This window comes from Nonomuraea sp. NPDC026600, from assembly GCF_040638335.1.
In the GTDB taxonomy this organism is placed as follows: Bacteria; Actinomycetota; Actinomycetes; order Streptosporangiales; family Streptosporangiaceae; genus Nonomuraea.
The window spans coordinates 109,667-155,482 of record NZ_JBEZYD010000031.1; the positions used below are offsets into that span (position 1 = coordinate 109,667).

The 45,816-nt window shown below is 68.9% G+C and carries 50 protein-coding genes, 1 tRNA gene and 3 pseudogenes (1 of these 54 running past the window's edge); 36 read left to right on the plus strand and 18 right to left on the minus strand.

The features are described 5' to 3' along the window. Both AB0F17_RS47325 and AB0F17_RS47330 read left to right on the plus strand, forming a co-directional pair. Positions 1–82 carry the final stretch of a hypothetical protein gene (locus AB0F17_RS47325; RefSeq protein ID WP_358037419.1) on the plus strand. Its footprint begins 860 nt before the window's first position, so the window shows 82 of its 942 coding nt (coding positions 861–942); its start codon lies off the left edge, out of view; the stop codon is at positions 80–82. Between the two features lie 5 nt (positions 83–87). Continuing rightward, positions 88–879, plus strand: a complete 792-nt coding sequence (locus tag AB0F17_RS47330) for a MauE/DoxX family redox-associated membrane protein (RefSeq protein WP_358037422.1) — start codon at positions 88–90, stop codon at positions 877–879. Between the two features lie 98 nt (positions 880–977). On the opposite strand, the gene AB0F17_RS47335 is transcribed toward AB0F17_RS47330, so the two are convergent. Further along, positions 978–2,159: an ATP-binding protein gene (locus tag AB0F17_RS47335; RefSeq protein WP_358037425.1), complete on the minus strand. Its 1,182-nt coding sequence runs from the start codon at positions 2,157–2,159 to the stop codon at positions 978–980. A 218-nt stretch (positions 2,160–2,377) separates the two neighbouring features. Here AB0F17_RS47335 and AB0F17_RS47340 point away from each other — a divergent pair, with 218 nt between their 5' ends. From AB0F17_RS47340 to AB0F17_RS47350, 3 genes are read left to right on the plus strand one after another with little or no spacing between them, the layout of a single operon-like run. After that, positions 2,378–2,863: a SigE family RNA polymerase sigma factor gene (locus tag AB0F17_RS47340; RefSeq protein WP_358037428.1), complete on the plus strand. Its 486-nt coding sequence runs from the start codon at positions 2,378–2,380 to the stop codon at positions 2,861–2,863. Continuing rightward, positions 2,860–4,101, plus strand: coding sequence for a hypothetical protein (locus AB0F17_RS47345; protein ID WP_358037431.1), 1,242 nt, complete (start codon positions 2,860–2,862; stop codon positions 4,099–4,101). Before AB0F17_RS47340 ends, AB0F17_RS47345 begins: the two co-directional genes overlap by 4 nt. A gap of 11 nt (positions 4,102–4,112) precedes the next feature. After that, on the plus strand, positions 4,113–4,586 hold the full coding sequence (locus tag AB0F17_RS47350; protein ID WP_358037434.1) for a MaoC family dehydratase: 474 nt from the start codon (positions 4,113–4,115) through the stop codon (positions 4,584–4,586). Here the strand turns inward: AB0F17_RS47350 and AB0F17_RS47355 are convergent. From AB0F17_RS47355 to AB0F17_RS47385, 7 genes are all read right to left on the minus strand, one after another. Continuing rightward, positions 4,570–4,803: a hypothetical protein gene (locus AB0F17_RS47355; protein ID WP_358037437.1), complete on the minus strand. Its 234-nt coding sequence runs from the start codon at positions 4,801–4,803 to the stop codon at positions 4,570–4,572. The two genes, AB0F17_RS47350 and AB0F17_RS47355, sit on opposite strands and share 17 nt — an antisense overlap. Next, on the minus strand, positions 4,800–6,341 hold the full coding sequence (locus AB0F17_RS47360) for a radical SAM protein (protein ID WP_358037439.1): 1,542 nt from the start codon (positions 6,339–6,341) through the stop codon (positions 4,800–4,802). Before AB0F17_RS47360 ends, AB0F17_RS47355 begins: the two co-directional genes overlap by 4 nt. Continuing rightward, positions 6,338–7,069, minus strand: coding sequence for a prolipoprotein diacylglyceryl transferase family protein (locus tag AB0F17_RS47365; RefSeq protein ID WP_358037442.1), 732 nt, complete (start codon positions 7,067–7,069; stop codon positions 6,338–6,340). The genes AB0F17_RS47360 and AB0F17_RS47365 overlap by 4 nt, the downstream gene beginning before the upstream one ends. 1 nt (position 7,070) lies before the next feature. Continuing rightward, positions 7,071–7,502 carry a hypothetical protein gene (locus AB0F17_RS47370; RefSeq protein ID WP_358037445.1) on the minus strand — a complete coding sequence of 144 codons (432 nt, stop codon included), beginning with the start codon at positions 7,500–7,502 and terminating at the stop codon, positions 7,071–7,073. Continuing rightward, positions 7,499–7,720 carry a hypothetical protein gene (locus AB0F17_RS47375; protein ID WP_358037448.1) on the minus strand — a complete coding sequence of 74 codons (222 nt, stop codon included), beginning with the start codon at positions 7,718–7,720 and terminating at the stop codon, positions 7,499–7,501. The genes AB0F17_RS47370 and AB0F17_RS47375 overlap by 4 nt, the downstream gene beginning before the upstream one ends. Positions 7,721–7,832: 112 nt before the next feature. Then, the gene (locus tag AB0F17_RS47380; RefSeq protein ID WP_358037451.1) at positions 7,833–8,459 is read right to left on the minus strand and encodes a response regulator transcription factor; all 627 of its coding nucleotides are present in this window, start codon (positions 8,457–8,459) and stop codon (positions 7,833–7,835) included. Between the two features lies 1 nt (position 8,460). Further along, positions 8,461–9,639 (minus strand): histidine kinase, encoded by a 1,179-nt coding sequence (locus AB0F17_RS47385; protein WP_358037454.1) that lies wholly within the window; start codon positions 9,637–9,639, stop codon positions 8,461–8,463. Positions 9,640–9,773: 134 nt separating this feature from the next. On the opposite strand from AB0F17_RS47385, the gene AB0F17_RS47390 reads away from it, so the two are divergent. After that, complete coding sequence (locus tag AB0F17_RS47390) at positions 9,774–10,319, plus strand: hypothetical protein (RefSeq protein ID WP_358037457.1); 546 nt, start codon at positions 9,774–9,776, stop codon at positions 10,317–10,319. A gap of 56 nt (positions 10,320–10,375) precedes the next feature. Next, positions 10,376–10,448, plus strand: a tRNA-Arg gene (locus AB0F17_RS47395). Positions 10,449–10,542: 94 nt separating this feature from the next. Here AB0F17_RS47395 and AB0F17_RS47400 read toward each other — a convergent pair. The 4 genes and pseudogenes from AB0F17_RS47400 to AB0F17_RS47415 all read right to left on the minus strand — a co-directional run. After that, the gene (locus AB0F17_RS47400; RefSeq protein ID WP_358037460.1) at positions 10,543–10,887 is read right to left on the minus strand and encodes a ribbon-helix-helix domain-containing protein; all 345 of its coding nucleotides are present in this window, start codon (positions 10,885–10,887) and stop codon (positions 10,543–10,545) included. Positions 10,888–10,949: 62 nt separating this feature from the next. Beyond that, the gene (locus AB0F17_RS47405) at positions 10,950–12,218 is read right to left on the minus strand and encodes a tyrosine-type recombinase/integrase (protein WP_358037463.1); all 1,269 of its coding nucleotides are present in this window, start codon (positions 12,216–12,218) and stop codon (positions 10,950–10,952) included. Continuing rightward, positions 12,215–12,586 carry a hypothetical protein gene (locus tag AB0F17_RS47410; RefSeq protein ID WP_358037570.1) on the minus strand — a complete coding sequence of 124 codons (372 nt, stop codon included), beginning with the start codon at positions 12,584–12,586 and terminating at the stop codon, positions 12,215–12,217. The genes AB0F17_RS47405 and AB0F17_RS47410 overlap by 4 nt, the downstream gene beginning before the upstream one ends. A 3-nt stretch (positions 12,587–12,589) precedes the next feature. Next, positions 12,590–13,003: pseudogene (locus AB0F17_RS47415) on the minus strand (helix-turn-helix transcriptional regulator); the annotation flags it as partial. Positions 13,004–13,267: 264 nt separating this feature from the next. Between AB0F17_RS47415 and AB0F17_RS47420 the strand changes: the two are divergent. The 5 genes from AB0F17_RS47420 (at position 13,268) to AB0F17_RS47440 (ending at position 17,145) form a co-directional block, all read left to right on the plus strand. Further along, on the plus strand, positions 13,268–13,558 hold the full coding sequence (locus AB0F17_RS47420; protein WP_358037466.1) for a helix-turn-helix domain-containing protein: 291 nt from the start codon (positions 13,268–13,270) through the stop codon (positions 13,556–13,558). A gap of 456 nt (positions 13,559–14,014) precedes the next feature. Beyond that, positions 14,015–14,899, plus strand: a complete 885-nt coding sequence (locus AB0F17_RS47425; RefSeq protein ID WP_358037469.1) for a bifunctional DNA primase/polymerase — start codon at positions 14,015–14,017, stop codon at positions 14,897–14,899. After that, on the plus strand, positions 14,896–16,302 hold the full coding sequence (locus AB0F17_RS47430; RefSeq protein ID WP_358037472.1) for a phage/plasmid primase, P4 family: 1,407 nt from the start codon (positions 14,896–14,898) through the stop codon (positions 16,300–16,302). The genes AB0F17_RS47425 and AB0F17_RS47430 overlap by 4 nt, the downstream gene beginning before the upstream one ends. A 49-nt stretch (positions 16,303–16,351) precedes the next feature. Beyond that, positions 16,352–16,612 carry a hypothetical protein gene (locus AB0F17_RS47435; RefSeq protein WP_358037475.1) on the plus strand — a complete coding sequence of 87 codons (261 nt, stop codon included), beginning with the start codon at positions 16,352–16,354 and terminating at the stop codon, positions 16,610–16,612. Then, on the plus strand, positions 16,612–17,145 hold the full coding sequence (locus tag AB0F17_RS47440; protein WP_358037478.1) for a hypothetical protein: 534 nt from the start codon (positions 16,612–16,614) through the stop codon (positions 17,143–17,145). The genes AB0F17_RS47435 and AB0F17_RS47440 overlap by 1 nt, the downstream gene beginning before the upstream one ends. A 73-nt stretch (positions 17,146–17,218) precedes the next feature. Here AB0F17_RS47440 and AB0F17_RS47445 read toward each other — a convergent pair whose 3' ends face one another. After that, a complete protein-coding gene (locus AB0F17_RS47445) occupies positions 17,219–18,046 on the minus strand; it encodes a sulfite exporter TauE/SafE family protein (RefSeq protein WP_358037481.1) in 828 nt (275 codons plus the stop codon). A gap of 156 nt (positions 18,047–18,202) precedes the next feature. Here AB0F17_RS47445 and AB0F17_RS47450 point away from each other — a divergent pair, with 156 nt between their 5' ends. The 5 genes and pseudogenes from AB0F17_RS47450 (at position 18,203) to AB0F17_RS47470 (ending at position 21,433) form a co-directional block, all read left to right on the plus strand. Further along, positions 18,203–18,979: a hypothetical protein gene (locus AB0F17_RS47450; protein WP_358037484.1), complete on the plus strand. Its 777-nt coding sequence runs from the start codon at positions 18,203–18,205 to the stop codon at positions 18,977–18,979. A 291-nt stretch (positions 18,980–19,270) separates the two neighbouring features. Then, positions 19,271–19,480: pseudogene (locus AB0F17_RS47455) on the plus strand (HNH endonuclease); the annotation flags it as partial. An 87-nt stretch (positions 19,481–19,567) separates the two neighbouring features. Further along, positions 19,568–20,077: a hypothetical protein gene (locus AB0F17_RS47460; protein ID WP_358037573.1), complete on the plus strand. Its 510-nt coding sequence runs from the start codon at positions 19,568–19,570 to the stop codon at positions 20,075–20,077. 4 nt (positions 20,078–20,081) lie between these two features. Then, positions 20,082–20,324, plus strand: a pseudogene (locus tag AB0F17_RS47465) (YnfA family protein); the annotation flags it as partial. Between the two features lie 53 nt (positions 20,325–20,377). Then, positions 20,378–21,433, plus strand: a complete 1,056-nt coding sequence (locus AB0F17_RS47470; protein WP_358037487.1) for a site-specific integrase — start codon at positions 20,378–20,380, stop codon at positions 21,431–21,433. Positions 21,434–21,547: 114 nt separating this feature from the next. Here the strand turns inward: AB0F17_RS47470 and AB0F17_RS47475 are convergent, their stop codons facing one another. Continuing rightward, the gene (locus AB0F17_RS47475) at positions 21,548–22,036 is read right to left on the minus strand and encodes a hypothetical protein (protein ID WP_358037490.1); all 489 of its coding nucleotides are present in this window, start codon (positions 22,034–22,036) and stop codon (positions 21,548–21,550) included. Positions 22,037–22,513: 477 nt separating this feature from the next. Between AB0F17_RS47475 and AB0F17_RS47480 the strand changes: the two genes are divergently transcribed. The 15 genes from AB0F17_RS47480 to AB0F17_RS47550 all read left to right on the plus strand — a co-directional run bounded on the left by AB0F17_RS47480 (position 22,514) and on the right by AB0F17_RS47550 (position 37,731). Next, positions 22,514–22,768 carry a hypothetical protein gene (locus AB0F17_RS47480; RefSeq protein ID WP_358037492.1) on the plus strand — a complete coding sequence of 85 codons (255 nt, stop codon included), beginning with the start codon at positions 22,514–22,516 and terminating at the stop codon, positions 22,766–22,768. Beyond that, entirely contained in the window at positions 22,765–23,289 is a 525-nt protein-coding gene (locus AB0F17_RS47485) for a DUF6879 family protein (RefSeq protein ID WP_358037494.1), read from the plus strand. The genes AB0F17_RS47480 and AB0F17_RS47485 overlap by 4 nt, the downstream gene beginning before the upstream one ends. A 23-nt stretch (positions 23,290–23,312) precedes the next feature. Beyond that, positions 23,313–24,191 carry a helix-turn-helix transcriptional regulator gene (locus AB0F17_RS47490; RefSeq protein WP_358037496.1) on the plus strand — a complete coding sequence of 293 codons (879 nt, stop codon included), beginning with the start codon at positions 23,313–23,315 and terminating at the stop codon, positions 24,189–24,191. A 315-nt stretch (positions 24,192–24,506) separates the two neighbouring features. Beyond that, on the plus strand, positions 24,507–25,484 hold the full coding sequence (locus AB0F17_RS47495; RefSeq protein WP_358037499.1) for a hypothetical protein: 978 nt from the start codon (positions 24,507–24,509) through the stop codon (positions 25,482–25,484). Further along, positions 25,477–26,097, plus strand: coding sequence for an exonuclease domain-containing protein (locus tag AB0F17_RS47500; protein ID WP_358037501.1), 621 nt, complete (start codon positions 25,477–25,479; stop codon positions 26,095–26,097). Before AB0F17_RS47495 ends, AB0F17_RS47500 begins: the two co-directional genes overlap by 8 nt. After that, positions 26,072–26,740 (plus strand): dTMP kinase, encoded by a 669-nt coding sequence (tmk, locus tag AB0F17_RS47505; RefSeq protein WP_358037504.1) that lies wholly within the window; start codon positions 26,072–26,074, stop codon positions 26,738–26,740. The genes AB0F17_RS47500 and tmk overlap by 26 nt, the downstream gene beginning before the upstream one ends. A 199-nt stretch (positions 26,741–26,939) precedes the next feature. Then, positions 26,940–27,800: an SAM-dependent methyltransferase gene (locus AB0F17_RS47510; protein WP_358037507.1), complete on the plus strand. Its 861-nt coding sequence runs from the start codon at positions 26,940–26,942 to the stop codon at positions 27,798–27,800. Then, on the plus strand, positions 27,797–28,129 hold the full coding sequence (locus AB0F17_RS47515; RefSeq protein ID WP_358037510.1) for a hypothetical protein: 333 nt from the start codon (positions 27,797–27,799) through the stop codon (positions 28,127–28,129). The genes AB0F17_RS47510 and AB0F17_RS47515 overlap by 4 nt, the downstream gene beginning before the upstream one ends. 1,068 nt (positions 28,130–29,197) lie before the next feature. After that, positions 29,198–30,430, plus strand: a complete 1,233-nt coding sequence (gene fxlM / locus AB0F17_RS47520) for a methyltransferase, FxLD system (RefSeq protein ID WP_358037513.1) — start codon at positions 29,198–29,200, stop codon at positions 30,428–30,430. Positions 30,431–30,487: 57 nt separating this feature from the next. Next, positions 30,488–30,685: an FxLD family lanthipeptide gene (locus AB0F17_RS47525; RefSeq protein WP_358037516.1), complete on the plus strand. Its 198-nt coding sequence runs from the start codon at positions 30,488–30,490 to the stop codon at positions 30,683–30,685. Positions 30,686–30,764: 79 nt separating this feature from the next. Continuing rightward, on the plus strand, positions 30,765–33,815 hold the full coding sequence (locus AB0F17_RS47530) for a lantibiotic dehydratase (RefSeq protein WP_358037519.1): 3,051 nt from the start codon (positions 30,765–30,767) through the stop codon (positions 33,813–33,815). Then, the gene (locus AB0F17_RS47535) at positions 33,812–34,990 is read left to right on the plus strand and encodes a lanthionine synthetase C family protein (protein ID WP_358037522.1); all 1,179 of its coding nucleotides are present in this window, start codon (positions 33,812–33,814) and stop codon (positions 34,988–34,990) included. The genes AB0F17_RS47530 and AB0F17_RS47535 overlap by 4 nt, the downstream gene beginning before the upstream one ends. Then, on the plus strand, positions 34,972–35,940 hold the full coding sequence (locus tag AB0F17_RS47540; protein ID WP_358037525.1) for a thiopeptide-type bacteriocin biosynthesis protein: 969 nt from the start codon (positions 34,972–34,974) through the stop codon (positions 35,938–35,940). The genes AB0F17_RS47535 and AB0F17_RS47540 overlap by 19 nt, the downstream gene beginning before the upstream one ends. 2 nt (positions 35,941–35,942) lie before the next feature. Beyond that, on the plus strand, positions 35,943–37,043 hold the full coding sequence (locus AB0F17_RS47545; protein ID WP_358037528.1) for a hypothetical protein: 1,101 nt from the start codon (positions 35,943–35,945) through the stop codon (positions 37,041–37,043). 142 nt (positions 37,044–37,185) lie between these two features. Next, complete coding sequence (locus tag AB0F17_RS47550) at positions 37,186–37,731, plus strand: topology modulation protein (RefSeq protein WP_358037531.1); 546 nt, start codon at positions 37,186–37,188, stop codon at positions 37,729–37,731. A gap of 142 nt (positions 37,732–37,873) precedes the next feature. Here AB0F17_RS47550 and AB0F17_RS47555 read toward each other — a convergent pair whose 3' ends face one another. Next, positions 37,874–38,344 carry a MarR family transcriptional regulator gene (locus AB0F17_RS47555; RefSeq protein ID WP_358037534.1) on the minus strand — a complete coding sequence of 157 codons (471 nt, stop codon included), beginning with the start codon at positions 38,342–38,344 and terminating at the stop codon, positions 37,874–37,876. Positions 38,345–38,511: 167 nt separating this feature from the next. Here AB0F17_RS47555 and AB0F17_RS47560 point away from each other — a divergent pair, with 167 nt between their 5' ends. The 3 genes from AB0F17_RS47560 to AB0F17_RS47570 are packed head-to-tail and all read left to right on the plus strand — an operon-like array spanning position 38,512 to position 42,293. Next, entirely contained in the window at positions 38,512–40,125 is a 1,614-nt protein-coding gene (locus AB0F17_RS47560; protein ID WP_358037537.1) for a CocE/NonD family hydrolase, read from the plus strand. Then, positions 40,122–41,126, plus strand: a complete 1,005-nt coding sequence (locus tag AB0F17_RS47565) for an NAD-dependent epimerase/dehydratase family protein (RefSeq protein ID WP_358037540.1) — start codon at positions 40,122–40,124, stop codon at positions 41,124–41,126. Before AB0F17_RS47560 ends, AB0F17_RS47565 begins: the two co-directional genes overlap by 4 nt. Before the next feature lie 21 nt (positions 41,127–41,147). Next, positions 41,148–42,293, plus strand: coding sequence for an FAD-dependent monooxygenase (locus AB0F17_RS47570; RefSeq protein WP_358037543.1), 1,146 nt, complete (start codon positions 41,148–41,150; stop codon positions 42,291–42,293). A 54-nt stretch (positions 42,294–42,347) separates the two neighbouring features. Here the strand turns inward: AB0F17_RS47570 and AB0F17_RS47575 are convergent, their stop codons facing one another. Both AB0F17_RS47575 and AB0F17_RS47580 read right to left on the minus strand, forming a co-directional pair. After that, positions 42,348–43,574, minus strand: a complete 1,227-nt coding sequence (locus tag AB0F17_RS47575; protein WP_358037546.1) for an FAD-dependent monooxygenase — start codon at positions 43,572–43,574, stop codon at positions 42,348–42,350. Continuing rightward, a complete protein-coding gene (locus AB0F17_RS47580) occupies positions 43,571–44,110 on the minus strand; it encodes a transcriptional regulator (protein WP_358037549.1) in 540 nt (179 codons plus the stop codon). Before AB0F17_RS47580 ends, AB0F17_RS47575 begins: the two co-directional genes overlap by 4 nt. Positions 44,111–44,256: 146 nt before the next feature. Here AB0F17_RS47580 and AB0F17_RS47585 point away from each other — a divergent pair, with 146 nt between their 5' ends. After that, positions 44,257–44,961, plus strand: a complete 705-nt coding sequence (locus AB0F17_RS47585) for a DUF998 domain-containing protein (RefSeq protein WP_358037552.1) — start codon at positions 44,257–44,259, stop codon at positions 44,959–44,961. A 331-nt stretch (positions 44,962–45,292) separates the two neighbouring features. Here AB0F17_RS47585 and AB0F17_RS47590 read toward each other — a convergent pair whose 3' ends face one another. Next, positions 45,293–45,436, minus strand: a complete 144-nt coding sequence (locus AB0F17_RS47590; RefSeq protein ID WP_358037555.1) for a hypothetical protein — start codon at positions 45,434–45,436, stop codon at positions 45,293–45,295. Positions 45,437–45,816: the final 380 nt, after the last annotated feature.

The following is a 45,816-nucleotide window of genomic DNA, read 5'->3' on the forward strand; positions in this document are numbered from 1 at the left end:
CGAGCTGTCGCCTTTCTCGTACGTGGAGCTGGGCGGCGACCTGGCTAAAGGGTGCTTCAACGCGCAGATCGGATTGGGGTGACGATAGTGCTGGCATCGCAGCTGCCTGCTCTGATCGTGCTGCTCGTCTTAGGGGCGGTGGCGAAGGTGTTCACCGTGCGCTCGGGCGGGGAGATGGGCTCGCTGGCCCGGCTGGGGCCCGCGGCGCTGGTGCCCGCTCGCGTCGAGGTTCCGACGCTGATCGTCTGTGCCATCGGTGAGCTGGTGATCGCGACGGGCCTGTTGGTGAGTACAGCCCCGATCTTCAGGTGGATGGCGGTCGCGTTCTTCGCCATGTGTACGTACGTGCTGCTGGAGGTACGCAGGCGGCGGCCCGACGTGGGATGCGGATGCTTCGGCGAGGTGAGCGGGGCACCCGTCGGGCTGCGCTCGGTCGCCAGGACCATGGTGCTCACCGGGATGGCCGTGCTGTCGCTATGGGCCGAGGAGCCCGGCTGGCTCGTCTTCGCGCAGCCGTCGTGGTTCGTGGCCGTCGGGATGGTCGTGCTCCTCGTACTGTCGCCCGAGCTTGAGGAGATGGCGGATCGGCTGCGTTATCGGGCGCCGTGTGAGCAGCGCCCGGGCCCGGCCGTGGAGGTCACGCTGGCCAGGCTCCGGTCGAGCGGCCCCTGGCGCCAGCATCAGGAGCAACTCACCGGGGCGGAGCCGTACGACAGTTGGCGCGAGCTGTGCTGGCGCTTCTTCGCCTTCGAGCGGCGGGATGGGGCCGACGTCGTGTTCGCGGTCTATCTCAGCGGGCGGCGCCCGGCCGTACGGGTGGCCGTGGTCAACGCGGAGGACAGCGGCGCTATGCCGATCTATACGCCCGTATCGGCCTGACGCTAGACAGCGCTATAGAACCCTCGAAAGAGGATATGACTCTATTGGGCTATCTAGCTTCCCCACTAGACAGCCCAATAGAGGACTAGGGGTGTCGCCTAGATCGGTTGGGCACGCAGGAACCTCCCGAAATGCGGCACGGTGAACGCGATCAGGCCGCGCTCAGCGCTGTAGATGAGCCCCTTCTTGATGAGGCTGTCGCGGGCCGGTGACAGGCTGGACGGCTTGCGCCCCAGCGCGTCGGCCACGTCGGCGGTGGCGACCGGCTCGTCGCCGATCTGCGCCATGGCGTGCATGTAGTCGCGCTCCGCCGGGGTGGCTCGCTCGTAGCGGCTGCCGAAGAAGCCCACCGCGAGCTCCTCCTCGGCCTCGGGCGCGGACACCTTGACGTCGTCGAGGGTGATCGGGCTGCGCGGCGCCAGATCCCAGGCAACTTTCCCGTACGCCTGGACGAAGTAGGGATAACCGTCGGCCGCCTCATAAAGGGCGTCGAGGGCGTCCTGCGTGAACTCGACCTCTTCCTCCCGCGCCGGCAGCATCAGCGCGAGGTCGGCCGCCTCGCGGTCGAGCTTGTCGATGCGGGCGTAGCGGAAGAGCCGCTCGGAGTAGCTCTTGCTGGCCGACAGCACGCTCGGCAGGTGGGGCAGGCCCGCGCCGACCACGATCAGCGGCCCGCCGGACTGCGACAGCTCGTGGCAGGCGGCGCAGAGCGCCGAGACGTCGGCGGGCTGCACGTCCTGCATCTCGTCGATGAACAGCGCGATGCCGACGCCCAGGTCGGTGGCCACGCTCGCGGCATCGACGAACAGCTCGGTGAGGTCGATCTCGAGGTCGCCGGAGTCGGCGCGGCCACGGCTGGCCGGCACCTCGATGCCGGGCGACCAGTGCGAGGTGCCCTTGGCGGCGGCCGGGTCACGCATCGCGAACGCCTTGAGCACGCCCAGGAACTGCTCGATGCGCTCCGGCGCGCGATGCCGGGGAGCCAGCTCGCGGATCGCCATGTGCAGCGCGGCCGAGACGGGACGGCGGATCGACTGGTCGGGCCGGGCCTCGATCTTGCCCGTGCCCCACAGCCGCTGCATCGCCATGGACTTGAACGTGTTGAGGAGCACGGTCTTGCCGACGCCGCGCAGGCCGGTGACGACCATGCTGCGCTCGGGACGGCCGCGGGCCACCCGCTCCAGCACGACCTCGAACTGCTGCAGCTCGCGGTCGCGCCCGGCGAGCTCCGGCGGACGCTGTCCGGCTCCGGGGGCGTAAGGATTGCGCACGGGGTCCACGCTCTCGGACTTTATTGCGGGATATAGCGGCCGTCTTAGATTTGGGAAGAAAGCGCTACGGCGTGTCCGAGCAGGGGCCGTCGCGAGTATCGTCATCGGACACACCCCCTCCCACCAGGCCGAACCCTTGTTCGAGTCGGTACCGAGAACTGTAGCGCGCACTCGAACACGTGCGCGATGGTTTCGAGTAAAGATCTTTGCAACAGAGCGGGCGGCTCGTGCGTCCCGGTGATGTGGAGTTCGAGGAATTCGTCCGGGCCAGGGGTTCGGCTCTGATCAGATACGGCTACGTGCTCACCGGCAACGCCGAGGACGCCGCGGATCTGGTCCAGGAGTCGCTGCTCAAGCTGAGCGACACCTGGAGCCGGGTCCGCAACAAGGACAGTCCCGAGGCGTACGTCCGCACGACCATGGCCCGTCAGCACGTCAGCTGGTGGCGCAGGCGGCGCAGGGAGCACCTGACCGACGACGTCCCCGAAGGCATCTACCACGACACGCATTCCTTCGGCGAGCTCTGGAAGGAGCTCGCGACGCTGCCCAGGAAGCAGCGGACCGTGCTGGTCCTGCGGTATTACGAGGACCTGCCGGATGAGGAGATCGCCGCGATCCTCGGCATCTCACGGGGAACTGTGCGCAGCCAGGCATTCCGGGCGCTCGCCACGCTCCGGGTCCGGCCCGCTGTGCTGGAAAGGGGACGGACATGAGGACAGAGGACGAACTGAGCGGCGCGCTGCGCGACGCGGCGGACCAGGCTCCCGAGCTCGACCTGATCGCCGGGGTCGGCGCGCGCAGGCGGCGGCGGACCAGGCGGCGCGCGCAACTGCTCGCGGCGGCCGCGGTGGTCGGGGTGGTGAGCACGAGTACGGTCGTCGCCCGGGGGGCCTTCTCCAGCGGGGGCGGAGAAGAGGCGGCCGCCACGTCGACCACGACCAGGCCCCAGCCTGAGAAGACCATAACTGTGACTCCGAGGCCGCAGACCCAGGCCAAGGGGACGCCGGTCGCGAAACTCTGGCCGCAGACCCTGTTTCAGATGCCCGCGAAGAACGCCGACGGCTGGCGTTACCGGCCGATCACCGGCATCAGCGCCACCGAGGTACTGCTCAACGCGGAGTCCTCGTTCGAGAAGGCCGGCAAGATCGAGGTGTACGACACCAAGACCGGTAAGTCCCGGGTGGTGACGGAGGTCCCGGCGACCCCAGGACTGAAGCGGAACTTCATGCAATCCGCCTCGGCCGATGGCACGAACGTCGTCTGGTACTCCACCGCGTCGAAGTCCGGGACCGCGATCGCCGAACTCTGGTGGGCCCCGCTTTCCGGTGGCAAGGCCAAGCTGGCCTTCACGTTGACCGGCGGCGACGCGGCGGTCGAGGCAGTCGGGGCGGACGGCGAGAACATCGTCTGGTCGACGCGGAAGGGCGGCGTGTACCGGGTGCCGTTCACCGGCGGCACTCCCGATCGCGTGCCGAAGGCCGGCGGGCTGCACCTGATCAGCTGGCCGTGGGCGGGCGATGTCGGTGACATGTTCAGGGAGCCTGACCGCAACCAGTCCAAGGTCGTCAACTTGGCCGACGGGACTGTGACCAAGGTCGTGATCAAAGACGGTACCAAGAACCTGCGATGCGGACCGACCTGGTGCCAGGGCCGCCTGAACGGCACCGCGTTCGCTCAGCGCCTCGACGGCACCGGGACGGTCCGGCTGGCGGGGCACGGATTCCTCGGGCAACTCAGGCCGTATCCCATCCTCGACCGCTTCTTGTCATTGGGCGACTCCATATTCGACCTCAACGCCGGCAAGATGGCGCACATTGAGCGGCCCAATAACTGGAGCGGTGTCGGTACCTCGTCGGAGCCCAGCACGATCCTCTACTGGGGCACTACCAAGGGGGACAAACCCGCCAAGTATTGGGTCCTCAACTTGGCAGCCGTCCCGCCCGCGCAATAGCGTTCGGAGCCATGCGGACCTTCGCGAACGTACAGGAACTCAAGGCGGCCGTCGGCGAGAAGTTCGGCCCGACCGAGTGGCGCACGATCACTCAGGAACAGGTCAATCTCTTCGCCGACGCCACAGACGACCACCAGTGGATCCACGTCGACGTGGAGAGGGCCAAGGAAGGGCCGTTCGGGGGCACGATCGCGCATGGCTACCTGAGCCTGTCGCTGCTGCCGTCGTTCATGTTCGAGCTGGTGCGCGTCGAGGGCATCCAGATGGGCGTCAACTACGGCCTGAACAAGGTGCGTTTTCCCAGGCCGGTGCCGGTCGGCGCGCGGGTCAGGGCGCTGGGTGAGCTGAGCGACGTCAAGGGCACGCCCGCCGGCTACCTGTCCAACCTGAAGATGACGATCGAGATCGAGGGCGAGAAGCGCCCCGCCTGCATCGCCGAGACACTCAGCCTGTACATCCCCGAGGGGTTCACCACAGGGAATTGATGATCGCCGCCGCCGCGACGAGCGCCAGTAGCCCGAGATAGGCCAGTACGAGCCGGGTGTCCTTGAGCACGCACTTGCTCTGGGTCAGCCCGGCCCGGCGCGCCTTCCAGTACCCGGCGAACCCGAGGACCGCGAACCCCAGCACCGCCCACGGCCCCAGCAGCCAGGCCAGCAGCGCGACGGTCGCGTACACGCACAACCGGAGCGGATCCTTCACGTGATCACCTTGAGCTGAGGTCTGGAGGCCACCGCCGACAGCCGTTGCTCCGACAGCTGCGGCCAGGCCTGCACCGCGCAGAACGGCGCACACTGGTCCTGCTCGGCGCGCGTCCCGACGTGCACGCAGCACTGCGTGAGCCGCTCCTCGATCATGGTCGAGATGTCCATGAACGGCTTGACCGTCACCCGCACCACCCGCTCGCCGAGCAGTTTGCGAAGCTTCTTCCGCCTGCCGGGCAGCGCCGAAGAGGCCAGCGTGAGCAGCGTGGACACGCCGAGGTCGCAGTTCTCGCAGATGTCCCGCCACAGGTCGCCGATCTGCGGGTGCGACAGTGACGACTGCTCCGACAGCAGTCCGAGCAGCGATTCCTGTACGGCCAGCCGCAGCTCGCGGGGGATCTCGGTGTCGGCGATGCGGTTGGAGACCAGACCCAGGTTCGCCTTGAGCCGGTCGTGGCCGATCAGCGCGACCAGCGAACGCCACTGCTGCGAGTCGTCGCGGATCAGGTAGCCGACCGAGCAGCAGTGCGGGTGCGAGCAGGGCAGCGCGGTGAGGTCGCGCCAGGTCACCAGGCCGTCGGTCTGCGGGCCGAGCCGCTTGAGCACACCGGTGTGGGTGAGGCGGTCCATCGGGTCGATCGGTCCAGATCTGCCCGAGCCGAACTGCGGCTGCAACGACACACCGCCGACGAACGGCGTGTCGAGCGCCAGCCGTACGACGTCGCCGATCTCCCCGTCGTTGACGCCGAGCGCGGCGGTCATCACCAGCGTGGTGAAGATCTCCCGCTCCGACAGCCGTTGTACGGCCTGCGCCTTGAGGTGCCGCAGGTCGCCGCCCCGGTGATGTTTGGACGCCTCGGCCGAGCTGCCGTCGTACTGGAGGTAGACCTCCACCCGCTCGCGGTGCTCGGTGAGGAGGTCGAGCAGGGCGTCGTCCCTGGCGATGAGGACGCCGTTGGTGTTGATCAGGATGCGGGTGACGGGCCGCTGGTGGAGCTCGGCGAGCAACTGGGCGAGCTCGGGGTGGAGGGTGGGCTCGCCGCCGCTCAGCATGAGGACGTCGAGTCTGCCGTTCTCGCGGGCTAGGCGCTGGTCGACGTTCGCCAGGATGTCGGTGATGGGGACGATGCCGGTCAGGTCGGGGGAGCTGTCGGCGAAGCAGGTGGGGCAGCGCAGGTTGCAGGCTTCGGCGATGTCTTCGAGCAGGATGCAGGTGTGCTGGGTCTGCATCTCGGGGAGGCCTTGGAGATAGGCGGCGGGGACCGGCTGGAAGTTGCCGGTCATATCCGGCATGTGTTGCTTTGTGGGGGCGGTCCATTCCTCCAGATATGTCAGGATTTCTGGGTCTTCGTCATAGAGAGTCCTGACTAGGCCGTGTTCGCGGCAGCCGCGCTCCAGCCACACGCGCTCGTCGCGGACGGCCAGGTAGCCGCTCAGCCGTTCGACCCGCTCCAGGTCCTGGCCGTGGCAGTGGGGGCAGAAGGCATTGACGTACCTGAGGATGCGGTCACCCCGCAGACCCATTCCGGCGCTCATGTCATGACCTTCCGCTTGAAGAGGGGATCGTAGTGGCCGCGCCGCCAGCCGTACCGCAGCCTCAGGGCGAGCAGCAGCAGGCCAGGGATCAGGAACCACTGCGGCCTGGTGAGATCGAGCCAGACGGTCTCGTTCGCGCGGGTGAACTCGACGAGGAAGCGGAAGACGGCGTACGCGGCCAGGTACAGCGTGAACAGCTCACCCGGCTCGGTGAGCCGCCTGCGCGCCCAGAGCAGTGCGGCGAACACGGCGAGCTGAAAGATGATCTCGTAGATGAACGACGGGTGCATGGCCTGCCCGGTCAGGCAGCCGGGGCACTCGGGCGTCGTCGGGGGAGCGTGTACGCCCCAGGGCAGCTCGGTCGGGCGGCCCGGCGCCTCGGTCAGATGGCAGCCGATCCGGCCCACCGCCATGCCCAGCGCCACCGCCGGGGCGAACAGGTCGCCGGTGCGCTGCTTGTAGCCGATGATCCTCTTGGCGATCAGTACGCCTAGGTAGGCGCCGGTCAAGCCGCCGAGAATGCTCCGCGAGCCGTACAGCCAGAGGTCGGACAGGTTCAGCGTCTCCAGCCAGCCCGCCAGCCGCATCCCGATCGCGCCGCCGACCAGGGCGCCGGTCACGGTCACCAGCGACTGCTCGTTCAGCGCGCCGCGGCGGCGGGCCTCGTGTACGAAGACCACGGACGCGACCAGTACCCCCAGGCCGACGAAGATCTCGTGGAGGGGCATGTCAGGTGTACAGGTCCGGGCTGATGCCGGTGCAGATCCCGGCGGACAGGATCGACCACAGCGCCCAGCCGATCAGGAACCCCAGGCCCAGGCCGGTGGCCCATGGTTTGCGCAGGAACTGGAGACCAGCTCCGGCGGCCAGGCCGAGGAGGGCGAGGAAGATCGTGCAGGAGATGATGATGGGGTGGTTCGGACCGTTCTGGTCCAGGGTGCTGATGAAGATCAGGATGCCTAGGATGGCGTTGACGATGCTGTAGGCGACCAGGCCGGCGAACGCCAGCCCGATGATCAGCCCAATGGACTTGCCGGTGGGCTTGCCGGTGGACTTTCCTGTGGGCGGCGGCCCTCCGTCGCTCCCGTCCTCTAGCGTCGGGGCGTTTCCTCCCAGTGGTGGCGCCCCCTCGTTGTGGCCATCCGATGTCGGCACAGTCATGGGTACATGCCCGGATTCAGCCCCGTGCAGTAGCCGGCCGTGACGATCGAGGCGAGCGCCCACCCGATCATCAACCCCAGCCCCAACCCCAACATCCACGGCTTACGCAGCACCACAAGCACGATCCCCGCACCGAGCCCGACCACAGCCAGGAACCCTGCGCCCACCCCGATCGCCACCGCCGACCCCGCGCTCAAGGCGATGATTCCGACGATCACATTGAGAACCCAGTACCCAAAGGCCCCGGCGAACGCCAAGCCAACGATCAAGCCCGTCGGCCGCGGCGGCTGGGGAGGCTGGGGAGGCGGTGGCCTGGTCACGACCTTCAGACTAGCGGGGGCCTTCCGAGTAATAAATCGCCGCTTGCACCCGGCTTTTGAGACCCAGCTTGTTCAACACCCGGCTCACATGCGTCTTCGTGGTCGCCTCAGCCATGTCGAGCTCCCTGGCGATCTCGGCATTGGACAGCCCGCGACCGACGCAGGCCAGCACCTCCTGCTCACGCGGCGTCAACCCCTCTACCTGCTGCTCCTTACGCACCGGCTGCTCGGCGAAGGCCGCGATCAACCGCCGCGTGACCGTAGGCGAGATCAGCCCATCACCCCCGGCCACCAGCCGTACCGCCGCGATCAGCGAATCCGCGTCGGTGTTCTTCACCAGAAACCCCACCGCCCCCGCCCGCAACGCCCCGAACACATACTCATCCACATCGAACGTCGTCAAAATCAACACATCGGCCACCCCAGCGAGCTCCCTGGTCGCCGAGATGCCGTCGAGCTTCGGCATCCGCACATCCATCAACACCACGTCAGGCCGGGTCTCGCGAGCCAATTCCACCGCCTGCTCACCATCGGCCGCCTCCCCGACGACTTCGATGTCCGGAGCCCCACCGAGAATCAGCACCAGCCCAGCCCTGACGGCTGCATGATCGTCCGCGACCAGCACCTTGATCGTCATCTCACCACCACGTCGTTCCCTCCTTACCGTCCATGCGTTCATGGACCTTTTCCCCAGAGCCCTTCGGTGTGGGCAGCGTGGCCCTGACCCGCCACGAACCCCCGTCCGCCCCACTCTCGAACGACCCCCCGACCAGCGCGGCCCGTTCCCTCATCCCGACGATCCCCGCCCCCGCGCCGGGCAGCCGAGCCGTACGTTCATCCACAGGGTTATCCACAGCCACCGTGACCTGTCCCGGCTCATAGACGATCTCGACCGCAACCGGCCGCCCGCCATGCTTGAGCGCATTGGTCAGCGCCTCCTGCAAGATCCGATATCCAGCCAGATCGACCGCCGGAGACAGCTCCCGCGCCTCCCCCTCAACACGTAGATCAGCCGTCATCCCCGCCCGCCGCGACCGCTCGACCAGACTCTCGGCGTCGGCCAGCCGCGGCCGGGTGGCCTCGGGCTCATCCCCTTCCTGCCGCAACAGCCCGATCATGTCCCGCATCTCGGCCAGTCCTTTCAGGCTGTTCTCCCGAACGGACTCCATGATCTTCCGTACGGTCGCCGCATCCAGATCCCTGCGCGACAGCGCGCCCGTCGACTGGATGGCGATCGCGCTGAAGTGGTTGGCGATCATGTCATGCAGCTCCCGGGCCATCCGCGTACGCTCCGTCGCGATGGCCGCCTGCCGGTCGAACTCGGCCAGGCGCGCCACCTGCTCGGCCCTGGCACGTTCGACCACGGCCTGGTCACGGTGCTGGCGTAACAGCATCGCCGTGGTCACCGGCGTGACCAGCACGAGCCCCGCCTGAATCCCGATCACCGCCAGCAGCCGCCAGTCACGTGCCACCACCCCCGTCACGGCCCCGGCCAACACCGCCAGCACAGTCGCGATCCCGAGCAGCCACCGCGAGAACCGCGCCGGCCCGTACAACGCCGCCGCATACACGTTGTCCGTAAATATCAGGACAGTCGGCAACGACGGCCCCACGAACAGATCGACGCCGATCCCCACGGCCCCCAAGCCCAGCCCCACCAGCGGCGCACGCTGCCGTACCAGAACCCCCGAACACACGAACGCCAGCGGCACCACGAGCCACCCCATGGGCACCCCGACACGTGTGTAGGCTCCACCCACGATCAGGAGCAGGCCCACGACGAAGGCCAGCCCGGCCCACGACGCCTCGCGTTTCATGCTCCCCATCCCACCACCGTCCGGCCCCGGTTCCCTCCTCCGCGGGTCCGCCTGTGGATAAACACTTCGATGTATCCACAGGCTCGTCTTCACTGACGATGCGCCGCGCAGAAGAGTCGAAAAGGATGGGATGCGTGATTGTCGCCATCCTGATCGGCTGCGAAGTCGGCTTCTGGCTCCTGCTCGGACTCGGCCTCGCCAGCCGCTATCTCTGGAACCGCCGCCGGCTCAGCACCGCCCTCCTCATCTGCGTACCGCTCCTGGACGTGATCCTCCTGGCGGCAGCCGTCATAGACATGCGCGGCGGCGCCACGGCCGACCTGAGGCACGGCCTGGCGGCCGCGTACCTGGCGTACTCCATCGTCTTCGGCCACCGCACGATCCGCTGGGCCGACGCCAAGTTCCGCCACCGCTTCGCCGACGGCCCACCTCCCTGGAAACCACCCGAGGGCGGCATGGCCCGCACCCGCTACGAGTGGGGCTTCTGGCTCCGCATGGTCCTCGCGTACGCCATAGCCTGCGCTCTTCTGCTCGGCCTGGTCTGGCTCGTCAACGAACCGTCCCGCACGGCCGCACTGATCGATTTCATGTCCGGCATGCTGAAGGTGCCGCTGATCGCCCTGCTCTGGCCCCTGAGCTACACCCTTTGGCCGAAGAAGGTGGGGTCTACTGGGACGTGATGGCGGTATCTGGTTCGAGGCACGGCTCTGGACCCGCTATGCTGGTCACGCAGCGAGCGGCCGTAGCTCAATGGATAGAGCATCTGACTACGGATCAGAAGGTTGGGGTTTCGAGTACCTCCGGCCGCACACAGCATCACCAGGGAGTTCCTTGATCTCAAGGGGCTCCCTGCGTCGTTTCCAGGGGTCGACTGTAGCAACGGCTGTAGCGACGCCGTTTCGTTCACTGAGGTTCGCCTCCGTCCGTAGTTGCCTCTTCGCTTCGTTGATGTCGGGCGATGTACTCGTCCACAGCCTTCGAGATGAGCCACGATCGGCTCCGATCCTCTCGCTCGCCGATGGCGTCGAGCCCCGCCTTCTGTTCGTCCGTCAGCCGGACGGTGGTCGGCTTGTTCGACACGACTACATTGTAATACGGATGACTACATTCGACTACACCTGTTCCAGATAGGCCGCGAGTGCTGGGATTGACCGCAGCCGTGTAGGGCTTCTCTTCGTGTTCCTGCACTTCAGCGGGTGTGTGTAGGGCTGTGTAGGGTCTACCTGTTCCACCTACGCGCCTATACATACAGAGCCAATACCTGGATCCCTACACGCCCCTACACTTCCGCAGGTCAGCAGCGTGCGGGTTCATTGAGCGAGGCGGCCGAACCGGGACAGCGCCCCGTCCATCGAGTCCGCGGCCCGGCGCTGCACGTCCTCGGTGAGGTGCGTATAGATCTCCGAGGTCGTGGCGAGTCGGCTGTGCCGGAGAGTCCCCTGGATGGTCTTCATGTCCACGCCTTCCCCATGCAACCAGGTCGCCGCGGTGTGCCGGAGGTCGTGAATCCTCACCCGCTTGCCGTCCGGCCGCGTGATGCCCGCCTCGTCGCACAGTGCGTTCCATGCCCGGTTGGCGTTCCGCGGCTCAATCGGCGTCCCCACCGAAGTGGTGAACACCAGCCCCGGGTCCGCCCACACCTTCGCCGCCAGCCGCTCGGCGGCCTGATCCACCTTGTGCTGCCGCAGCAGCACGACCACGGCCCGGGGGATCGCCAGCTTCGCGTCCGACCCCTCGGTCTTCGCGCGGACCACGGCCAGCCGACCGCGCCGGCGTCCGGTCTCCTGGTCGAGCTCGCCCCGCAGGCGCTGCAGCGAAGGACCAACCTTGATCACGGCGTTGTCCAGGTCGATGTCCTCCCAGCGCAGTGAGAGTGCCTCACCGCGCCGCAGGCCGAGGCCAAGGATCGTGAGCCACAACACGCCCCACCGATGGTTGTGCGCCGCTGAAAAGAGCCTGTCGGCCTCCTCGCCGGTCAGCGCCGTCCCGCGCTTGCTCTTGCCCGAGGGTGGCTCGACCAGCATGGCCACGTTGCGCGCGACCAGTTCGTCCTTGAACGCATCGTTGAGCGCGGCCCGGAGGATGGCGTGGCAGTAGTTGACCGTGCGGTCGGACAGGAACACCACCGGCGGCGGATCCTCGCCCTCCACTGCCTTCTTCTGCCGGGCCGCCGGTTTGCGCTGCAACTCCAGCAGCCATGCCCGTAACCGTGCGGGGGTCAGCTTCGTCAGCGGCTCGCCTCCAACGTGCGGGATGACGTGGAGCCTGATGTTGTCCGAGTAGGAGATCATCGTGGACTCGGCCACCTTCCCTGCGGCCACCCGCTGGGCCAGCGTGAGCGAGACCCACTGGTTGAGATAGCGCTCCAGGGTGACGCCGCGGCCGGACGTGATCGGCTTGCCCTCCTCGACCTGGCGGAGCAGCTTGCGCCACTCCTCCCGCGCCTTGGTCTTGTCCTTCGACGAGACGGTCTTCCGCTCGCCGCCCGGCAGTGTCACGGCGCCGATCCACATACCGTCCCCGCGCTGGTAGAAGCTGCCTTCTCCGTTGCCGCGCGAGCGCTTTTTCGTGGCCGTCATCGGGTCGCTCCCGTTCCTCGCGTTCGGCGTGCGGGTGGCCTCAGTTCCTTGACGGCCTGCTGCATGAGGCCGGCGAAGTGCCGCGGCAAGTCGGAACTGGCGAGCGTGAACGACCCGGCCACTGGGTCCTCGGTGATGAGCCCTCCGAAGTTCGACCCGAACACCTTGATCAGCTCGGTGACCCGGGTCTGTTCCTCCGCAAGCCGCTCGTCCCAGTAGTCGAGGAGGGCCTTCTTGACGCCGTCAGGGAGTGAGGCTTCCTGGATCTGGCGGACGATCGGCGGGGTGGGCGGTGCCGGCGGCTCGGTGTTGCGGAGTAGGTCGGGCGGGACATGCCCGGACATAGTGAGCATGGGCTCAATGCTCATGCGGAACAGTTGACCGAGCTTCACCAGGTGTGTGATGTGCGGGCGGGTTCCCTTCCGCCACCGGGAAACTGTCGACTGCTGTAGGCCAAGCGCCTCGGCGAGCTGCGCGTCAGACCCGTACCCGTTGGCACGCGCTGTGGTTGCAAGCCAGTCGTAGAACTTGTTCTCCTCCGGCATGAATGCTGACTCCTCCATGGGATGCGGATAACGCATATTGACTCTAATGATATTGAGCGCGACCCGCAAGAACTTGCAGCAATGTTCGGCAGCGGACGGTCCCCTTCGGCGATGCCCAGCAGGCAGTAAGCAGCGAGAGATGACGCAAGCGGCAACGGCGCGTAGAGTACGAAGTTTTCCCGCGTATCGCCGAGTGAATCCCCTGGTAATCGGCTTTCTGGCGTCTCCATCGCGCGTCATAAGCAGCTCGGCCGCCTACCGCAAACGGCCGCTTGCGTCATGTGCAGTCGAATGCGATCGCAAACTTGCGTGAGCCGCCATGGACCGTTACGGTGATCTTCGTACGGCCGAGGACTGGGGGGTGGAAACCCAAACCGGTGTCACGGTCCGGACAGCAGTAAGCCCCCGGCGGGGTGCTGTGGACGGAGTTCCCGCTCCGAACACCGCACGGTTTCCCACCGAGGGCTGCCCAAGCCAGTCGCGTCGATTCGAAGGACCTGAGTCATGTCCAATGCTAGAGGGCTGAGCACGGTCGGAGAACCTCTGACCAGCCGCCACACCCGCCTGTCGCCCGTTGGCGAGCCGACGTCCACGGCGTCGCCGTGCGCGTGCTTCCCTCTCCTCCTCAAGGAGGAGCAGGTCCTTGAGCTGCTCCAGATCGGCCGCAGTGTCTACTTCCAGCTCATCAAGTCGGGCGAACTGGAGTCCGTGCTCATCGGCCGCAGCAGGCGCGTTCCGAGGGACTCCCTCCTGACCTATGTCCAGGAACTGCGTGCGACTGCCTCGGCGGCCTGACGCTCGGACCGTGAGGGCACTTCCTACAGCCGCTGGATGACCGATTGGTCGCTCCGCCCTTGAGTGGCTCGTCCGTTCGGGGCGAGGAACCGACCGCTCGGCCGCGTGGCGACACACCTTCCGCCAGTCGCTGACGTCGTCACTGTCCTACCTGGAACAGCGCTGTCTTATGCGGCAGCTCAGAGGCTCCTGCCTCGGGCCTACGGCTCCATGTACACCCACGGCGACGGTTACTCCGCCACTCCGCCGAACGCCCGTACAAGAAGGCGCCCGGGTGGTTGCGCACCCAGGCGCCCGACCCCATCACTCGATGCATCCGAGATGGACAGGATCATGCACGACCAGAAGAGTCTTCCGGCCGCTGGACAGCACGGTAACACGCTGAGCAGCGGCAACCCCTTGCCCGGACTTCACGGCCCGGATGCCGCGATGGTTCAAGGCGCGCCAGACCTCCGCGTGAGCCCTGGCCATTCCCGCCTGCAGGCGATGCTCCGCTACGCCGCGCACGGCTGGCCAGTGTTCGTCCTATCCAGTTCCAAGACACCCCTGCGGAACTGCGACCGGTGCCGTGACGAGCACGTCGCTCCGGAGCAGATGGAAGCCTGCCCCTGCCTGACCTGCCACGGCTTCTACGCGGCCACGACGGACCCTGATCGCATCCGCGCCATGGACCGTCGCGTCCCGCGCAGCCTGATCGCGATCCGCACCGGTAGCGCCTCGGGCACCGTCGTCATCGACGTAGACGTACCGCACGGCCTCAAGACCATGGCGAAACTCGACGAGGGCGGCATCCTGCCCAGCACAGTCACCGCGACCACCGGATCCGGCGGCCTGCATCTGGTCTACCGACATCCTGGCGTCCGCATCCCCTCCGGTGTGGGCAAGGCCGGACAGCAGATCGACGTCAAGGCCGATGGCGGGTACATCGTGGTGGCTCCCTCTCTCCACCCGCGCACGGGCCAGCCCTACCGATGGGTGAACGACCAGTTCGCGCTGCCGCTGGCCGACCTTCACCCAGCCCTCCTCGAACGGCTGCAGGAGAAGCCGCCGCAGCCCCGCAAGGTCGCCCGAGGCGCAAGGAGCGGGGATGCACGGGGTCGCCTCGGTGGCCTCGTACGGACGGTCCTAAAGGCTGCCCCGGGAGAGCGGAACACGGTCCTGTTCTGGGCCGCGTTCCGGGCGGGGCAGATGGTCGCGCAGGGCGCCATCGACGAGGCCACTGCCTACAACGTGCTCTGGGCGTCCGGCATGGAGATCGGGCTCACGGAATCAGAGATCGGCATCGCCTTGGGGCGCGGCACGATCGGGAACGGCATGCGTCGCGGAATGAGGGCATCGTGACGAAGAGTGCCCAGCAGATCCTCGACGAAGCTGGCGTCCCCGGAGGGCACAAGGCATCGTCGATCATCGGCGAGATGCACCGGGGTCAGCTCCGCATGGCCGAGCGGTTCGCCAAGCTCCACGCTGGGCGGCTCATGCACGCCCACAGCCTCGGCTGGCACGTGTGGGACTCGACCCGATGGGTCCCGGACAAGGACGGCGCCGCAATGCGCGCAGCCGCAGCGACGGTGAAGGCTGCCCTCTCGGACATCCCGAGCCTTGAGAACAAGGAGGATCGGGATGACCTGTACGCCGACATCCGCAAGTGTGAGTCCGCGTCGGCCCTCGATGGCATTCTGCGGATCGCAGGCTCCTTGAAGCCCATCACCGTGTCACCCGACGTCCTGGATGCCGCTCCCCACCTGTTCAACACCCCCAGCGGCACGCTCGATCTGCGGACGGGGGAACAGCGTCAGCACGATCCCGCTGACATGCTGACCAAGGTGGCCGGGTGTGACCTGGACATGGATGCCCGAAGCGACTTGTTCGACCGGTTCATCAACGAGATCTTGCCCGACGACGACGGTCACGCCGGGCTCCAGGTGTGGGTGCAGCGGGTCTTCGGTTACTCGATGCTGGGGCTCGTCCGCGAGCACGTACTCCCGATCTTCACGGGGACCGGCCAGAACGGGAAGTCGACGCTGCTGGAGGCGATGGGCAAAGCGTTCGGTGACTACGCCATCAACGCCGAGCCCGACCTTCTCGTGTCCCGGGGTGAGTCGGCGCACCCGACCGGCCTGGCCGACTTGAAGGGGGCGCGGCTGGCCGTGTGCAGCGAGACCGACGAGGGCAGGAGCCTCGCCTCGGCCACCATGAAGCGCCTGACTGGTGGCGAACGGCTCCGCGCCCGCAAGATGCGCAAGGACTTCTTCGAGTTCGACCCGAGCCACGTCCTGATCCTCTGCACCAACCACAAGCCGAAGGTCTCCGGCGACGACCCCGCAGTGTGGCGCCGGATCCGCGTGGTGCCCTTCGACGTGGTCGTCGCCAAGCCTGACCGCAGGCTGCCGGAGCGGCTCGCCGAGGAACTGCCCGCGTTGCTCGCCTGGGCGTACCGGGGATACCGGAGCTACGAGGAGGGCGGCCTTGCGCTGCCCAGCGTCATCGCCGAGCGCACCAACAAGTACCAGATCGAGTCTGACCCGCTCGGGCGGTTCCTACAGGACCAGACCATCCAAGCCAGCCACTATCACGTGGGCGCCCGACACCTGTTTGCCGCCTGGTCGAAGTGGTGTATTGCGGCTGGCGAGGAGGCAGGGCCGGAGGTGACGTTCGCTGACTCCATGGCCAAGCGCGGCCACGAGAAGAAGCGTGCCGCGTCCGGCCAGGCATATCGCGGAATCGCACTCGCCGCCGAGAAGTAGCCCGGAGACGAGTTCCCTCGCCACATCGTCAAGAACGGAGGATTGAGGCTTGAGCAGCACCATCGCCGCCATCATCACGAACGCTCAACGGGCCCTGGTCATCCTGCTCGCCGAGTGGGAGGTACCTGGAGCTGAACGCAAGGCGGCGGACGCGGTCACGCTGCTCGTGCGGCACGGGCTGCGGCCGACCTCGGCTCGTACTGCCCTGCCGGTCTCTTACCGACGCGGAACCGCCGACCCGAGTATCGCGCACCGGGGGGCAGCCGGAGCCCGTCGGCTACTCGCCGCCCGACGCCAGGAGTGTGAGTGATGGGCCGTCCCTCCAAACTCACCCCCGAGCTGCGCGACGAGCTCTGTAAGCACTTGGAGGCGGGCCACTTCCTCGGCACCGCCGCTGACCTCTGCGGAGTCGGCCGTTCCACCGTCCACAGGTGGATGACCCTAGGAGAGGAGGAGGGGGCGGCTCCCGAATACCGGGAGTTTCGGGAGGCCCTTACACGCGCACGCGCGCGAGCCTCTGTAGACCTCGTGGCGGCTGCCTTTGCCGATGCCATGGGTGGCACCCTGATCCGCGAAGCCACCCGGCCGGACGGAACCCGAGAACGCGTGTGGACGCCCCCCAACGGTCGTGTCGCCCTCGAACTGCTCGCCCGGATGTACCCAGAAGAATGGCGCCCGGTGAAGGCCGTTGAGGTCTCAGGTCACCAGGGTGGCGCGATCGAGATCGGCCCCAACGCTGCTGTCGTCGAGGGCATCGTCAAGCGCATCGCCGAGGTCAAGCAGCGCCGCCAGGCCCAGAACCAAGCTCAGGGACGGCCAGCAGGTGAGCTGGCCGCCAGCTAACACCGAGTTGAAGATCTCCGGCGAATCGGCGATGCCAAGCTGAAGGCGATGAGGGGTGTCCGCTGGCTGACGCTCACATCCCGGGGGTGGGATGGCGGGCCAGCTTGATCGCCGAGATCAGCAGCACGGCTGCGAGGACGGGAATGAGGACAAGGCCGGGGATCACACCGAGCAGCAGGCCACCGAGGAGAGCACCCACGACTGAGCCCGCGACCATGGCGGCGACGAAGCGGAGGTTGACGCCCAGGATGGCGAAGCTGTCGTCACGGCTGTAGCGGGCGAAGGCGACCAGCATGGTGGGCAGGGACACCAGCAGCGACAGTCTGCCCGCGGTCTTGATATCGGCCGCGTAGAGCAGCACGATCGTCGGGATCAGCAGTTCCCCGCCGGCCACCCCCATGATGGCCGCCACCACGCCGATCCCGAACCCCGCGACAATCCCGGCCACCGCCCGTACGGGGCCAGGCAGCACCAGCGAGCCCATGGTGGTCGCGTGGGTGAGCACCAGGGCCGCGGCCATGAGCACCATCAGGGCCGCCAGCACCTTGTAGAGGGTGGCCGAGCGCATCCGCACCGCCCAGGACGCTCCCGCCCACGCGCCCAGCAGGCTTCCGGCCAGCAGGTTGACCGCCACCATCCAGTGTGCCGCCAGATCGGCGAGGGGGACGGCGGCCAGCCGCGCGGGCAGCGCGACCAGGACCACGACCAGGCTCATCGCCTTGTTGAGGATCACCGCGGCCAGCGCGGCGAAGCCGAACAGCCCGATGAGCAGCGGCAGCCGGAACTCCGCGCCGCCGAGGCCGATCATCCCGCCGAGCACGCCCACTGCAGCCCCGGCGGTGAAGACCAGCGATGCCGAGCGCACCGTGCGGCCGGGTACGACGTCGTCGTTTGCGCTCACGTCAACCTGCGCTCCCTGCCGGATCCCTGCGCTCCTGCGCGTCGGCGTCCAGGATCTCGCACTGGCTTAGAGCACATCCATCGCAGAAGAGCACAACCATGCGGACGGCACCAAAATCACCTGCAAGCTCAGGCATCCGGATGGCACCCTGACGGGATGCAGATCCGCAGCCAGGTGCTCCAGCTGTTAGCGACGCCGGGCACCGACCCCCGGTTCTTCGATTCCTACCTGCCCAAGGCGATCCGGACCGCCACCGGCTGCCGGCCTCACCAGGTGTGGGAGGCGCTATACGGGCTGCTCGCCGACGGGCTCGTCTACATCGATCACGCCAATCCGGGATCGTCGTCGGACAACTGGCGGTGGAAGTTGTCCGAGCGCGGTCTGAAGGTCGTCAGCGGCGGGCCGTGGGAGCCGTACGACCCGGAAGGCTACCTGCGCCGGATGCACCGTCAGGTGCCGGACCTGCACCCGATCGCTTCCCAGTACCTGGAGGAGTCGCTGCGAGCGTTCAACGCCGGCTGCTACCTGGCCAGCTCGGTGATGCTCGGGGTGGCCGCCGAGCAGGTCTTCCTGGTCGTGGCCGAGGCGATGGTCGCCGCGCTGGGCACCTCGGCCGAGAAGCTGCGCAAGGAGCTCGACAACCCCAAGAGCTCCCAGAACGCCCGCTTCCAGGCGCTGCGCGCCCGCCTAGAGCCGCTGCGCCCCACGCTGCCCGATGACCTGGGTGACACCCTGACCATGGACGCGGTGGCCGACCTGCTCAGGGTCACCCGCAACGAGGCCGGCCACCCGCGCGGCCGCGCCGTCGATGAGGACACCGCCTACACCCACCTGCAGATGGCCGCCCGCTATCTGGGCAAGATGACCGCGCTGGCCGCGCACTTCGCTCAGCAATCCGCTCAGCAGACCGGCAGTCCGGCGGCGAGCAGCTGACATCGGCGCCGGGCAGCTACCAGCCGAGCGCGAAGCAGGGCTACCCCGCGCCCCGGCCGGGGGTGATGCCCAGGAGCCCGCACAGCGGCCCCAGCAGGTGTGCCGCCGCCAGCAACATGTTCGCCTGGAGTCGGCGCCATGAAGTCGGCATCAGAGAACTCGGCGTCCGGGTAGCGCGCACCGCAAAACGCCCGTGCGCCCGCCGCTGTGGCCCGGCTACGATCCCAGATCGTGAACCGCCAAGAACCGGGCGCGATGTCTGTGGAACTGTCCGACGGACGCGTCCTGCACATGTCGACCACGCGCCCGAAGCCATCGGCTTCGGCGAGGATCACCCTGCTCGAAACGATCGCTCGCCGTCTCTTCGACGACTGCCCCATCTGCGGTGACCCGGCAACCAACGAAGAACACGTCCCGCCGGCGGCCATGGGCGGGGAGAAGATGACCCGCACGTGCGCCGCGTGCAACCACAGGCTGGGCAGTCACGTGGAGGCAGATCTCACCGACTGGTACGACAACCTGATCACGCTTCCGCGGTTCACCGGGCCCGGCATCCAAGGCGCCAGGAGAACCGCTCGTATCCCGCTCATGTGGACGCCCGAAGACGGGTTCGCGCTCCTGCTGAGCGGAAACATCGATCCGGCGATCGAGGAGATGCTCCGAAGCGGGGAGATCGAGCTGGCCGGGCTGCTTCCCGACGAGAACCGATATCGGCTCGCCCTGCTCAAGCACTCCTACCTGGCTGTATGCCTACAGTTCGGGATCCTCGAAGGGGCCGATAGCGATCACGTTCGCCGCGACCTCATCGCCGCACGAGACGCGGCCGGCCGCATGAACGTGCCCCATAGCCCGCTCGCCATGGGACTGACTGTCATCCGCCATAACGGAGCGACGGCTTTGGCATCGGCGCCGCTGGTCAGAGCGATTGTGCACCTGGGCGAGGAACCGATCGAGGGCGTGCTTCTGGCCGGCCGGGTCTTCGTCTCCTGGTCCTCGACCTTCAATCCCGACCAGGGCCCGGATCAGAACCGACACTTGCAGGTCAGCATGCAGGTGGGAAAGCCGATCAGCGGCACGGTGACATCAGTCGACTCGTGAGCCACTGTGGATCGGCGCTGGAGTCATCGCACTGGGCTTGTACGGGTTCGTCGCCCCCCTCCAGCCGGACGCGAACTTCGGCCGCATCCTGGCCGCCTATGGCGGCGTCTTCGTTGCCGGTTCCCTAGCTTGGGGCATGGTCGTCGACGGATTCCGACTTGTTCTCGATCTTCCAGCCGTCTCGGATGTTCGCCCTTGCTCGGCCGAGTCCGTCAAGATCGTTGTTAGTCATTCTGGGTCGCGATAATATGCTTTATCGCGACCCAGAATGCAGACCCCCACCCCCTCTGGAGAACGCTCGTGACCGAGCTGGCACGGCTGGAACCCCACGCCGACACATTCCCGCTGCCCGCTCCGGCGGGCATGGCTGACCGCGACCTGAGCGAGGCCGCCCGAGTACGAGTTGCCGGAGGCTTCGCCGAGAACACCAGCCGGGCCTACCAACGTGATTGGGAGACCTTCATCACCTGGAGTGCGGCGCACGCCCGCAGCCCACTTCCCGCCACGCCGGAGACCGTCGCCGAGTACGTCACCCACCTGGCCGGCACCCCGACCCGCAGGGGCACCCTGCCCGCGCCCTCGACCATCGAGCGGGCGCTGGCGTGCATCCAGTCCCGGCATAAGAAGGCGGGGTTCTCCCTCAACGCCGAGTTTGCCCGGCTCGCGTTGCGCAATTACCGCAAGGAGCGCGCCGCCACCGGGCACCGCACCCGGAAGGCGCCGCCCGCCGAGCTGACGGTGCTTCGCGCTCTGGTGGACACCACCGCTCCGACCCTCCTCGGCCTGCGAGACCGCGTGGTCCTGCTGCTCGGCTTTGCCCTCATGGGCCGCCGCTCCGAGTTGGCCGCCCTGGACATCGCCGACCTGACGATCACCAGTGATGGGCTGGAGGTGGCGATCCGCCGGTCCAAGACCGACCAGGACGCAGTCGGGGAGATGGTGCCCCTCCCGTACGGCTCGCACCCGGAGACCTGCCCCGTGCGTGTGGTGCAGGCTTGGCTGGCCGCGCTGGAGACCCACGGGGTGACCGAGGGCCCGCTGCTGCGCGCCATCGACCGGCACGGGCGCCTGTCCGGCACGCCGGGGGCGACCATGCGAGGCACCGGCCGCATGTCCGGCGACGGCCTCAACCAGATCGTGCGGCGAGCAGCGGAGAAGGCCGGGCTCAAGGACGCGCACACCTACACCGCCCACTCCCTCCGGGCGGGAGGAGCGACGGCCGCAGCCAAGGCCGGAGCCTCGGTGTCGGCCATCGCACGGCATGGCCGCTGGTCGGACAAGTCACCCGTCGTTCACGGATACATTCGGGCGGCCGACAAGTGGCGAGACAACCCCATGCGGGGTGTGGGGCTCTGAGCCCCAGTTCGAGCGGAACTGCCTTCGATGCAACTCCATTTGATCGAGTGAGTCGCCGCCGCCCTCAGCCCCCTGCTGGGGGAGGAATGGACGTCGGACTCCCTGGGGTCATGGTCATCGCTCACTGCCATCAGTAGGCGGCGTTGGGGCGTTGCCGCTGTCGCCATGGACCGGTATCGGCGGCGGATCGGCCGGCCGCTGGAACCAGAGCATGACGCCCACCACCACTGGCCTGAAGGCGATCTCTGCCCACGGGGCGCCCGCCCCCCATTGCGCGGCGACACCAAGAACGACGAACACCCACACGGCGGTGACCGCTTTCGGCGCACGGTACCCGCGCCGCCACGCATCCCCGGCCTGCCGCAGCATGGCGACCGGGGCGATGGCCAGCAAGAGCACGACCAGCCACGCGAAGAACTCCGGCTGATTGAGTCCCTGCGGCGACTTGGCCCACGCCAGCAGCGCCGGGAATGAGAGCGCCACCAGCAGCGTGACCCCCAGCAGGAAGATCGTAGCCTCGGCACTACGCCTCAGCCGCCTTGCCCAGGCCGACTCCAACGGGGCGACCGGCTCAGGCGGCTCGGTAGGTGTCGCCTCGTTCACCTGGCGGCTCCTTCTCGATGTCCTTCGTGCTCGCCGAGGCGGTGCGTCAGCAGCAGCACATGGCCGGCGAAGCGGGTGCATGCGTCAGTGGCGACAACAATCGGAACACAGGGGAAAGGGAGCAGGCTCGTCACGAGTGTGAACGCTACGCCGCACCAGTCAGCGCTCGCGCGCGTACGCGAGGACGCTTACGAAAGGTTCCGGAACTCCGTCTGGCCGGACAGGTGAGGCGCCCCGACTATGGCCAGGGCTTACAGCGGTAGTGAGCGGCGGCGGGTGGCGATGGGACGGCCCCTGTTGTGGTCGGGAATCCCGTACCAGTTCGACCGCCATCATGATTTGCCTGGTGATTGGGGTTGACTCCCGGACGCCGTGTAAGACGGCCCAGAGCGATCGAGTCTGGAGGGTTGACGGCTACGTCGAGTCGTAGTCCCCTCATGGTGAATGTTCTCGAATTCTTCTCCATCGGAGGCAGGTATGAGGGTTACGTTCCTCGGTTCGACCTCGCAGAACGGCGGCTCGCCCACACTGTGGGCAACAGACCGGGGCAGTCTCGTGGTGCGCGGCTACCGCGTCACCGACTCGCAGGCGCTCGCCGACCTGGGGGATGTGCCTTCCGGGGAGGCCGACATCGAGATCCCGCTGGAGTTGCTGAGCTTCTACCAGGCCCCCACCACCCACGACGCCGCCACGACCGCGACGGCCGACGAAGGCGCCGGTGAGGGGCGTTGACCCTGGTTTCCGGCGACGCGTTCGGGGATCTGTTCAGGTCATTCGAGCACACCGCGTTCCGGCTGGAGCCTCGGGAGCGCTACAACTCCCCGGGCGAGCACGAGCCGATCCGCAAGTTCCTCGCCGGCGAGCCCGATGACCTGGCGTGGAATCGGCCCTGGCTCGACCTCACGGCCGAACACGCGGCCAAGGGCAAGTTCGTCCATCGCGTGCGAGTCGTCTCCGTCCCGCTGTCGGACTACTCCCGCTTCGGCCTGTGGTGTGCGGAGTTCGCCATCCAGGCCGGCGAGGATATCCGCTATCTGAACCGGGCGCAGGCGGCCGGTCTGCCGGAGCTCGACTATTGGCTGTTCGACTCCAAGTGGGCCGCTCGCCTGAAGTTCGACGAGGATGACGTACTGCTCGGTGCTGAGATCGTCACCGACCCGGCCACCGTGATCGAGCTGGCGGCAGCTCGTGACGACGCTTGGCATCGGGCGGTCACTCGTGAACAGTTCCTCGCCGACTTGGCACGAGAGTAGGACGGCTGAGTAGAAAAGGGGGCGTGACCAGCCTCCAGCAAGCCAGAGAGTCGCTCGGAAACAAACTGCGCACCCTTCGTGCGTCAGCCGGCCTGACCGGCCGTGAACTCGCCGAGCGTCTCTCCTGGCCTGCCTCGAAGATCTCGAAGCTGGAGACGGGGAAGCAGACCCCTACTGAGGCCGACGTCACCGGCTGGGTCGGTGCGACGACCGGCGACGAGCAGGACAGCGCCTCGGTGCTCGCCATGCTGCGCACGATGGAGTCTGCGCACGCGGAGTGGCAGCGCCTCTTGAGCGGGGGCACCCGGCATCATCAGGGCACCTGGGCCGATATGGAACGGCGCGCTACTCGTCTTCGGGTCTTCGAGCCCGCCTTCATTCCCGGGCTGCTCCAGACAGCGGGATACGCCCGTCACCGGCTGGCTCAGGCCATCACGGTATTCGGCATCACGAACGACATCGACGACGCCGTTCGCGCCCGGCTGGCCCGTCAGGAGATCCTTTACGACCCGCGGAAGCGCTTCCACTTCGTGATCACCGAGGCAGTCCTCCGGTACAGGCTGTGCCCGCCGGAGCTGATGCTGCCCCAGCTCGATCGGCTGGTGGCCGCCTCCACGCTGCCCAATGTGCGGCTCGGCGTCATCCCGTTCGGCACACCGTTCGTCATCGCTCCTGGGTGCGGCTTCTGGATCTTCGATGACCGTCAGGTGCTCGTGGAGATCTTCTCGGCCGAGTTGACGTTGACCCAGGCCCAAGAGATCGACCTGCACGAGAAGGTCTTCGGGGCGATGGCCTCCGTCGCGGCCTACGGCGCCAGCGCCCGCGCGGTCATCACCCAGGTGATGGAGGAACTCCGCTCGGCGCTACCCGACGACGATGACGAAAGCGCCACGACGTCGTAGCTCGATGTTTCGCCTAACCTCTCCCGACCGGTCAGATTCGAGAAATCTCTAGAACTTTCCTCGCCGTTCCCCTCGCGCCCGTGTCACGCTGACAGCGCCATCGACGGTCCTGACCTGGAGATTGTCGTGAGTTCAGCGTTCGTACCCTTGTTGCCCGAGGAAGCCGTGGCCGCGCTCCCAGAGCGGGCCCGTGAGGTTGTCGAGTACCGAAAGTCGGGGCTTTCCCTTAATCACGTGCAGGGCTGTCCGCTCGGGTGTGCGTACTGCATCCGGCACACCTACGGGCTCTGGGACGCACGCCGGCCGCGGGCCTTGATGAGCGACAGTGAGGCGGTCGAGCAGCTCGTCAGCCATCGGTACTTCCGGCCACACGACACCCCGTTGCAGGTCTTCAACCGGGCCACCGACCCGTTCCTGCCGGGCGTACGGGACCACCTGTTCGCGGTGCTGGAAGACCTCGACCACCGCGGGCTCACGAACTCCGTGCTGGTGATCACCCGCGCTCATGTGGACGTCCGCGACTGCGAGCGGCTCAACGCCTTGAAGAACGTGAAGGTGACACTGCTGTTCACGTACTCGGGCATCTACGACAAGCGGATCGAGCCGCACCCCTCGGGCATCGCCGTGCGCTCCATGCGGCTTGCCACAACGTACGGGCCACGCCGCTACCGGACGATCTTCTACTGGCGGCCCCTGGTGCCCGGCCTGAACGACACCGCGGCCCATCTGGCGCGGGCCGCGAGTCTGTCCAAATGGGCAGACGCCACGGTGTTCACCGGCTTGTTCTACCGGGACGAGATCGCGGACTACTACCGGGCCAACGGCCTGCCCGAGCCGTATCAGGAGACCACGCGCCGCAAGATCGTCCCTGAGACGCTGGAGGAACGCATCCTTGCGGCGTTCGCCCGTCGGCCATCGAATGCGCCGCCGCTGTTCCGCAAGACTTCGTGCGCTGTCTCGTACGCCCACGGGCTGCCGGACTACAACGGCCACTACGGCATCAACGAGCTGTGCGACATCTGCCCGGCCGCCCAGCTCGACCGATGCGCCCAGGTTCATCGAGCGCCGACCGTTCGCCAACTCCAGGAGGCCGTAGCCGTCCTGCCCGAAGCGGCCGGCATGCGCGTCATCGAGGTCACGAAGCGGGCAGCGCACGTTGAAGGGCTGCCGTCCGAGCAGCCGCGCTACTACCTCCAGCACAGGTTCGGCTTCCAGATCCATGACGCCGCACACCCACATCGGCAACGACGGCATGGCCGAGCCGAGATTGGTTGGGAGAACGCGAATGGCTGACATCGACGTTCAGGCCCCATGGACGGAATTCCGCTACGCGGTCGCGGACGTCGAAGGCAACGGGCAGCAGCCTCCAGATCTCGTTGAGTTGGCCATCGTCCTGATCGACCAGGGCACGGTGGGAGAGCCCCTGACGTGGCTGGTGAAACCTCCGAGGCCGATCACACCGCTGGCCTGCCGCATCCACGGCATTTCCAACCAGCAGGTGGCGTCTGACCCGCCTGCCGCCGAGTACGCCGCGGACATCATGGCGGTCTTCGATGGCGCCATCTTCGTGGCGCACAACGCTCACGTGGATCTCAGCGTGCTGGCCCGGGAACTGCCCGGCTTCCAGCTCGCCCAGGTCATCGACACCCTGAAGCTGGCCCGCCGCCTTATGCCCGGACGCCCCTCGTACAAGCTGGGCACGCTCGCGAAGGAACTCAAGCTCGCCGCGGACATGCCCGCCGGCCTGAAGGTCCACCGGGCGGCCTACGACGCTCTCGTGTGCGCTCGCCTCCTCGCCTACCTGGCTGGCGATGCGGACCCGCTGCCGCTGGCCGCCCTCCTGACCGAAGCGACAATGACCTCCTCCGAAGGATCGACCGATGACGCAGCTCAGACCCTTTTCTGATCATCAACGCGGCCTGTTCATCAGCATCGACGGCCCCTCCGGCGCCGGGAAGTCGACCATCGTCGCGCACCTGTCGCAACTGCTGGTTGCCGATGGCGAGCACGTCCATACCACCGCCGAACCGTCCAACGGAGTCCTCGGCAAGATCGCCCGCGAGATGACCGAGACCGTCACCGGCCCCGCATTGGCCTGCCTGTACGCCGCAGACCGCTACCACCACCTTGAGACCGAGATCAAACCTCACTTGGACGCCGGCGAAATCGTCCTTTGTGACAGATACGTACCGTCGGCCCTGGTCATGCAGCGCTTCGACGGAGTAGACCCGACATTCCTGTGGGACCTGAACTCCCTGGCCGACCGGCCGGACTTAGCCGTGGTCCTCGAAGGTGCACCCGAACTGATCGCAACACGGCTGGCGGAGCGCGGAGCGCACAACCGGTTCCAGCTCACCCCCAGCTCCAGCCATGCCGAGGCCCACTTTTACCGGCAGGCATGCGAGCGGCTCATCCAGGCCGGATACGACGTCCTACGCATCGATATCAGCTCGGACGACGCGCACCAGATCGCGGTCACGATCAGGAACCGGCTCAAAGACTTCTTCGCTGTGCCCGACGATCAGCCACTGAGGACCCCCGCATGGTGACACCTGCTCCGGCGCCAATCCGGCGCCTCGAAGATCAAGTGAGATCCTCACGACCTACATCCCGCTTACGCCACCGCCCGGTGACAGCTTCAATCCGGCCACGGCCGCTGTTGTCCTTCGCAGCGACGGCGAGCCTGGGTAAGCCGCCTACCCGCACTCGAACCCCAATCCGGCCCTTCCCCTCTGAAGGTCTCAACTTATGGACTCCCGCAGCGCAACCCCGGTGACCTCGACCGGCCCAGGAATCCCCGGCGATGCCCCGTCGATCGCCCGTGTCTACGACGCCGTGACCAAGGGAAAGGACAACCGGGCCAGCGATCGGGACGTGGTTAAGGCGATGACGGCGATTGCCCCGGAGCTCCCGGAGGCGGCCCGCGCGAACCTGGAGTTCGTCCCGCGCGGGGTTGAGGCTGCCTCCGAGCTGGGCGTCGCGCAGTGGCTGAACCTCGGCTGCGGCCTGCCGCAGGTGGGCGAGGAAACCACGCTGGAGACGGCCCGCCGCATTCACCCGGGCGCCCGGGTGGCGTACGTGGACAACGATCCCTCCGTCGCCGTCTTCGGGCGGGCGCTGCTCGCGGGGGAGGGCGCGATGGCGTTGGAGGCGGACGCGCGGGACGTGAACACGGTGCTTGCACACGTTCGCCGTCTCCTCGACCTTCGCGAACGTGTGGGGATCGTCGTCACGGCGCTGGCGCACTTCTGGCCGGACGAGCAGAAGCCGGGAGACATCCTGCACCGGTACATGGCGGCGTTCCCCGGCGGCTACCTCGTTTTCAGCCACGCCCGGAGCGACCTCCTGACCGCTGACGAGCTCGACCGGCTTCTCACCGTGTACAAGCGGACCGCCGACATCTACCCGCGCCCGCTCAACACGATCCGAAGCATGTTCCTCGATGGTCTGCCCCTGCTGGAGCCCGGCCTTGTGGAGGCGTCGACGTGGCGGCCCGCCGAACCAATCGCGCGCGATGTCGGCAAGGCGCATTTCGTCGCCGCGGTGGCTGCTTTCGGCTCGTGCGCCGAGGAAGCGGTCAAGGAGAAGCAACCCGAGGGGGCGGCATGAGGCATCGCCGCTTCGCAGACCTCGATGACCAGCGCATCGACGACGAGCCTAAGTACCTCGACGACGAGGAGGGCGCCCGGTGCGCGGCCGCGCTACAGGCCGAGTACGGCAAAGTCGTGCTCGTACTGTGGGAGGTCGGGGGCAGGCACTTGACCGCGTGGTACAAGGGCCCCACGCCGAAGGGCCTCTACGTCAAAGGCCGCACCAAGCAGGACCTGCGCGAGCGCGTCTCGGCGATGCTCGGCGAACTGCGGCTCGCCGCGTCGATCCCCATGCAGCACCCTATCGTCAACGACATACTTCCCGGCTTCCAGAGGGGGCGCGGGTGAATAAGCGAGACGCGGTCAGGCAGGCGGTCCCGCGCGCAGATGGGGGCGCTGCTCCGCGTCTTGGCGCGGGCCTGCGCTCAACCTCCGCCACTGTCGTGCGGGCCCGCGCCCCCCAAGCTCATCGCCCACGGCAGGATCGTGCGCAGTCGTGGGCGATGGGATCCAACTCCCAGCCACCCTCTTCCCCACTGCGCGAGCCGCCCCCACTCGCCATGGATGGGCCGCTGGGCCGAGGAAGGCGGACATCCGGGTGCGCCCGTCCGCCTTCCTCGGGTCGCCTGTGGGCGTACAACGCCCCGCCCCAGCCAGCAAAGGCCACGTTATGCATGCCGCTATCGCACTCGCCTTCATCAATCTCGGCTCTCACCAGGAGGCCGGGCGGAAGCCACCCACCGGCGACGCCAGCCATCCTCCGGTTACTGCTCTCCCAACGGCAGCAGGCAGTCAGACCCACGTGGAGAGAACAGACGATGGCCACAGCATCCCAACCGCAGACGGTTGAGCCCGGTCAAGGGCAGCGACCCCGCCACCCGCTGAGGGCTACACGCAATCTCCCGGCCCACAGCGGTTCCGCCCCGGCTGGCCCGGACGGGGCGATGACCGGCCGTGGGACGGCGACCCCCGCCGTCCCACGGCCGCCCCGCCCCTGCCGCCTGACCGGAGGAGTCCGGAGGGTCCCCCATGGATCTGATCGTGCTCGTGTACGGAGACCCTTGGACGCCCGACCTACCAGCGGAGGCCACCCTCCGTCCGGTGCTCGCACGGCCATTCATCGTTGCCGGCCTGGCCCTGCTACTGGTGCTCAGCAGCAGGAAGCCCAGCGCGGATGCCGTCCATGTGCAGTTGCTCGCGCAGACCGTCGCGCACGTTTCGACTTCCCGGCCGAGCCCGCGGTGCCCGTGGCCGGCCGGAAGACGCTGGCAGGCGCTTTTACCCGCAGGGGATGGTGCCTGCCAGCCCCGGCGTGTGCAGTGGACAGGGGTGACCGGCCCCGCCACGGTGAACCCGCGCCGTACCAAGCCCCACCGCAAAGCCGCTGACCAGAAGACACCACAGGGAGACCATTCAGTGAATGACGAGACCATCGACCAGGCGCAGGCCGCCGAGCTGAGGAACAAGCTCGCGGACGAGCTCGCCACGGCGGGGCACATCAAGTCGGCTCAGGTCGACCGGGTGTTCCGGACGGTCGACCGGCACGCGTTCGTACCGGCCGATACCCCGCTGGAGGTCACCTATCAGGCCGACAGCGCGGTGGTGACCAAGAGGGATGAGCACGGCACGGCCATCTCCTCCGTCAGCGCGGCGTACGTTCAGGTCGCGATGATCGAGCAGGCCGAGCTGGCACCGGGCATGAGCGTGCTGGAGATCGGCTCAGGCGGTGTGAACGCGGCGATGCTGGCCGAAGTCGTCGGGCCGGACGGCGAGGTGATCAGCGTGGACATCGACCGGGAGGTGACCGACCGCGCCGCCGAGCTGCTGGACGTCGCCGGGTACGGCGACCGGGTGAAGGTGATCACGGCCGATGCCGAGCACGAAATTGCCGGGTTCGGGCCGTTCAACGCGACCATCGTGACGGTCGGCGCGTGGGACCTGGCCCCGGCGTGGCTGCGCCAGTTGGCCCCTGACGGCACGCTTGTGGTGCCGTTGCGGATGAACGGCGTGAGCCGCTCGATCGCGTTCCGCCGCGAGAATGACCATCTCGTCAGCACGTCCGCCGTGGTGTGCGGGTTCGTCCCCATGCAGGGGGCCGGTCAGCACGTCGACAGGGAATTCCGGCTGCCCGACCCCCACGGGCACGCCGTCACGCTCCGGTTCGACAACGGGGCGCCCGACGACCCCGCACTGCTGGACGGCGTTCTGGCGAGCGACCGCGCCGAGGTGTGGTCTGGCACCACGATCGAGAACGGCGTGTCGTTCGCCGACCTGCATCTGTGGTTCGCGAGCTTCCTGCCCGGTTTCTGCAGGCTGGCCGTCGAGGAGGGAACCGACCTCGCCCAGGAACGCAAGACGTGGTTCCCATTCGCCGGAGTGCGCGGCGACTCCTTCGCCTACCTATCGGTGCGGCCCGCGCTGGAAGGCGCCGGCGCGGAGTTCGGGGCCCGCGCGTACGGGCCGCACGGCCAGGAGGCAGCGACCGCGATGGTCGAACAGATCCAGGCGTGGGACGAGCAGGCCAGAAACCAGCCGGAGCCCACATTTGCCTACTGGCCGAGTGGCAACACCCCCGCCGACCTGCCCAAGGGCACGGCGGCCCTCAACAAGACCCACGGTCTTGTCACGATCTCCTGGCCCACCGGCTGATCGGCCGTTCAGACGGGCCAGGATGCCCCACACCCAACCTGTGAGGAGTGTGAACCGATGGCTCCAACGCTGACCCTCGACGCCACCGACGTCCTGAACCCCGCCGACCTCGCGGCCGATGAGGAGTTCGAGCTGGACATGCGCGTCGTGGAGGCCAGCACGCCGCTGGTGATCATGATGTGCGACACCAGCGACGGGTGCGGCACCTCGTGCAGCACCAGCGCGTGCACCACCAGTTCCAACGACCCTTCCTGAACCACTCTGCCGCCGACGCCCGCGATCCCGTGTGGGCGCCGGCGGCGCGGCTCACCACCGACCCAGCAGAGGGATCACGATGAGCGTCCCCCCGCGCTACCGGCACACCGGCCTGGTGATGGTGCGAGCGAGCACCGACCCGGGCGACCTCGATCTACCCACCCGCCTCAACCTGCGTGACCCCACCGCCGTCCAGCAGGAAGGCCGGGCGTGGCTGGCGAAGGTGTGGGCCCGCGGCGAGGTGCGCGAGGCCCTGCAGATGGCCAGTCCCGATCTCGGTGCCTGCGTTGATGACCTGCTCGGCTCTGCCACGGCGCCTGGTAGCGACGTGCGCCGCGCCGTCATGGCCACCGTTTCCTACCTGCTGCGTTGGCAGCGCCGCCCGACCCCGTTCGGGCTGTTCGCCGGAATCGCCACCGCCGCCATCGGGCCCGCCAGAGCCGACCTCGGTACCCAGCACCACGCGTACGCGCGAGTGAACGCCGACTGGGTCACCCACCTGACCGACCAGATCGAGCGGCATCAGAGCCTGCGGCCACGCCTGACGGTGATCGCCGACAGCTTTGGGATCGCCCGCGACGGCCGCTTCATCGTCGCCACCCGGACACAGGGCGACGGCCGGCTGCCGGGCCCCATGCGCGAGGTATCCGTGCGTCTGACCCGGCCCGTGCAGATCGCGCTCGCCGCGGCCGCCACACCCGTCCGGTTCGACCAGCTCGCCGCCGAGCTGACCGAGCGCTTCCCCGACACCTCACCGGAGAAGATTCTCGCCCTGCTGCACACGCTGGTGGATCAGCGCATTCTGATCACCAACCTGCGTCCGCCGATGACCGCCACCGACCCGCTGCAACACCTCATCGACGTCCTGCACGACGCGGGCGGCAGCAACCTGGCCGACGTCAAAGGGCTGCTGCGCCACCTCGAAGATACCCGCGACCTGCTGACGCACCACAACACAACCGCCCCAGAGCGAGCCGCCGCGCTCCGCACCGCGACCCGCGTGCAGATGGCCGCGCTCGCCCCCGGCGCCGGGCTGGTCACCGACGTGACTCTCGACGCCGCAATCGCCGTCCCCGAGGTCGTGCTGCAGGAGGCCGCCCGAGCCGCCACCGTCCTGCTGCGCCTGTCCACCGAGCCCTTCGGCCGCACAGCATGGATGGACTACCACGCCCGGTTCCTCACCCGCTACGGCCCCGGCGCCCTGGTTCCGGTGAAGGAGCTGGTGGCCGACTCCGGGCTCGGCTTCCCCGGCGGCTACCTAGGCGCACCCCGCGCACGACCGACCTGGCGCATGCTCACCGAGCGAGACACCGTCCTCCTGGCCCTCATCCAGGAAGCCGCCAGGACGGGAGCCGACGAGGTCACGCTCACGGAGGCGGACGTCGCCGCGCTGACCGTGGGCGACCACGACATCGTGGTGCTGCCACACCGGATCGAGCTCGGTGTCGCCCTGACCGCCACCTCCACCGAGGCTATTGATCGCGGAGAGTTCGACCTGCGCATCACCGCCAACCCGCGCGCTCACACCAGCATGACCGGGCGGTTCGCCTACCTGCTGGACAAGGACGACCGTGCCCGGCTGGCCGCCTCCTACGGCACCGGCCCCGAGCACATCGGCGACGACGCCGTGGCGGTGCAGCTTTCCTTCCCGCCTCGCCGCTCCCGCAACGAGAACCTCACGCGGGTCCCGCCGCTGATCCCCGACGTAGTGCATCTGGGCGAGCACCCCGGAAGCGGCGCGATCGGCGTCGACGACTTGGCGGTCACCGCCGACTCCGCCCACATGTACCTGGTACAGCGCTCCACCGGCCGGCGCGTCGTAGCCCGCATCCCCCATGCGCTGGACACCACCATCCAGACTCCGCCGCTGGCCCGGTTCCTCGCCGAGGCCGCCGACGCCCGCAGCGCCGTCTACAAGCCGTTCAACCACGGCGCCGCCCGCACCCTGCCGTACCTGCCGCGCATCCGATACCGGCGCACCATCATGGCTGCCGCCCGCTGGCTCCTCACAACGACCGCCCTACCCGGCGCCGGGCAGGATTGGGACGCGGCGCTGCAGGCGTGGCGACAGCGGTGGCGCATGCCGGCGCGTGTCCTGCTCTGCCACGAGGACCTGCGTCTCCCTCTCGACCTCGATCAGCCGATGGACCGCGCCGTGCTCCAGAGACGGTTGGAGCAGGCTGGACGGATCGAGCTGCAAGAAGACCACCCGGCGCACGGGCTGGACTGGATCGGCCGACCGGCCGAGCTGCTGATCCCGATGACCGCGGTCAACCCGCCGCCATGCCGCCTCCCGGCGACTGCGGCCCCGGGCGCCGCCGCGCTGATGTGCGCCCACCTGGTCGGCAACCCGGCGCGATTCGACGACATCCTGGCCCGACATCTGCCGCCCTTCGCCGACGAGCTCGCCGACCTGGTCACCTCCTGGTGGGTGCGCCGCCACCGCGACATGATCCAGCTCGACGCCGACCAGCATCTCGCAGTGTTCCTGCGCCTGGCTGGCCCCGACCAGTACGGGCCGGTCGCGGCACGCCTGGCCGCGTTCGCCGCCCGGCTGGAGGCGCTCGGCATGCCCGCGCAGCTCACCATCGCCACCCACCACGAACAGCCCGGCCGGTACGGCGAAGCCGCGGCGCTGGCGGCGGCCGAGCAGGCGTTCGCCGCCGACACCAAGGCCGCCATCGCGCAGATCACCGTAGCCGACACTGCCCGGCTGCCTGGCCAGGCACTCGCCGCCGCGTCCATGGCACACCTCGCCGCCACGTTCGCCCCCGACACCACCGCCGGCTACCGGGCGCTGCTCCGCTGCCTGGACCAGCAGACCGGCCCACTGGATCGCACCCTGCGCGACCACACGCTCCGCTGGGGCGACCCCGCCGACGACTACCAGGCAGTGCGCGCCATCCCGGGCGGCGAAACCGTCGCCGCCGCCTGGCGGACCCGAGACACGGCGATGACCGCCTACCACCGCGCCCTCGCCGAGCAGCGCGACCCGGCCACCGTGCTGCGAACCCTGCTGCATGACCACCACGTGCGCGCCCTCGGCGTCGACCCGGAATTCGAGAAGACCACAGGCCGCCTCGCCCGCGCGGCCGCCCTGCGCTGCCTCGCCCTGGCAGGTGCCCTGTGAACGGCCGCCCAGCCCCCGAACCGGTGGAACTCAGCGAACACGAGATAGCAAGCCAATCCCTCACCAAACCGACCGCCGCGAACGCGCTCCTGCACATCGAGCGCGCCCTCACCGGCACCGGAGACTGGGCGAACGCCCACGCGCACATCCAGCAGACCACCGCCGGACCCATCGACAGCGCACAGCACGCCGGGCTCTACTACGGGGCGCCGGCGATCGCGTTCGTCCTGCACGCCGCCAGCACGGGTAACCCCCGCTACCAGGCGGCGGCCCGCACCCTCGACAAGCACGTCGCGCGGCTGGCCCAACGCCGCCTGGCCACCGCCGCCGAACGGATGAGGGGACGAGCCCCCGCCGCGTTCGCCGAGTTCGACCTGTTCCGCGGACTGACCGGGCTCGGCGTGCTGCTACTCCTGCGGGCACCCGGCAGCGACCTACTCGGCGCCGTCCTGAACTACCTGACCTGGTTGACCAAACCGCGCCGCGTGGACGGCGTGGAGGTGCCGGGCTGGTGGGTCGACCACGACCCGGATCCGCTCATGCCGACTCCCGGCGGGCACGTCAATCTCGGCCTCGCGCACGGCGCGGCCGGGCCGCTCGCCCTGCTCTCTCTCGCCGCTCTGCGCGGCTGCAAGGTGCCCGGTCAAACCGGCGCGATCGAGACCTTGGGCGGCTGGTTCGACCGGTGGCGGCAAGACTCCGCAGACGGAACCTGGTGGCCGCAGTGGCTCACCCGCGAGGACCTCCGCATCGGCCACACCGCCCAGCCCGGTCCTGGTCGACCGTCGTGGTGCTACGGCACGGCCGGGATCGCCCGCGCCCAGCAACTCGCCGCCCTCGCCACCGACGACCCGGTCCGGCGCGGGATCGCCGAGAAGGCCATGGCCGAATGCCTGACCGACCAGCACCTCCAGAACATCACCGAGGCAGGGCTGTGCCATGGCATGGCCGGCGTGTATCAGACCGCCTACCGGGCCTCCCTCGACGCCGCGAACCCGGCGATCGGCCACCGGCTCCCCGTACTCGCAGCCGCGCTCACACAACACGCGGCGATCGGCCAAGACGACACCGAAGGGCTGCTGACCGGAGCCGCCGGGGTGGGCCTGGCCCTGGAAACCGCACAGCACAACACACCCCCGCGCTCTGGATGGGACGCATGCCTCCTCATTGCCTGACCACCGCCGCGCCGCGACGCCTCGCCGCTGGCGTCCTCGCCCTCCTCGCAGGGGCAGACCTGGACACCACCGCCGCCGACATCGGCGTGGACCCGGCCGACCTCGACGAAGCCGCCATCGTGTATCAGGCTGCCGGGCTCGCGGCGCTCGAACAACATGCAGAGGCTGGCTGGTACCAGCTACGCGTCCAGTTCCCCGACTGGGATACCGCCGAGCAGGTCGGCGCCGAGCTGCTCGGGCCGTGCCTGGAGCAGCTCCAGGCGGACGGCGCGATTTCCGGGTGGTGGTTTCTGCGTAAGCCCCCCGGCTGGCGGCTGCGCTTGCGTGACGCGGACATCCCAGCCATAGACCAGGTGCTCGATGAGCTAACCGCCGCCGGAGCGCTCACCCGCTGGTGGCCGACCGTGTACGAGCCTGAAACCGCCGCGTTCGGCGGCCCGGCCGGAGTACAAGCCGCGCATGACCTTTTCTACGCCGACAGCCGCGGCGTCCTCGACTACGCCCGCCAGAACACTCCCGACCTCGGCCGCCGTGAACTGTCCATCGTGCTGGTCAACGCCCTGCTACAGGAGGCGGGCCTGGACTGGTTCGAGCGCGGCGACGTCTTCGCCCGGGTGGCCGAAATACGGCCCGCACCCACCGAGACCAACACCACCCGCATCGAGAAGCTGACCGCCAACGTGCGCACGCTGCTGGCCCTACCCGCGAAGCCCGACAGCGAGCCGTTCGCCCCCGGCGGGCACGCCGCGTTCGCCGCGCCGTGGCTCACCGCGTGGCAGGCCGCTGGCAACCAGCTCGGCCGGGCCGCCGCCGAAGGCCGCCTCGACCGCGGGCTGCGCGCGCTCCTCACCCACATCGTGATCTTCCACTGGAACCGGCTCGGCCTGTCGGCCACCACGCAAGGCATCCTCTCCCGCGCGGCCACGGCCGCCTTCCTGCCCGAGAGCTGACCATGGACCCCACCACGCTGCGCGCCGCCGTCCGCCGCTTCCCTCTCGTTGGCCTCGCCCGGCCCGGCCACCCGCCGCTTCCCAAACGGGTCAACGAGATCGCCGACATCGCCGAAACCGCCGCCCGCCAAGGCGCTGACGCCCTGCACGAGGGGGCACACGCACTGAATAAGGCCGCGCTGCTGGCCAGCGACTGCGGCCTACCGGACCTGGCCCGTGACCTGTGCTGGCAGCACATCAACATTTACCGTGGGGCCGGTCACCCGCTGACCGTGCTCCAGGCCCGGTACATGCTCGAACCCGCCCTCAACCTCGCCCGGCTCCAGATCCGCGCCGACGCCGGGCAGCACGCGCTACGGCTGCTGGACGCGATGTACCAGGCAGTCACGCACGGCACCGACCTGGCGATCGAGGACCGCACCCTGCCGCTGACCAACCTCGCCGGCACTCCGAAGGAGCACCACAAGCTACGCGAATGGATCTGGCTGCAGTACCTCGCGGACGGCATCCGCGCCCTCGCCCTCGCCGACCGCTGGGACGAGGCGGTCACACACGCCAAAGCGCACCAAGGCATCGGCCTGCACCTTATGGAAGGACGGCAAGCCGCGATCATCGCCCACTGCCTGCGTGGCACGCTGGGAGCGGCGCGGGCCCTACTCGACGAGAGCACGACCACGGAGCCGTGGGAGCAACAGGTGGCTTCCTGCCTGCGCGTGCTGTGCGCGGAGCCGGACGGAGCAGCGGCAAGCCGGAACACGGCGGCAATGGTCGAACAGTTTCTCGGGCACGGGCCGATGCCCGGCTACGCGGTCTTCCGGACCCGGTTCGGGCTGACCGTCGCCACCCTCGCCGACACCACCGAGGCCGCCAACCGCGTTCACGGTCAACTGACCGCCGAGGTGATCGAGTCCGGAGACGGGTACGCCGCGCGCGACATGCTCAGGCGCCGCCCCTTGGACGGGGTGTCGGATGCGCGCCGCCAGGCGCTGACCGACCTGGTGGAGTCCTCCGGCCTGGGCGCAGGGGCGCTGCCGGCGCCGCTGCTCGATTCGCTCACGTACTCGGTGAAGACGGCGAGCGAGGCGCTGGCCATGGCCGTGTGACTCATCGGTGGCCGGGGGGACGCCGGTCGCCCTGGGCCCCGGGCTGGAGCTGTCACGCCGATGAGCACCGCCCCGCCGTCCCTCCTCGACTCACCTGCCATGGCCCCGTCGGTCACGTCCGTCCCGGCTACCGTGGAGTGCCATGCAGATGAACCGAGTCGCCATCGTCGGATCCTGCGGGAGCGGCAAGTCTCACGTGGCCCGCGAACTCGGCCGGCTGCTGGATGCACCGGTCACCCATCTGGACGCGGTCTACTTCGACGACGAGTGGAACCCGCTCCCGCCCGAGAAGTTCGAGGCCGCCCAGCGAGAGCTGGTCGCGGCCCCGCGCTGGGTCATCGACGGCAACTACAACTCCTCGCTGCACGTCCGGCTCCAGGCGTGCGACACCGTGGTGATGATGGACGTGCCCACCTGGGCCGCCCTGTGGGGAGTCTTCTCCCGTCAGCTCCGGCATGGCGCCGGCCAGCACACCTCCGGCGTCTACAACCGCATCCGCTGGGGCGTGCTCACCTATGTGGCCACCTACCGGAGACGCATGCGGCCCAAAGTGCTGGTAAAGATCAACGAGCTGGCCGCGGACAAGCGTGTTCTTCCTCACCGGCCGCGCCGAGACGCGCCGCTGGCTGGAGCAGGTAGCCGCCAGCCGCTGGCCCGTCATGGCGGCATGGACGGGCGGCGCCCATGATGTCGGCAGACAACGCCTTCGCCGAGTGGGAGATGCGCCTCGCCGAGCGAGACGGCGAATTGCCGAGACACCTCTCAAACCGCGAGCGCGAGGCACAGCCAGCGCGAGCGAGGAAGTCCGGCTGTGGTCTTCGTAGGACGCCTCACCCGGAGCGGGTGGCCTGATGCTGTCGCCAGCGGTCGAGGAGGGTGGGGATCTCGTTGAGCATGAACTGGTAGAAGTCATGCATCTGCCTCAGCCGGTCGTGGGCGGGATCGTCAGGCGTTGTGGCGGCGATCCCGGTTTCAGCGGCTTGGAGCATGAGCTGGATGACGGTGTTCTGGCTGGTGAACAGGGTGGCCCAGGCGTCTTCGCGTAGTCGGTAGTGCTCGCGGCGGCTGCCGGGCGCGGGCAGGCGTTCGATCAGGCCGACCGCCAGCAGGGATTTGACCGAGCCGGAGACCGAGCCGGCGCTGACGCCGAGCTGGTCGGCGATGTCGCCCATGGTGACCGTCTGCTGGTCGGTGAACAGGAACACCGCCAGCGTCCGGGCGGCCATGCGCTGCAAGCCGCCTTCGGTCAACGTGAGGGCCAGCCGTTCGGCGGCCTGCCACTGCTCGTTGCTGTCGTTCACGCCTCACCTCCGATGCGTGACAGACTATCGAACCTCAATGGACTTCAGAAATTTCTGAAGATTCGCTATATTGCTGGCATCGGCTCCATTTCGGAGATTCGATGGTGTGCCGGGAAGCCTGGTCGGCGACGTGAGGACTCTCACGTCTCGACGAGGAGATGATCCCGATGACCTTGCTCAGCCGTGTGTACGGCGTGCGTCCCGCAGTGCGGCACCCGGTGCGGGTGCAGCGCGACATCGTGATCCCGGCTGCGGACGGGGCGCGTCTGCTGGCCACCCGCCACTACCCTGCCGACCTGGAGCGGCCCCCGCTGATCTTGCTGCGCAGCCCGTACGGCCGCGGCAACGCGCTGGACCAGCTGCCGAACCTGCTGGCCGAGCGCGGCTACCAGGTGCTGTATCAGAGCCTGCGCGGCACGGCCGGCTCCGGCGGCCGCTTCGACGGGTTCGTCATCGACCCCGCCGACGCCGACGGCACAGTGAGCTGGCTGCGTGCTCAGCCGTGGTTCGGCGGCGAGCTGGCCACGTGGGGCGCCAGCTACCTCGGCCTCGCCCAGTGGGAGCTGGCCGCCCGCCACATCCCGGAATGGAAGATCGCGCTCATCCAGGACGCGCCATCGGAGTTCGCTCGCGGCTTCATGTACCCCGGAGGAGCCTTCGCGACGGGTAACGCGCTCGGCTGGGTGCAGCTGGTGGAGCGGATGTTGCTCGGCGGCTACGGCATCACCCGCCAAATGGCCGGGCTGGTCGGTGCCGCGCGGCGGCTGTCGCGTGCCACGCTCGCCCTCCCGCTGCAGGAAGCCGATCAGGCGCTGACCGGGCACCCCGTGCCCTGGTTCCGGCACTGGGTCCGCCACGGTCCCGGCGAGAAGTACTGGGCCAGCACCGACCACCGCCCCAACCTCGAGCGCATGCCGCCGGTGGTGCACCTGCAGGGCGGCTGGCACGACTTCTTCCTGCCGGGGATGCTGGCCGACTACGCCGCCCTGGTCGCCGCAGGGCGTCAGGTGCGGCTACTGGTCGGACCGTGGGGGCACGGCCGCGGCCTCTACACCCGCGAAGGGCTGACCGACGCGCTCGCCATGCTGGATGCCGCGCTGCTCAGGCGGCAGGCGCCCGCTGGTGTGCGGCTGTTCGTTACCGGCGCTGGCCGCTGGATCGACGTGCCTGCCTGGCCGCCCGCGCACGAGGCGACGCCCTGGTTCCTGCGCCCGGACGGCGGGCTCAGCCGCACCCCGAACGACGGCCAGAGCTCTCCCAGCCGCTACCGCTATGACCCCGCTGACCCGACCCCAACCGTCGGCGGCACGCAGGTGGGTCTGACAGCCGGGGCGAAGGACAACCGGCCCATCGAAGCCAGAGCCGACGTACTCACCTTCACCACCGTGCCCCTGGCCGAAGACGTCGAGGCCGTCGGCCCGGTCCGCGTCCGTCTGCACGCCCGCTCGGCCAACCCGCACGTCGACTACTTCGCCCGGTTGTGCGACGTGGACTCACGCGGCCGATCGGTCAACGTGTGCGACGGCATCGTCCGGCTGCACAACCCCGGCGACGTCCGGGTGGCCGACATCGCCCTGTGGCCGATGGCCCACCGCTTCAAGCGCGGCCACCGCATCCGGCTGCAGGTCTCCAGCGGCGCCCACCCACGCTTCGGCCGTAACCCCGGCACCGGCGAACCGCTCGCCACCGGTACAAGCCTGCGCCCCTCGAAACACGAAATCTTCCACGACCACAGCCACCCGTCAGCCCTCTGGCTGCCCCTCACCTCAGGAGCATCATGAAAGTCCTCGTCCTCGGCGGCACCCACCACGTGGGCCGCGCCCTCGTGGAGACCGCGCTGGAGCGCGGCGATGAGGTGAGCACGCTCAACCGCGGCCTCAGCCGTGACCCCGCCCCCGGGGTGCGGGCGCTGATCGCCGACCGCACCGACCCCGGATCCGTCCGGCGGGCACTGGGCTCGTCCGAATGGGACGCCGTCATTGACACCTGGGCCTGGGCGCCACGTGTGGTGCGCGACAGCGCCCGCCTGCTGGTCGATCGGGCAGGGCACTACGGGTACGTCTCCAGCCGCGGCGTGCACCGCTGGCCCTGGCCACCGGGTGCCGACGAGCAGGCGCCCCTGGTCGACGGCGACCCCGGTAGCACCGACGACGCCGACTACGCCGCCGCCAAGCGCGGCGGCGAGCTCGCCGTCACCGAATCCTTCCCCCGGACGGCGTTGCTGGCCAGGGCCGGGATGATCCTCGGCCCATACGAGGACGTCGGCCGCATCCCCTGGTGGCTACGCCGTTTGGCGAAGGGCGGCCGGGTCCTGGCCCCCGCCCCGCCCGAGACGCCGTTGCAGTACCTCGACGTCCGGGACCTGGCCACCTGGATGCTCCAAGCCGCCGAACGCGGCCTGAGCGGCGCCTTTACCGTGACCGGCCCGCCTGGCGCGATCACCCTCGGCGAGCTGCTCACCACGGCGCTGGAGGTCACCGGCTTCGACACCGAACTGGTGTGGGCGCCGCCGGAACTGCTCATGCGGCATGGCCTGCCGCTCGGCATGGAGTTCGGGCTGCGGCTGCCCGATGGCAGCGCGCCGAGCGGCATGCACGACGCCGACGTCAGCGCCGCCCTGGCCGAAGGCCTCACCGCGCGCCCGCTGCGCGCCACCCTCGCCGACACCTGGGCCTGGCTGCAGGCCGAAGGCGACCCGGCCCCCCGCGCGGATGCGCCCTCCCCCGACACCTGGCTGGATGCCACCGCCGAACAGCGGCTGCTCGACCAGCTCTCCTACTAAAGAAGAAGGCACCACCTCATCATGCGCGCCATCATCATCGGAGCCGGCATCGCCGGCCTCGCCGCCGCCCTGCGCCTGCACCAGATCGGCTGGGACACCCTCATCGTCGAACGCGCCCCCGCCCGCCGCGGCGGCGGCTACGCCGTCACCTTCGGCGGCATCGGCTACGACGCCGCCGAACACATGGGCATCCTGAACCCCCTGCTCAACAAGGGCTTCACCACCAACGAACTCGTCTACCACAAGGGCGACGGCTCCCGCCGTTTCTCCCTTGACCGCGCCACCATCGCCGCCACCACCGGGCCACGCTCGATCACCATCCTGCGCGGCGATCTGGAAACCGTCCTGTATGAGGAGGTACGCGATCACACCGAGATCCGCTTCGGCGCCACCCTCACCGCCGTCGACCAGGACAAGCACGCCGTCCGCGTGACCTTGACCGACGGCACCATCGAAGCCGCCGACCTGCTGATCGGCGCCGACGGTCTGCACTCGGCCACCCGCGCCCTGCTGTTCGGCCCGGAAGAGGACTTCCTGCTCGACCTGGACCACAAGGTCGCCGTCTACATGCTCGACCGTCGGCCCGCCACCATCGCGCCCGGCGCCACCGGCACCCTGTCATCCGGCGGCCGCACCGCCGCGGTCATCAGCATTCCCGACGGCCGCAACGTCGCCTTCTTCGGCTACCGCACCAGCCACGCCCGGCCAGGCGAGGACGTGGCCACCGAACTGCGGCGCATCTATGGCGACCTCGGCTGGGTCATCCCCGAAGCCCTCGCCGGACTCCAGCGAACCGAGTCGGTCTACTTCGACACCATCAGCCAGGTCGTCGCACCGTCCTGGAGCAAAGGCCGCGTGGTGCTGCTCGGCGACGCCGCCTGGTGCGTCACCCTGTTCGCCGGCTACGGCTCAGCGCTGGCCGTCGGCGGCGCCGACCGGCTCGGCACCGAACTGGCCGCCCACCCCGGCGACATCCCCGCAGCACTGGCCGCATGGGAGGCCGCCATCCGGCCCGAAGCCGAACGCAAACAGAAGCTCGGCCGCCGGGTCAAAGGCGTCTACGCCCCCGCCAACCCGCTGCTGCTGTGGCTGACCCAACTCCCGCTGCGCCTGGCCGCGCTCCCGCCGGTGCGCCGATACATGACCCGCCGCTTCATCAAGGGCTGAGTGAAGGGTCGGCGACGACCACTGTGCCCGGGGCCCGCATCGGGCGACCCCGGCTCAGTGGCGCCTGGTCGGCGATGGCAGGTGCGGCGGCTGCCATCGCCAGGTCGGGTTGGCGTCGGCGGTGATGCCTTTGCGCCACAGCGGGGCGGGCATCAGCCGGATCATGGCGACCAGCGCCCGGTACGCGGCCGCCGACGTGGTGCGGCGACCATCGGCGCGGGCGCCGCGAGCGGTGGCCTGGGTGCGCGGGCGGCGCTCGGCGTCGTATCGGCGCAGCGCGGCCTCCACCTCGGACTCACCGCCAGACTCCCCACCCGACCCACCGCCGCCCTCGTCGGCGGGCTCGTCGGCGAGGGCCGCGGCGAGCACGACGGCGTCTTCGATGGATTGCCCGGCGCCTTGGCCGCGATCCGGGCTCATCGCGTGCGCGGCATCGCCGAGCAGCACCGCCCGGCCGCGAACGTAGGTGGGCAGTGGATCCAGATCGCAGATGTCGATATGGATCACCGCCTGCCCGGGGGTGGCCGCGATCAGCGCCGGGATCGGCGCGTGCCAGCCGGAGAGGCGGCGGGCCGCCTCGCTCTTCTCCCCCGGGTAGCGGACGCCGGCCTGGTCGGCGGTGGTCACGTAGGCCCAGTAGGCGCGGTCGCGGCTGATCGGATGGATCAGGAAGTAGCCGCCGGGGCCCATGGTGACGCTGCCGGACAGTCCGTCGGCGTCCGCAAAGGCGCCGGTGCCGGCCTCGGCGATGCCCAGCCAGGCGGTGCGGCCCAGAAAACGCGGCGGCGGCGCGTCCGGCCACAACAGCCGGCGCACCGTGCTGCGGATGCCGTCGGCGCCGATCACCAGGTCGGCGCCGGCCTCGCCGCCGCTCCACGTCACCGTCACCGCGCCGGAGTCGTGCTGGATGCCGGTGACCTCCGCCCCGGTGCGCACCCATCCGGCGGGCACCGCTTCCAGCAGCACCCGGTGCAGGTCCGCGCGGTGGAAGGCGGTCAACGGGGTCGCATCGCCGGGTCGGGCGCGTTGCAGGTAGCGGCCGTCCGGCAGACGCAGGTTGCCGGCCGAATAGGTGGGCACCCCGGCCGCGCGCGCCTGCTCACCCACGCCGAGCTCGGCCAGCGCACGCAGGGCGTTCGGGGCCTGGGACATGCCGGCGCCGATCTCGCCAAGTTCGGCCGCCCGCTCCAGCACGACGGCCTGCCAGCCGATCCGACGCAAGGCCACGGCGGCAGCCAGCCCGCCGATGCCGCCGCCGACCACGATCGCCCGACCGGTCACGGTGTCTCCTCATCGTCAAGATCGCCTGCGGGCTCGTCGCCGGCATGGTCGTTGTCAGGGCCTGCGTTGGTGGGGTTCGGGTTGGCGGGGTCGGGGTGCAGTGGCGGCGCGCCCTTGAACACCCCTGCCATCCATTCGAAGGTGGTGTGCGCCTGGCGGATGCGCGCGGCCCTTCCGTCGTCCGGGCCGACCAGGTCCAGGCCGTCGCGGGTGATGTCGAGGAAGGAGGTGATGCCGGCGATCTGCTGGCGGGCCACCACCGCCCAGGCGTCCTCGGCCATCCGGTAGTAGACCGTCCGCTCGCCCGGCCTCGTGCGCCAGGCCAGGAAACCCATGCCGGTCAGCAGCCGCAGGTTAGAGGTCAGCGAGGCGCGGCTGGCGCCGATCGCCGCGCTGATCTGCCCCGCCGACTGCTCCGGCGGGTCGCACACCATCAGCCAGCCCAGCACCCGCCCGGCGATCGGCGGCACCCCATCGCGGGCCAGATACATGGCCACCCGCTCCACCCACTCCAGCAACGGTTCCTGCTCGGTCACGCCGGATCCCCTCCCCTTGCAGTTGTTTCAGTATGCGCTAAAGTTGCTGTATCAGGATACGCCCCGGCCGGGGCGTGCTGTGGGAGAGCCGGGAAGTCTGGTCGGCCCGCGACGATCCGTCGCGGAGAAACAGGAGGACGTTCCCGATGACTTCTCGCACCCTGTCGGCGCAGCTCGGCAGCGGCATCGCCGCCGGTGTTCTGGTGCCGGCGCTGCTGTGGGCCGACGGCGCCACCCGGCCCGGCTACAGCCTGTGGCACCACGGCGCCAGCCAGCTCGGCACCGGCGAACGCGCCTGGCTGCAGACGATCAACTTCGTGCTCGGTGGGCTGCTGCTGGCCGCCTTCGCCGCCGGGGTGCGCCGCGCCCTGCGATCCGGGCGCGGTGCGACCTGGGGGCCGATCCTGCTCGCGGCCACGGCGGCGGGCCTGGTCGTGGCCGGGCTGGTGCCCACCGATCCCGCGCTGGGCTACCCGCCCGGCCAGCCGCACATCGTCACCACCGCCGGCGTCGTCCACCAGGTGGCCGGCTTCCTGCTGTTCGCCGGGCTCAGCGCCGCCGCGTACGTGCTGGCCGGACGCCTGGGCCAGACGAGCCGCCGCTGGGCCGTCTACTCCCGGCTGTCCGGCACCCTCATCATCGTCTTCGCCTTCGCCGCCGGCATCGCCTACCGCCTGGACACCCAGGGCATCTGGCGACCGGCCCCCGCGGGCCTGCTCGAACACCTGTCCCTGCTGGCCGGGTTCTGCTGGGCCGCGGCCCTGGCCGTGCACCTGCTCCGCCGCCACGCCGGCGGCCGCCGCACGAGCACCCCTTCTCCGGCGGCGCGCGACACCGATGCTCACCGATGACCGCGGCCGCACCTGTCGCGTGCGGCCGTCTGACCACGCCGTCGCCGACCGCACGCGCCCACACGCGGTGGCAGGAGAAGAGCCGCTACACGCCGGGCCTCGGCTCCGGCCACCCCGCCCGGTTTCGCCGGCGCAGCATGTCTTGACCAGCAGCCGGGCACATCGGGATCGTGGTCATATTCCAACGAGACTTCTCGATAGGCGCTGAGCCGCAGGTCAGCGGGGTTCGTCTCGGGGGGTCCAGCCGTGTTTGGTGATGAGCTTGGCCAGGGCGTGGCGGAATTGGTTGATGCGGTCGGCCGCGTCGGGTCCGCGGATGCCGATGGTGGTGTTAGTGGCGTGGCGTGGCGTGGTAGGCGGTCTGGCGTCCTTCCGCAGCGGTGCGGGCGGCGGCGTGGATGCGGTCGCGCAGCGCGATGAGCTTGCGTGGATCGCTGTGCTCAAGGCTGTCGATGGTGACAGGAACGGGCCGCACTTGGTGGGCGGTCCTTCGGGCAGCCCGGCTTCGAGGGCTTTGCGGATCTTGGCCCTGTCGTCGCTGGTCATGGGACGTCGTCCGAGCCTGTCCGGCCAGCCGTCGGGACGGACAGGCACGGTGTGGGTGGTCATCAGCTCGCCCATGGCGGAGGTTCCTCCCTGGTGGACGGAGAGCCCGGGTTGGGCACGGGAGCTGACGGTAGGCCGGCGGGGCGACGGGCGAGGCTGGAGGCGGGCCGCGGCGGCGCACCAGGGCGCCATACGCCGCCTGCACAGGAGGTTTCCGCAGGTCGTGTGCCACGAACGCTGAAGGAGGCGTTGATGTAAGAGCTTCTGGAAGCGGTGCTGTGCAAGAGATGGAGGTAGGTCCTCCGGGAT

Bases quoted from the DNA above. Each gene is read 5' to 3' on its own strand.
- AB0F17_RS47365 (WP_358037442.1), bottom strand. From the start codon at position 7,069: ATGCCCCTCCACGAGATCTTCGTCGGCCTGGGGGTACTGGTCGCGTCC.
- AB0F17_RS47550 (WP_358037531.1), top strand. From the start codon at position 37,186: ATGCAGATGAACCGAGTCGCCATCGTCGGATCCTGCGGGAGCGGCAAG.
- AB0F17_RS47570 (WP_358037543.1), top strand. From the start codon at position 41,148: ATGCGCGCCATCATCATCGGAGCCGGCATCGCCGGCCTCGCCGCCGCC.
- AB0F17_RS47495 (WP_358037499.1), top strand. From the start codon at position 24,507: ATGAGCGACAGTGAGGCGGTCGAGCAGCTCGTCAGCCATCGGTACTTC.
- AB0F17_RS47410 (WP_358037570.1), bottom strand. From the start codon at position 12,586: ATGAGCATTGAGCCCATGCTCACTATGTCCGGGCATGTCCCGCCCGAC.
- AB0F17_RS47530 (WP_358037519.1), top strand. From the start codon at position 30,765: ATGAGCGTCCCCCCGCGCTACCGGCACACCGGCCTGGTGATGGTGCGA.
- AB0F17_RS47560 (WP_358037537.1), top strand. From the start codon at position 38,512: ATGACCTTGCTCAGCCGTGTGTACGGCGTGCGTCCCGCAGTGCGGCAC.
- AB0F17_RS47510 (WP_358037507.1), top strand. From the start codon at position 26,940: ATGGACTCCCGCAGCGCAACCCCGGTGACCTCGACCGGCCCAGGAATC.
- AB0F17_RS47525 (WP_358037516.1), top strand. From the start codon at position 30,488: ATGGCTCCAACGCTGACCCTCGACGCCACCGACGTCCTGAACCCCGCC.
- AB0F17_RS47370 (WP_358037445.1), bottom strand. From the start codon at position 7,502: ATGACTGTGCCGACATCGGATGGCCACAACGAGGGGGCGCCACCACTG.
- AB0F17_RS47440 (WP_358037478.1), top strand. From the start codon at position 16,612: ATGGGCCGTCCCTCCAAACTCACCCCCGAGCTGCGCGACGAGCTCTGT.
- AB0F17_RS47515 (WP_358037510.1), top strand. From the start codon at position 27,797: ATGAGGCATCGCCGCTTCGCAGACCTCGATGACCAGCGCATCGACGAC.
- AB0F17_RS47460 (WP_358037573.1), top strand. From the start codon at position 19,568: ATGTGGACGCCCGAAGACGGGTTCGCGCTCCTGCTGAGCGGAAACATC.
- AB0F17_RS47480 (WP_358037492.1), top strand. From the start codon at position 22,514: ATGAGGGTTACGTTCCTCGGTTCGACCTCGCAGAACGGCGGCTCGCCC.
- AB0F17_RS47500 (WP_358037501.1), top strand. From the start codon at position 25,477: ATGGCTGACATCGACGTTCAGGCCCCATGGACGGAATTCCGCTACGCG.
- tmk (WP_358037504.1), top strand. From the start codon at position 26,072: ATGACGCAGCTCAGACCCTTTTCTGATCATCAACGCGGCCTGTTCATC.
- AB0F17_RS47400 (WP_358037460.1), bottom strand. From the start codon at position 10,887: ATGTATAGGCGCGTAGGTGGAACAGGTAGACCCTACACAGCCCTACAC.
- AB0F17_RS47540 (WP_358037525.1), top strand. From the start codon at position 34,972: ATGCCTCCTCATTGCCTGACCACCGCCGCGCCGCGACGCCTCGCCGCT.
- AB0F17_RS47585 (WP_358037552.1), top strand. From the start codon at position 44,257: ATGACTTCTCGCACCCTGTCGGCGCAGCTCGGCAGCGGCATCGCCGCC.
- AB0F17_RS47420 (WP_358037466.1), top strand. From the start codon at position 13,268: ATGTCCAATGCTAGAGGGCTGAGCACGGTCGGAGAACCTCTGACCAGC.
- AB0F17_RS47385 (WP_358037454.1), bottom strand. From the start codon at position 9,639: ATGAAACGCGAGGCGTCGTGGGCCGGGCTGGCCTTCGTCGTGGGCCTG.
- AB0F17_RS47360 (WP_358037439.1), bottom strand. From the start codon at position 6,341: ATGAGCGCCGGAATGGGTCTGCGGGGTGACCGCATCCTCAGGTACGTC.
- AB0F17_RS47350 (WP_358037434.1), top strand. From the start codon at position 4,113: ATGCGGACCTTCGCGAACGTACAGGAACTCAAGGCGGCCGTCGGCGAG.
- AB0F17_RS47380 (WP_358037451.1), bottom strand. From the start codon at position 8,459: ATGACGATCAAGGTGCTGGTCGCGGACGATCATGCAGCCGTCAGGGCT.
- AB0F17_RS47450 (WP_358037484.1), top strand. From the start codon at position 18,203: ATGCAGATCCGCAGCCAGGTGCTCCAGCTGTTAGCGACGCCGGGCACC.
- AB0F17_RS47565 (WP_358037540.1), top strand. From the start codon at position 40,122: ATGAAAGTCCTCGTCCTCGGCGGCACCCACCACGTGGGCCGCGCCCTC.
- AB0F17_RS47405 (WP_358037463.1), bottom strand. From the start codon at position 12,218: ATGACGGCCACGAAAAAGCGCTCGCGCGGCAACGGAGAAGGCAGCTTC.
- AB0F17_RS47545 (WP_358037528.1), top strand. From the start codon at position 35,943: ATGGACCCCACCACGCTGCGCGCCGCCGTCCGCCGCTTCCCTCTCGTT.
- AB0F17_RS47345 (WP_358037431.1), top strand. From the start codon at position 2,860: ATGAGGACAGAGGACGAACTGAGCGGCGCGCTGCGCGACGCGGCGGAC.